This window comes from Cytobacillus massiliigabonensis (assembly GCF_900199725.1).
Lineage (GTDB): Bacteria > Bacillota > Bacilli > Bacillales > Cytobacillaceae > Cytobacillus > Cytobacillus massiliigabonensis.
The window spans coordinates 581,259-638,929 of sequence record NZ_LT904904.1 but is presented as its reverse complement, the minus strand read 5'-3'; the positions used below and the strand labels follow the sequence as shown (position 1 = coordinate 638,929).

At 39.1% G+C, this 57,671-nt stretch carries 51 protein-coding genes and 1 pseudogene (1 of these 52 only partly in view); 9 read left to right on the top strand and 43 right to left on the bottom strand.

Annotation, left to right across the window (positions count from 1 at the left end):
* Positions 1–1,427 carry the 5' portion of a 5'-nucleotidase C-terminal domain-containing protein gene (locus C1726_RS14205; RefSeq protein WP_102273759.1) on the bottom strand. 808 nt of this gene lie to the left of the window's left edge, so 1,427 of the gene's 2,235 nt are visible here — the first part of the coding sequence; it begins with the start codon at positions 1,425–1,427; its stop codon lies off the left edge, out of view.
* 426 nt (positions 1,428–1,853) lie between these two features.
* Between C1726_RS14205 and C1726_RS14200 the strand changes: the two genes are divergently transcribed.
* Positions 1,854–2,945: a L,D-transpeptidase family protein gene (locus tag C1726_RS14200; RefSeq protein ID WP_102273758.1), complete on the top strand. Its 1,092-nt coding sequence runs from the start codon at positions 1,854–1,856 to the stop codon at positions 2,943–2,945.
* Between the two features lie 139 nt (positions 2,946–3,084).
* Here C1726_RS14200 and C1726_RS14195 read toward each other — a convergent pair whose 3' ends face one another.
* The 11 genes and pseudogenes from C1726_RS14195 to C1726_RS14150 form a co-directional block, all read right to left on the bottom strand.
* Positions 3,085–4,434 carry an SMI1/KNR4 family protein gene (locus tag C1726_RS14195; protein WP_102273757.1) on the bottom strand — a complete coding sequence of 450 codons (1,350 nt, stop codon included), beginning with the start codon at positions 4,432–4,434 and terminating at the stop codon, positions 3,085–3,087.
* Positions 4,435–4,534: 100 nt separating this feature from the next.
* On the bottom strand, positions 4,535–4,687 hold the full coding sequence (locus C1726_RS26200) for a hypothetical protein (RefSeq protein WP_180968205.1): 153 nt from the start codon (positions 4,685–4,687) through the stop codon (positions 4,535–4,537).
* Positions 4,684–5,475, bottom strand: a complete 792-nt coding sequence (locus C1726_RS14190) for a hypothetical protein (RefSeq protein ID WP_142385093.1) — start codon at positions 5,473–5,475, stop codon at positions 4,684–4,686. The genes C1726_RS26200 and C1726_RS14190 overlap by 4 nt, the downstream gene beginning before the upstream one ends.
* Positions 5,476–5,601: 126 nt before the next feature.
* Positions 5,602–6,240, bottom strand: coding sequence for an SMI1/KNR4 family protein (locus C1726_RS14185; RefSeq protein ID WP_102273755.1), 639 nt, complete (start codon positions 6,238–6,240; stop codon positions 5,602–5,604).
* Positions 6,241–6,318: 78 nt separating this feature from the next.
* Complete coding sequence (locus tag C1726_RS14180) at positions 6,319–6,852, bottom strand: cupin domain-containing protein (RefSeq protein ID WP_102273754.1); 534 nt, start codon at positions 6,850–6,852, stop codon at positions 6,319–6,321.
* A gap of 350 nt (positions 6,853–7,202) precedes the next feature.
* A pseudogene (locus tag C1726_RS14175) lies at positions 7,203–7,295 on the bottom strand (DUF1963 domain-containing protein); the annotation flags it as partial.
* An 84-nt stretch (positions 7,296–7,379) separates the two neighbouring features.
* Positions 7,380–8,438 (bottom strand): DNA-processing protein DprA, encoded by a 1,059-nt coding sequence (gene dprA / locus C1726_RS14170; protein ID WP_180968204.1) that lies wholly within the window; start codon positions 8,436–8,438, stop codon positions 7,380–7,382.
* 2 nt (positions 8,439–8,440) lie between these two features.
* Complete coding sequence (locus tag C1726_RS14165) at positions 8,441–9,964, bottom strand: YifB family Mg chelatase-like AAA ATPase (protein WP_102273752.1); 1,524 nt, start codon at positions 9,962–9,964, stop codon at positions 8,441–8,443.
* A gap of 1,206 nt (positions 9,965–11,170) precedes the next feature.
* The gene (locus C1726_RS14160; protein WP_102273751.1) at positions 11,171–13,066 is read right to left on the bottom strand and encodes a serine aminopeptidase domain-containing protein; all 1,896 of its coding nucleotides are present in this window, start codon (positions 13,064–13,066) and stop codon (positions 11,171–11,173) included.
* A gap of 226 nt (positions 13,067–13,292) precedes the next feature.
* On the bottom strand, positions 13,293–14,660 hold the full coding sequence (locus C1726_RS14155) for a TraB/GumN family protein (protein WP_102273750.1): 1,368 nt from the start codon (positions 14,658–14,660) through the stop codon (positions 13,293–13,295).
* A 199-nt stretch (positions 14,661–14,859) separates the two neighbouring features.
* Complete coding sequence (locus tag C1726_RS14150) at positions 14,860–16,212, bottom strand: M28 family peptidase (RefSeq protein ID WP_102273749.1); 1,353 nt, start codon at positions 16,210–16,212, stop codon at positions 14,860–14,862.
* A gap of 423 nt (positions 16,213–16,635) precedes the next feature.
* Here C1726_RS14150 and C1726_RS14145 point away from each other — a divergent pair, with 423 nt between their 5' ends.
* Entirely contained in the window at positions 16,636–17,229 is a 594-nt protein-coding gene (locus tag C1726_RS14145) for a YdcF family protein (protein WP_102275810.1), read from the top strand.
* Positions 17,230–17,265: 36 nt separating this feature from the next.
* On the opposite strand, the gene C1726_RS14140 is transcribed toward C1726_RS14145, so the two are convergent.
* From C1726_RS14140 to C1726_RS14085, 12 genes are all read right to left on the bottom strand, one after another.
* Positions 17,266–18,651 carry a S41 family peptidase gene (locus C1726_RS14140; protein ID WP_180968203.1) on the bottom strand — a complete coding sequence of 462 codons (1,386 nt, stop codon included), beginning with the start codon at positions 18,649–18,651 and terminating at the stop codon, positions 17,266–17,268.
* A 136-nt stretch (positions 18,652–18,787) separates the two neighbouring features.
* Entirely contained in the window at positions 18,788–19,246 is a 459-nt protein-coding gene (locus tag C1726_RS14135) for a DinB family protein (protein ID WP_102273747.1), read from the bottom strand.
* Positions 19,247–19,396: 150 nt separating this feature from the next.
* The gene (locus C1726_RS14130; RefSeq protein WP_102273746.1) at positions 19,397–20,143 is read right to left on the bottom strand and encodes an effector binding domain-containing protein; all 747 of its coding nucleotides are present in this window, start codon (positions 20,141–20,143) and stop codon (positions 19,397–19,399) included.
* Positions 20,144–20,210: 67 nt separating this feature from the next.
* The gene (locus C1726_RS14125) at positions 20,211–21,125 is read right to left on the bottom strand and encodes a helix-turn-helix transcriptional regulator (RefSeq protein ID WP_102273745.1); all 915 of its coding nucleotides are present in this window, start codon (positions 21,123–21,125) and stop codon (positions 20,211–20,213) included.
* Positions 21,126–21,342: 217 nt separating this feature from the next.
* Positions 21,343–21,504, bottom strand: a complete 162-nt coding sequence (locus C1726_RS14120) for an Arc family DNA-binding protein (protein WP_102273744.1) — start codon at positions 21,502–21,504, stop codon at positions 21,343–21,345.
* A gap of 12 nt (positions 21,505–21,516) precedes the next feature.
* Entirely contained in the window at positions 21,517–22,362 is an 846-nt protein-coding gene (locus C1726_RS14115) for an SPFH domain-containing protein (protein WP_102273743.1), read from the bottom strand.
* 100 nt (positions 22,363–22,462) lie between these two features.
* Complete coding sequence (locus C1726_RS14110; protein ID WP_102273742.1) at positions 22,463–22,801, bottom strand: general stress protein; 339 nt, start codon at positions 22,799–22,801, stop codon at positions 22,463–22,465.
* Between the two features lie 176 nt (positions 22,802–22,977).
* Positions 22,978–23,892, bottom strand: coding sequence for a Gfo/Idh/MocA family oxidoreductase (locus C1726_RS14105; protein WP_102273741.1), 915 nt, complete (start codon positions 23,890–23,892; stop codon positions 22,978–22,980).
* 5 nt (positions 23,893–23,897) lie between these two features.
* Positions 23,898–25,208: a GGDEF domain-containing protein gene (locus C1726_RS14100; RefSeq protein ID WP_142385092.1), complete on the bottom strand. Its 1,311-nt coding sequence runs from the start codon at positions 25,206–25,208 to the stop codon at positions 23,898–23,900.
* 275 nt (positions 25,209–25,483) lie between these two features.
* Positions 25,484–26,542 (bottom strand): dihydrodipicolinate synthase family protein, encoded by a 1,059-nt coding sequence (locus C1726_RS14095; RefSeq protein ID WP_102273739.1) that lies wholly within the window; start codon positions 26,540–26,542, stop codon positions 25,484–25,486.
* Entirely contained in the window at positions 26,542–27,558 is a 1,017-nt protein-coding gene (locus tag C1726_RS14090) for an NAD-dependent epimerase/dehydratase family protein (RefSeq protein ID WP_102273738.1), read from the bottom strand. Before C1726_RS14090 ends, C1726_RS14095 begins: the two co-directional genes overlap by 1 nt.
* 20 nt (positions 27,559–27,578) lie before the next feature.
* Entirely contained in the window at positions 27,579–28,823 is a 1,245-nt protein-coding gene (locus tag C1726_RS14085) for an Nramp family divalent metal transporter (RefSeq protein WP_102273737.1), read from the bottom strand.
* Positions 28,824–29,050: 227 nt separating this feature from the next.
* Between C1726_RS14085 and C1726_RS14080 the strand changes: the two genes are divergently transcribed.
* Entirely contained in the window at positions 29,051–30,400 is a 1,350-nt protein-coding gene (locus C1726_RS14080; protein WP_102273736.1) for a GGDEF domain-containing protein, read from the top strand.
* Between the two features lie 53 nt (positions 30,401–30,453).
* Here C1726_RS14080 and C1726_RS14075 read toward each other — a convergent pair whose 3' ends face one another.
* The 7 genes from C1726_RS14075 to fdrA all read right to left on the bottom strand — a co-directional run bounded on the left by C1726_RS14075 (position 30,454) and on the right by fdrA (position 40,621).
* A complete protein-coding gene (locus tag C1726_RS14075; protein WP_102273735.1) occupies positions 30,454–31,710 on the bottom strand; it encodes an MFS transporter in 1,257 nt (418 codons plus the stop codon).
* A 313-nt stretch (positions 31,711–32,023) separates the two neighbouring features.
* Positions 32,024–32,734, bottom strand: coding sequence for a response regulator transcription factor (locus C1726_RS14070; RefSeq protein ID WP_102273734.1), 711 nt, complete (start codon positions 32,732–32,734; stop codon positions 32,024–32,026).
* Positions 32,706–35,345: a sensor histidine kinase gene (locus tag C1726_RS14065; RefSeq protein ID WP_102273733.1), complete on the bottom strand. Its 2,640-nt coding sequence runs from the start codon at positions 35,343–35,345 to the stop codon at positions 32,706–32,708. The genes C1726_RS14070 and C1726_RS14065 overlap by 29 nt, the downstream gene beginning before the upstream one ends.
* A 92-nt stretch (positions 35,346–35,437) precedes the next feature.
* Entirely contained in the window at positions 35,438–36,376 is a 939-nt protein-coding gene (gene arcC / locus C1726_RS14060; protein ID WP_102273732.1) for a carbamate kinase, read from the bottom strand.
* Positions 36,377–37,162, bottom strand: a complete 786-nt coding sequence (locus C1726_RS14055) for a DUF2877 domain-containing protein (protein ID WP_180968202.1) — start codon at positions 37,160–37,162, stop codon at positions 36,377–36,379. It abuts the gene before it with no gap.
* A 137-nt stretch (positions 37,163–37,299) separates the two neighbouring features.
* Positions 37,300–38,565 carry a YlbE family protein gene (locus C1726_RS14050; protein ID WP_102273730.1) on the bottom strand — a complete coding sequence of 422 codons (1,266 nt, stop codon included), beginning with the start codon at positions 38,563–38,565 and terminating at the stop codon, positions 37,300–37,302.
* A 307-nt stretch (positions 38,566–38,872) separates the two neighbouring features.
* Positions 38,873–40,621: an acyl-CoA synthetase FdrA gene (fdrA, locus tag C1726_RS14045; protein WP_102273729.1), complete on the bottom strand. Its 1,749-nt coding sequence runs from the start codon at positions 40,619–40,621 to the stop codon at positions 38,873–38,875.
* 476 nt (positions 40,622–41,097) lie between these two features.
* Here fdrA and C1726_RS14040 point away from each other — a divergent pair, with 476 nt between their 5' ends.
* The 3 genes from C1726_RS14040 to C1726_RS14030 all read left to right on the top strand — a co-directional run bounded on the left by C1726_RS14040 (position 41,098) and on the right by C1726_RS14030 (position 43,491).
* Entirely contained in the window at positions 41,098–41,952 is an 855-nt protein-coding gene (locus C1726_RS14040) for an alpha/beta hydrolase (protein ID WP_102273728.1), read from the top strand.
* 94 nt (positions 41,953–42,046) lie between these two features.
* Positions 42,047–43,282 (top strand): DUF4062 domain-containing protein, encoded by a 1,236-nt coding sequence (locus C1726_RS14035; protein ID WP_102273727.1) that lies wholly within the window; start codon positions 42,047–42,049, stop codon positions 43,280–43,282.
* On the top strand, positions 43,279–43,491 hold the full coding sequence (locus tag C1726_RS14030) for a hypothetical protein (protein ID WP_102273726.1): 213 nt from the start codon (positions 43,279–43,281) through the stop codon (positions 43,489–43,491). Before C1726_RS14035 ends, C1726_RS14030 begins: the two co-directional genes overlap by 4 nt.
* A 437-nt stretch (positions 43,492–43,928) precedes the next feature.
* On the opposite strand, the gene C1726_RS14025 is transcribed toward C1726_RS14030, so the two are convergent.
* The 8 genes from C1726_RS14025 to C1726_RS26960 form a co-directional block, all read right to left on the bottom strand.
* Positions 43,929–44,309, bottom strand: coding sequence for a VOC family protein (locus tag C1726_RS14025; RefSeq protein ID WP_102273725.1), 381 nt, complete (start codon positions 44,307–44,309; stop codon positions 43,929–43,931).
* Positions 44,310–44,756, bottom strand: coding sequence for an SRPBCC family protein (locus C1726_RS14020; protein WP_180968201.1), 447 nt, complete (start codon positions 44,754–44,756; stop codon positions 44,310–44,312).
* An 8-nt stretch (positions 44,757–44,764) separates the two neighbouring features.
* Positions 44,765–45,121 (bottom strand): VOC family protein, encoded by a 357-nt coding sequence (locus tag C1726_RS14015; RefSeq protein ID WP_180968200.1) that lies wholly within the window; start codon positions 45,119–45,121, stop codon positions 44,765–44,767.
* 61 nt (positions 45,122–45,182) lie between these two features.
* Entirely contained in the window at positions 45,183–45,968 is a 786-nt protein-coding gene (locus C1726_RS14010) for a helix-turn-helix domain-containing protein (protein ID WP_102273722.1), read from the bottom strand.
* A 357-nt stretch (positions 45,969–46,325) separates the two neighbouring features.
* Positions 46,326–46,706: a VOC family protein gene (locus C1726_RS14005; RefSeq protein WP_102273721.1), complete on the bottom strand. Its 381-nt coding sequence runs from the start codon at positions 46,704–46,706 to the stop codon at positions 46,326–46,328.
* 86 nt (positions 46,707–46,792) lie between these two features.
* A complete protein-coding gene (locus C1726_RS14000; protein ID WP_102273720.1) occupies positions 46,793–48,337 on the bottom strand; it encodes an S-layer homology domain-containing protein in 1,545 nt (514 codons plus the stop codon).
* A 280-nt stretch (positions 48,338–48,617) separates the two neighbouring features.
* The gene (locus tag C1726_RS13995; RefSeq protein ID WP_102273719.1) at positions 48,618–49,673 is read right to left on the bottom strand and encodes a hypothetical protein; all 1,056 of its coding nucleotides are present in this window, start codon (positions 49,671–49,673) and stop codon (positions 48,618–48,620) included.
* A 190-nt stretch (positions 49,674–49,863) separates the two neighbouring features.
* Entirely contained in the window at positions 49,864–49,962 is a 99-nt protein-coding gene (locus C1726_RS26960; RefSeq protein ID WP_142385091.1) for an S-layer homology domain-containing protein, read from the bottom strand.
* Between the two features lie 386 nt (positions 49,963–50,348).
* On the opposite strand from C1726_RS26960, the gene C1726_RS13990 reads away from it, so the two are divergent.
* On the top strand, positions 50,349–51,425 hold the full coding sequence (locus C1726_RS13990; protein WP_102273718.1) for a C40 family peptidase: 1,077 nt from the start codon (positions 50,349–50,351) through the stop codon (positions 51,423–51,425).
* 81 nt (positions 51,426–51,506) lie between these two features.
* Here the strand turns inward: C1726_RS13990 and C1726_RS26195 are convergent, their stop codons facing one another.
* From C1726_RS26195 to C1726_RS13975, 3 genes are all read right to left on the bottom strand, one after another.
* Positions 51,507–51,677, bottom strand: coding sequence for a hypothetical protein (locus C1726_RS26195; RefSeq protein ID WP_180968199.1), 171 nt, complete (start codon positions 51,675–51,677; stop codon positions 51,507–51,509).
* Between the two features lie 314 nt (positions 51,678–51,991).
* Positions 51,992–52,543, bottom strand: coding sequence for a cysteine hydrolase family protein (locus C1726_RS13980; RefSeq protein ID WP_102273716.1), 552 nt, complete (start codon positions 52,541–52,543; stop codon positions 51,992–51,994).
* A 317-nt stretch (positions 52,544–52,860) separates the two neighbouring features.
* Entirely contained in the window at positions 52,861–53,484 is a 624-nt protein-coding gene (locus C1726_RS13975) for a hypothetical protein (RefSeq protein WP_102273715.1), read from the bottom strand.
* A gap of 1,732 nt (positions 53,485–55,216) precedes the next feature.
* On the opposite strand from C1726_RS13975, the gene C1726_RS13965 reads away from it, so the two are divergent.
* The gene (locus tag C1726_RS13965) at positions 55,217–55,978 is read left to right on the top strand and encodes an N-acetylmuramoyl-L-alanine amidase family protein (RefSeq protein WP_102273713.1); all 762 of its coding nucleotides are present in this window, start codon (positions 55,217–55,219) and stop codon (positions 55,976–55,978) included.
* Positions 55,979–56,050: 72 nt separating this feature from the next.
* Positions 56,051–57,420 (top strand): IS3 family transposase gene (locus C1726_RS13960; protein ID WP_102271266.1). Its coding sequence is split into 2 segments (ribosomal slippage): positions 56,051–56,516 and positions 56,516–57,420, totalling 1,371 coding nucleotides; the frame shifts between segments, so codons are not numbered across the junction.
* 69 nt (positions 57,421–57,489) lie between these two features.
* On the opposite strand, the gene C1726_RS26435 is transcribed toward C1726_RS13960, so the two are convergent.
* Positions 57,490–57,671: hypothetical protein (locus tag C1726_RS26435; protein ID WP_216629069.1), on the bottom strand; the 182-nt coding region annotated here is incomplete at its 5' end.

Below are 57,671 nucleotides of genomic sequence, written 5' to 3'. Positions count from 1 at the left end.
AGTGTTCCAAGGAAATCACTGTATTGGTATGCTTGAACAATGACAGTAGGATCTTTTTCTTTCCCGCTCTTATCCTTCTCAATCACGACTGGCTCATCTAGTTGTGTATGGGTGTGTCCGCCAACAATGATGTCGATGCCATCTACAGCAGCTGCTAGCTCAAGATCATTGTCATAAGCAACATTATCATCATATCCGATATGGGAAACAGCGATAATTTTGTTAATTCCTTTATCCTCGAATGCTTGAACCGTTTGTTTCGCCTTTTCTAGATAATTTTGGAATTCAACTTTTCCTGGGCTTGAAATTTCAGCTGTCTCTGCTGTTGTTATACCAAAGATCCCAACCTTTTCTCCATTTACCTCTTTCACAATACCGCTGAAAATGGTGCCTTCTGCTGGAGAATCCGCAATGGTTCCGCCTTTATATACATCTTTAAATAGCTCATCCTTTGAGAAATCAACATTCGCACTTACAAATGGGAATTTCGCTCCTTTGATGAACTCTGCTAATGCCTTATGGCCATCATCCGAACTGCCTAAGTCAAATTCATGGTTCCCAAAAGTCATGACATCATATTTTAAATAGTTCATGAAAGCTAAATCAGCTTGTCCTTTAAACTCATTAAAATAAAGTGTTCCTGTCAGAACATCCCCTGCATCAATTAACAAGGCATTTGGCTTTTCTGCTCTTACATTTTTAATAGCTGTTGCACGTTTTGCTATCGTATCTAAATGGGCATGTGTATCATTTGTATGCATTAAAGATAACTTATACGTATCCTCTGGCTTTTCTTGATTTGACTTTTCAATCGCACGATACAGGAATGTCGCAAAAGTTGCACGGTTAACGGATGCTTTCGGATCAAATGATCCATCTTCTTTTCCAGTTGTAATTCCGTTTTGTGCAAGGATTGTTACATTTTCCTTATGTGATGCACTAATTTTATCCGCATCTGTGAATGTAACTTCCTTATCTGTAGCTTTCAAGTCAAATGCACGGACTAAAACAGTTGCCATTTGTTCACGCGTTAATACGTCTGCAGCTCCAAATTTATTGTTGGATCCAGTAAAGATGCCCGCTTGCTTCGCTGCTGCTGCACCATGAGCGAAAGAAGACTTCTCGCTTACGTCTGAAAACGCCTTCAAATCAGTTGGAATTGGAAGCTTCAATGCCTTAGTTAATAGATTAGCCGCTTGCCCTCTAATGATCGCAGTACTAGGTTTAAAAGTACCATCTTCATAGCCGCTGATCACACCGCTATCTACTAAACTATAAATTTCTTTAAAAGCCCAGAAATCTCCCTTTACATCAGAAAATTGCTTTGTTTCAGCTGCATTGGCAGCAGGCGCAGCAAGCGAAACTACTAGAGCAGCCGCTGAAGCTGTTGCTAAAAACTTTCGATAAGACTTTGGTAAATAAGCCATCCAACTATTCCTCCTCAAGATTATGTAATTTTCTGCCAGAACATTCTGACAGAGAAAAATAGTTTATAGAATCTCTATAAACCTTTAATTCTATTTTAACAGAAGTGGACTGAATACTAGCAAATTAATTTAAATTTTAATATTTAGCAGGACAGGAACCTGGTCCCGCAACATAGCAGTTTTAAAAAACCAACATCTTACTATAACTGGCAATACTAGTAAACTCTCTCTGTTCCCTAAGTAAAAGGTAATAGGTGTGATAGGTTTGTTTTGACTAGATTTTTATCAAATTGTTAACAAAAATTGGTTATAAAGGTGTGATTTGTATTTTTAGTAGACCTATTTTTGTTATTTCCGCTTTATTTCCCGCCAAAACGCGCTATAATTTGGTGGATTTTGTTAAATTTTAGTGTGAGGGGAAGAAAAATGTCGAATACGAAGGATGTTCAAGAAAAGATGCTTTCTCGGTCTAAGCATTATAAAAATAGGAGACGAAAAAAAAGGAACTTCTTATTCACCTTTATCATGCTTTTCTTTTTAATCAGTCTTTTTGTAGCCGTACCAATTATTTATTCAAGTTCGAATCAGCTTTTTCAAAGTGAGGAAGAAATTAAGCCATCAAAAAAGAATGAAAATCAGGAGCAAGTTTTAGCTTCAGCAGAGAAACAGGAGTTAAAAACTGAAATAAAAGTAGACGCTATACAGACAAAAGCAGAGAAGAAATGCACTTGTCAAAATGTAGAGAAAAAGAAAGAAGACATTCGTGTGATTGAACATGAAGTGAAGAAGAAGGAAACACTTTTTAGTATTACTATGCTCTATTTTTCAAGCAGTCAGTATCAGAATAAGATTGCTTCTTTTAACGGGATTACAAATCCGGCAAAAGAGATTCGTGTAGGGACGAAGCTGAATATTCCTGATCCTGAGTTTATGTTTTATCATACGGTAAGTAAGGGTGAAACATTTGCGAGTATTTCGAGGAAATACTATGGAAACGCTTCCTATCGTGTGTCATTAGCAAATTTTAATGGAATCAATAATCCAGACCAATTGAAATATGGGGAAACACTGCAGATTCCAGGTCCTTATGTATTGCAAAAGATGTCAGAAAATAAAGATAATAACAAGTCGACTGCCGGGTACAGCCTTGTCATTTCAAAAAAAACAAACCAGCTTCTTGTATATCAAGACAAGAAAGTAATAAAAACTTTTTCAGTAGGAACAGGAAAAAATTCATCATTCACACCTGAAGGAACGTATAAAATCATTAATAAAATCGAGAAACCATGGTATAGCACAAAGGGAATTCCTGGAGGCGATCCAAAGAATCCTTTAGGCAGTCATTGGCTTGGTCTCGATGTACCAGGAACAAAGGGAACAAAATACGGGATTCATGGAACGAACGATCCATCCTCCATTGGAGGCAACGTCAGTTTAGGATGCATTCGAATGTTAAACACTGATGTGGAATGGCTATACAAAAATTTACCGCTGCAAACGGAAGTTACAATCAATTAATTGAGGGTCAGAGGGGCAGGAACCTTGTCTGGAGTTAATAATAGAAACAGAGAGCCAAACATTATCGGCTCTTTGTTATTCCAGAATGTTACTTAACAAGGTATCGGGACGAAGGGCCAGCCCCCGTGTCCCTTTATTCTCAATATAATATATGTATGTTTTGGATAACATTTTCAATAAGCAAGATTCGTTTTTTTAACACTTGTTTATTGCGTAATTCAACTAGAAAATCAAGAAATTCTGATTTTGCAGGAAGTCCTGGTATAGCATAAGCAAATCTATTATTTGCTGCTTTCTCCCGGACATGCTTTTCTAATGCATGAATGACAGTTGCTTCATGCTTCTCCTCTAAAGAGGTCCACCTTTCTATGTCATCCCATGAAAAGTTTGACCTTACGAATAATTCGTCCCATCCGTCTGTCACAGGAAATGTCACATGGTTCTCCATCCAGGAAATCACATCCCTCGAATGAAAATCACCAAGATGAGAAAGTGCTTCATACCCATTTAACTTTTTAATAGCTTGTTCAAGAAAATTCAATACGAAGGGTAATCCTTTATCTTTACTTATACACATAGAAGTTAAGTACGAACGTAATCTAGTATCGATATGATCTGGCTTCGCATCCCAGAGGCTGGTAACCCATGCCTCAGCGTAAAATCCTAGAACTCGACCAATAATCTCACATATTAGTTTCTGTTCTTTAAATGTTCCTTTTAATTCTGTTAATAGGAACTGAAATAGTTCATGTCTATTAAATTTCATGAAAAAATCGATTGTTTCTTCATCTATTTTCCCTCGATAGACAACAAAGGCTGCTAGCTGTTCCATATTATTTTTCACATCTTCTAATGCTGTCTCTGAAAATGTCTCAAACCATTGCTTCCACTTTACAGCTGCTAGACTTGCAGTATCCAATCCCGAATCGCTTAGAAAATATTCAAACTGCCATTTTTCACTGCCAACACACCCAATTTCAGTAATTTTCAATAAATAATCGATAAATGAATCGGCAATATAGTTAACCGTGTCTTCCTCATGATCCCAATAAATAACTGGCTTTTCATCTCTGTCAACAGATATATCGAATGCATAAACATCTCCATTACCGGCGTGAGCGAACTCTAATTTCCCTCTAAGCGTTTCTCCGTAATCTTCTCCATCCTCCATTAGTTGGTCAGCTAACCTAGTTAAATTCTGAAGACAGTCGATATTCCAATGGATCTCTCCTGAAAATATTTCGCTAAATTCACTGGGAATCATTGTATCCTCAGAAAATGAGTAATAAAAAGAGAGGGATTTTCCTATGTTTTGTACTATGTATTTATATGAAGGAGGCAATTGACACCCTAACTCCTTTTCTTTCGCCTCAATCTCCTGCTGTGTTGCCTTTTCGCCAATTTCCATTTGGTAGACTTTGCCGTTATTCTTCTCTAATTTTTGCAGTATTTGTTTCCATCTTGAAATAAGAAATTGAAGATCCTCCATTTTTCAGCCTCGCCTTCCACGGCTAATTTTTGTACATGCATTCTTGATTTAACCATATAGGTCAATAACTACAACGAAAAACAGCGTTCATTCTTCATAATCAACGCCCGCAAACGCCGCAATCAAGTTCTTTTTCATTTGTTCTATGTCTATTGTTTTTTCGGCTCCCGCTTCCTTCTAAAATACACCTTGGCAATGGCAGGTCTAAAATATGGTTCATCACATCAAGCTCTTCCGGATAATGTACGATCATTCTCCCCGTTCCGGGTAATGATGTTCGCTCTGCCACGAGATCAATCCTTTGCAAAAATTATCATTGGCAGGCATTCCGATTCGATTGAACTCCTCTTCTTTTAAAACGTATCTGGCTATCTGATATAGCCCATGCGCTTCTGTACAAAAGCATTTATAGATTTTAGGGCGATCCATTCTTGTCGAATATTTACATACATCACCCAATGCTTCCGTTGCTTTTTCCATATCATTATTCGATAGTGCCATTAGATAGGAAACAATTGCTTTTTCCCATATCCCCTTCTTTTGACTCAAAAATTTTTCTCCTGCCGGATAAGCATGCTCCATCCACTGCTGATTTTTATACCATAATGACATAAGCAAATTACTGGCAACTACATAAAAAGGATATCCATTCTTGCATAGCCCCAACTCCTCTGGCAAACACTTCTCAATAACCTCTTTGTAATTACAGACCATGCTATCCATCACTTTCCAGAAATATAGACAATGATCATATCCGCCAGCTTTCATATCTAGTAATCTATGTTTGCTGTAATGATAAATGGCATTATTCAGCAACTCATAATCATTATTCTGAAAAGCTTGAGACAAACCCAATAAATATGGATTTTTTATTAAGGCTAAATATATCGTGATATCCGAATCTTTTCTTCTTTCGTTAATTCTTGCGCATGTCTCAATTTGCTGGTTTAAATATTCTTCCCAATCTGCATATGTATAAACATCATTCGTCTCAGCAGGATTACGATATATTTTCAGATATTTCTTTGCTATTTTCTCCATGCGGACTCCTCTTTTCAAAGAATATTCCTGGTCACCATCCCAAAGAAACATGTATGTTCCTGCCTGCTTCTCTTGAAGAATAAAAAATACTATTGTTCTATTTTTATGTCAGCTTAATTAGGCAGATTATTTTGCCACTCTAAGTTCGATTTTAATACCCACCATTTTTTCAACTAGTTTCTTTGCCAATCCGTATGGATATTCCTCTGCCACAATAAATGGCAGGTTTCTTGATCCCTTTAGTAAATCAGCTGCAGTCATTTTTAATCCAAAAACACTTTTAATCTTCAATAAATCCTTCAATCCGCCATTAGGCATGTCTATTAAAACGATTTTACAATTAAGAGATGTGGAGCCGCTGTCTTCTGTTTCATCTGTTTTAATTAAGAATCCATTTTTAACCCATTGAGTAAAATCTGAAGTAACTAAATCAGCATGTTCAGGAGTCATATCTCCAGAATCAACGATTAAAACCCTTTTTTCCTCATCCCCTTGGTGCATAAGAAAAACTCTTCCGCCGCTATCATCACCAATAGCAATATAATCTTGTGCGTATACCTTCGTCTCCCACGTTGCATTTCTTTCAATCATATCCTCGGTTCCATAAATGACGATCCCTTGTTCAGTTAAAATGCCATTTGAAATTTTTAGTAATTGTATATAAGAATGTGGCAATTTGGCATTCCACTCATTTTCGACATTCAAAATTTCTTGATCGCTTGCCGAGGGCCTTAACAGTAAGTCACTTATATGAGGAATATCCACAAAAATCCCCTCGCTTCGTAAATTAATTTAACTTGCAGCGATGCAAAGGATCATTATGCATCGCTGCACCAAAGAGATTTAATGCCCATGCTCCGCTGCCATTGCATCTGCTTTTGTTCGATGAACTGTACCCCATGGATGTTGAGGAGGAGCATAGATTGAATACAGCTTTAGCGGGACATTCCCTGTATTCGTTACATTATGCCATGTTCCAGCAGGGATCATGATGGCATCATCATCATTCACTTTTCTTCTAAAATATAAATTGTCTTTCCGGTTTCCCATTTGAACAATCCCCTGCCCTTGTTCAATCCGCAGAAATTGATCAAGGGTTGGATGCCTTTCCAAGCCAATGTCTTCACCAGCTCTAAGACTCATCAAAGTAACCTGCAAATGCCTTCCTGTCCATAACGCCGTACGATATGAACGATTTTGCTTGGCAGCCTTATTGATATTGACCACAAATGGCGCTGAACCATAATCCTTTAATTCAATACGATTCCTTTCCTCTAGTGATTGCATGGGAAACCATTGTGTATTTCGATCCATATTCCAGTAAACAGGATATCCTGGTTGCCAGTAAACATTATAGGGATATGGGACATGATACATCTTTCTTCAACCCCCTTTCAGATTTATAAAATCAGTCTATGCACTCTGTTAAGGGGTGTTATGCTTTTTTAATGGCTTTGTTATGATTCATTGTTTATTTTCGTGTTGTATGAGAATTCATAAGCGGAGATTTTCCGTCTAATTGATAGAGTGGAAGCTTAATAAGCAGATATAAGCGGAGATATTCCGATTATCTGCTCAGTTTAAGGCAAAATCCAGAGTATTGGAGAATATAACCGGAAAAACTGCCTTTATTTTAGGGAAATATAGGTGTTTCCCAATTTAAACGGAATTTTTCCGTTTATTTCTCAAACACCGTAAAATCAAAATTCTGTTATACCAGAGTCTTTTTAATAGCAATCCCAATTATAGATAACGTTTGAAAAATTCAAGTTGAGTAAATCCTCTTTTCGAATGAAAAAGTTTGCTATGCCACTGTCTCCCGTACATGAGCTTTCTATTAATGGTTCCAGTATATAACAATTTCTCGCCTCCTGCCCATAAACCTCCAATTCTATTTTTAATCCTCACACCCGATAAACCATATTGCCCCTAACGATTATTTGCTTGTCCAGCTCTAATTCGAACAGCTGGTCCATAATGTCTGTGACGTCGAGGTTTAATTCCCTAGATAGCTGATGAATCGTTGCGGGAGAGTTTGAAAGGAGTTGAAGGATAGGGCTTTTGGGGATTATAGCCGCTAATGAGGGGTTGCTGTGTTCTTGATTTTCTTTATATGCTTGCAGGCTTTGAATCCCAAGATATGGCGGAATTCCTTGAGCAAGCAAGCGGTTCGTGCCTGCCCCTTCTTGGGAATCAATTCGATTTGGAACCGCATAGACAGGTTTGTTGTTCTTGATGGCAAAATCGACGGTCCAGAGAGCACCGCTCCGTTCACCTGCCTCCACAATGACAAGCTCTTGAGACCAAGCACTAATTAGCGCATTTCTTGCGAGAAAGTATTTGGGGGATGGCAGTGTTCCAGGCGGGTACTGCGAGAGAAAGACACCCCCATTTTCTAAAATTTGCTGATAAAGGATTCTATGTTCCCTTGGGTAGCAAATATCTGGTCCACAGCCGAAGAAAGCGATGGTGTATCCTCCTTTTTTGCTGCAGGCAGCTTGTGCGTAGCTGTCAATTCCTTTAGCAAAGCCGCTAACGACAGGAGTGTTAATGGCTGCGAGTTCTTCCCCTATTTGTTTGGCGATTTTTCTTCCATAGGGTGAGCATCTTCTTGCGCCAACGACACCAACTGTGGTGTGGAGCGGCTGTAGTTCCCCTTTGTAATAGAGAAGAATTGGGGATTGCTTGCTCTCTTGGGCAAATTTTGGGTAATATTCACTCGTTAAAGTAAGGAGGTTCACTCTTCTGCTTTCTGCAGTTTCCAGGATATTTTCTGCATCCTTTAGACAGCGGTTTGAGAGAATCGACTTCCTTGCACTTTTGGTTAGTTTAGGTATTTGCAAGAGTTCATCCTCTATTGATTCATAAACCGCCTTGGGGGTCTGGAATTGTGCTAGCAGCTGTTTTTGCCATACGGGTCCTACATGCTTTAAGCGGCTTAACCATATCCAATAGATTTCCATCTTCATCCTCCTATATAGGTTGATTCTTTTTCAATATCACGGCTTAAGAGACTCTTCTTCAGATGATGAATTTGTATTTGCTCCTCTCCGTCTAGATCTGCAATGGTACGGGCGACTTTAATAAATTTATGCAGGGTGCGCCCGCTATATCGGAAGCGGTGATACACTTTCTGCAGCAATTCTGTACATTCACTGTCAAGCGGGCAATATTGATTGATTAGGGAAGGCGTTAACTGCGCATTGCATGTAATTTCAGGCAGTATTTTGTACCGTTCCTGCTGAATAGATCTTGCTTTTTCCACACGGGTTCGAATATCCGCTGAACTTATCCCCTCGTCCTCCTTATTAAAAAAATCAACTGTTCCCACATATTTTTGAATATCCATTCGATCCATAATCGGACCGGAAAGTTTTTGGCGATATTTTATGATTTCGTAGTCTGTGCAGCAGCATTTCTCCTGGTCAAAGTACCCACATGGACAAGGGTTCATTGCACCAATAAGCATAAAATTTGCTGGATACGTATTTGAGCCCCACACTCGCGAGATCGTTACTGCATGATCTTCAAGCGGCTGTCTCAGTGAATCCAGCGCCTTTTTACTAAACTCAGCGATTTCATCTAAAAATAAAACACCATGATGAGCAAGGGAAATCTCGCCTGGCAGCGCATGCGTTCCGCCGCCGATGAGCGCGTTCGTTGAGGCGTTATGATGAGGGGAACGAAAGGGGCGCTTCGTGATGAGTTGGTCTTTATTCTTCAAAAGATTGGCTACGCTATATATTTTCATAACCTCGAGTGATTCTTCCTCTGTCATTTTGGGGAGAATGGTTGGAATTCGCTTGGCAATCATAGACTTTCCACAGCCTGGAGATCCAACCATAAGGAGGTTATGCCCACCTGCTGCAGCGATGCTAATATAATCAACGAGTGAATGGAGTCCTTTTACATCTTTGAAATCAACGGAGTACGTATTTGGTGAGGCAGGATTGACCATTTCTGTTGCGGGAGGGGGCTGTTTGCCCGTGAGGATATGAATAGCTTCTTTGAGTGTACGGCAGCCGATAATCTCTATTCCTTTAATAAACTGGGCTTCCTGTACATTTTCTTTTGCAAGAATTAATCTTTTTAATTGGCACTCTCTTGCTTTTATAGCCATTGGGAGGATACCGGATACGGGGCGGATAACTCCATTGAGGGATAACTCGCCGATCAGTCCTGTTTGGGAAAGAGCGACTGGACGGATTTGATTTGTTTTAAGTAAAAGACCAATTGCCATCGCGAGGTCAAAATGGGTACCAGTTTTTTTCATGTCAGATGGAGCTAAGTTAAACACGATTTTTTGCGGCGGAAACTTGTAACCAGCGTTTTTAATCGCAGCTTCCAAGCGCTCCTTTGCTTCCTTAACTGCCTTGTCGCCGAGACCGACAATGGATACAGATGGCAAGCCAATGAGTGTATCTGTTTCAACCTCGACGAGATGGCCGTCAATACCTGTAATAGTGAAGCTTTGTACGGTTGATGCCATAATTTTGTCTCCTTTTTTAGGATTTGCGATTTCGGGTTTTTTCGTTGAATTCTTAAATGGGGTGAGCACGAGGAAGTGAAAATGCAGGGAAAGAGGTTCTTCTTTTAGTATACAGCATTTATTCTATTCATTCGCTTCAATTATGGACAATTTTGTAGAAAAATATTGGGCGATATTCATTTTACAATTATCCTTAAAATGACCACGGGTGGTCCAGTAACCGCCCACGGTCATTATAAAGTTCGTTGCTATTAAGGATTATATGTTTTACTAGAGGAATTCAAATCAAACACAGTTAACTTTGATTTACGTTAACTTGTCTGGAAGTTGCTCCAGGTTCAGACAGGATTGCCTTTGGATTTATCAAAACTGTCGGAAGTTTGCTCTCGTTCGGACTTCTTTGCTCTCGAACTCTGCTATCCTGTCCGAACTTCACCCTTGTTCGGACTGCTTTGCCCTTGAACTCTGCTATCCTGTCCGAACTTCATCCTTGTTCGGACTGCTTTCCCCTTGAACTCTGTTATCCTGTCCGAACTTCATCCTTGTTCGGACTGCTATCCCCTTGAACTCTGCTATCCTGTCCGAACTTCACCCTTGTTCGGACTACTTTTCTCTTAAACTCTGCTATCCTGTCCGAACTTCACCCTTGTTCGGACTGCTTTGCCCTTGAACTCTGTATTCCTGTCCGAACTTCACCCTTATTCGGACTACTTTCCTCTTGAACTCTGTATTCCTGTCCGAACTTCATCCTTGTTCAGACTACTTTTCTCATAAACTCTGCTATCCTGTCCGAACTTCATCCTCGTTCGGACTACTTTCCCCTTGAACTCTGCTATCATGTCCGAACTTCACCCTTGTTCGGACTGCTTTCCCCTTGAATTCTACTATCCTGTCCGAACTTCATCCTTGTTCGGACTACTTTCCTCTTGAACTCTGTATTCCTGTCCGAACTTCACTCTTGTTCGGACTGCTTTGCCCTTGAACTCTGCTATCCTGTCCGAACTTCACCCTTGTTCGGACTGCTTTGCCCTTAAACTCTGCTATCCTGTCCGAACTTCACTCTTGTTCGGACTGCTTTGCCCTTGAACTCTGCTATCCTGACCGAACTTCACCCTTGTTCGGACTTCTTTGCCCTTGAACTCTGCTATCCTGTCCGAACTTCACTCACTGGCGGGTACAAGGAACCGCACCTGGACAATAGAGCAGCTATTGCTGTAACCGGTAAAGCATAGTGACAAGGTGCGCTCTCGTCATTGTGTCCTTTGGCTTATAAGATTCATATGTCTTTGGATAATGGCCCTTTTCATCCAAATAACCATTGACAATATTTTCTGCATAGAGCCATTGAACAGCTTCCTCTTCAGTCATGTCTTTATCGGTGAAGTTTTTTGCAAGAAGTACTGCTGCTTTTCCTCTTGAAAGTGCAGCATCTGCCTCTTCAGATACTTGTAACCCATATGATTGAGCAAGTTCATATAAATTTTTTAGAGACTCATCTTTCAGCTCGTCCCCCAACTTATAGCGTAAAAAGGCTTTTAAATATTGGCTTTCAGTCATAGGCTGATAAGGCTTCAGTAATTTTTCTGCTTTAAAGCCTTCAATTATCCCTTGATTAACAGCCCATTGAAAGGCATCTGACCAATATAATCCTGGTGTATAATCCTTGTAAACGGATAGGTCAACAGTTTCCGTTTCCTTTATTGAACCCGTTTTAACCCATTCAGCAATATCATCTAGAAATTCGACTGGGACATTGCCAGGTGTCATATATTCAGTTATCCCATTCGGTTCACCTTTCATATTTACAAGCATGTGCATCATATCTGGATACAATTTATACTGCACATCGTTTCGGTCCTTTAATGCGGTTTTCCAATTTTCCAAGTTTGAAGCAGGCACCTGAATGTCTTTTCCTCCCTGCAAAAGAAGCAGTGGAACATTTTGTTCCTTTATAAGGGATGTTGGTGCATAGTCCCTTAAATCAAACCACCAATATGCATTTGGAATCTGGAAAGCTGGCGGAATATTGTCCTTCGAATATTGTGGATCATCGAGAAGCTTAAACTGTTCTTTTAATACATCCAATTGAACTTGAGCTGCTTTAATTTGTTCTATTGGCATATTCATGCTTTTAGCCCTTAAGATGGACTGTTCTGTCTGCCAAATTAACAGCTCATGGAATTTCCCAGTTGGTCCTGCAACACCAATTGCTCCTTTGATATCCTTCTCCTTATCATTTTCAAGAATAAGAGGAAGTGCGTAGCCGCCTTGGCTATGTCCTAAAACAAAAATGTTATCCCCATCTATTTCTGGAACTGATTTTAACGCTTTTACAGCATCATTCGCATCAAGCACCGTTTCCTCCATGATGGAGAACTTCGGGTTCATACTCGACTTGATTGCATGAGTATTCGTTCGTTTATCATAGCGCAGAACGGCTATTCCATTATTCGCAAGCCCAACAGCTATATCCCGAAAAGGCTTAAAGGCATAAGCCGTTTCATCCATATCATTTGCTCCTGATCCATGAACAAGCACAACCACCGGAAATGGACCTTCCCCTTTAGGTACGGTCAAAACACCTGGCAGAGAGAATGTCCCTTCCCCAATGGTCATTTTCTTTTCTGTGTAGTTTTCTGGGGTGTTATAATCAGGATTTAAAAATTGGCTAGGATCATAAGCGGCCTCTGTATGAAAATCATCTACCTTTCCATTTTTATCAAAGTTTACAACGAGAAGAAACGGGCCTTTCTCTGCAGTCAATAGGACAGTTGCCTTCGTATGTACACCATTATCCCGATAACTTTGTATTGCTGTTTCTTTAATTGCTCCATACGGTGATGTTAATGCTGTCCAAAGCTGTGACAATCCTTCTTTTGAAACATGTGATTGAAGATTTGCACTTAATAGCGGCATCAGTTCATCCCATTTTTGAGATTTAGCTAATGCAAGAAAATCCTTTGTTGCCTTTTCAAAATCTGCTTCGTTTACAGACTGCTCCGCGTGCACCTGCTGCACAGGAATAGAAATCCCTCCACTAATCGCTGCTGCACCAATTGAACTAGCTAAAACCCATTTCCCTACCACTTTTCGTTTTTTCACAACCTGCACTCCTTTCTATCATTCATACTTTCTATTACGCACTTGTTTCCAGAATGTTTCATCTTTTTAAAAATTATAGGAAGAAAGTTATTAATCAAACGTTTGATTAATAAAACAAAGGCACTGCCAATGTTGTTGCACGGCAGCGCCTTCCAGATGATATAAATTCTTAGAGTGACCTGAATCCACTTTTCATTTTCGGGACGCAGGACCTGCCCTCCCTTTCCTAGTTAGCAGGCTCTGAATAAAACTCTTCTACTGTGTATCCCTTTTCTTTTAAGTGGAAGAGAATGCTTTGAGGTGTCAGGAAGTGACCTGCTCCTACAACAACAAAGTATGTGCCCTTTTCATCCGATTCTAAAAGCTTCGCGATTTTCTCAGACATATTCTTATCTCTTTCACCGAAAAGCATAGAGTTGAATTCATTTGATTCTTGTTCCTGAGTATTAAAGCTTTCTGCAAATCCTTTAATATCCCCTTTGTTCCAATGGCCAAGCCATTCTTTCACAAGGTCGCCTTCTTTAACTTCGATTGAATCTGGATCTAGAATGCTATCAAGGGTTTCAACTAAATATTCTTCCTGAGCCTCAGGCGATAGTCCATCAAACATATCTGCCTGTGCCTTTATTCCCTCAAGCTCGATTACTGGCTTTTGAGATAATAGGGCATTTGTAAGGAAGTACATATCAATGCCTGAGTTTGCCATTATATCAGCCGGTATCCCGCTAGATTCACTTAATGACAGATTGGCAAAGTAGCTTGCAAGAGTCCAAGGCTTGAACTGAGCAAAGGCTTCTGCAGGCTCGCCATATTTTTCAATCACTTTAAGCAGCTTCTCATAAGTCTTTTGACTCACAACATCCTTTATCGTTGTGCCATCCTTTAGCATAGAAGCTTCTGTAAAATATTGAAGACCTTCCATATCCATAAGGTTTGCTTCAACTAGCAACGCATCTGCTTCATAAAAAGCAGTTAATAATTTTTTATTCATTGGATAGATATCAGGTGTGCCTACATGGACTGAGCCTAGTAAATAGACTTTATTCCCGTTTTTCTCAACCTTCCAGGCAACACCTTTTGAACCGGCTTGAACCTGATCGTACGTATCCCTTACAAATCTAGTTGCAAATATTACTGCATCCTGTGTAGTAGCATTTCTTTCTAATTCTACCCCTTTAGCAGAACCTCTAAGAATGCTGCGTTCCTGCATATAGGCTACAGCAGAATCTCCTACAGGCAATTCATATTGAGAGATGATTTTATAGAGCTCATTAATAATGTTTCCTCTTGATGTATCGAGGCTGACATCCTCAGGAGTATAATTTTCTCGCTTAGTAAGTCCTAATGCTGCTATTTTATCCTTAGTTTTAGCTAATAAGGCATCAAGACGTTCTTTTGAAATTTCTGTCCTAAAGCCATCATAGTACCATTCCATTGGGAAAATGCCATATTTCTCACCTTCGGATAGCTCACCTATTGCCCATGCGCTGATATCCGGGGTTTTCGGTTCTTCCGCTTGAGCAGGTACGATTGACGTTAGCATTAGCATGGTCGCAAATAATGCTGCGAATGCACCCTTAATCATTTTTTTCATTCCCTGCAAAACCTCTTTTCTTCAAAATTTATCTAGTTATTAAATTACTAAACAGATAATCCTATCTAGGAAAATAGAATTATCTTGGTATTTTACTATTATTTTCCACAAGGGGTGATTTGTCAAATTTGTTATGGCAATAAAAAAAGAGAGTTCCTAAATAAGGAAACTCTCTTTCATCTTGTCCGTGGATACTCTATTAATCTACTGCACGGTCTTCAAAGTAGTATTTAATAATTCCTGGTGTCTTCGGATCTGTAATATGGTAGACGGATGAGCCAACAATTTTCGCTACTTGCAGAAGCTTGTTCTTGTCGATTTTATCCAGTGTGTCTGTCGGCTGGTGGTACCAAGGCTCGACTGGTGAGTGGATAAATAAAGCAGATGGAATGCCTAGGTCATGGAATGGCTGATGGTCGCTTCGGCCAAGCTGTCCATAAGGAAGAACCTCATTAAAAATATGATAGCTTGAAGTCGCCCCTAAGTCGGTTACAAGATTTTTCTTGCCATCAATTGTGTACATGATTAATCCGCCAGCTTCGTTATCTCCCCCAGCATCACGACCGCCGATCATGTCCATTTGGAAGTGTGCAACCATTTTATCAACATCTGCTTTTGGAAGTTTAGATGCATAATAAGACGAGCCAACTAGCCCTCTTTCCTCCGAGCCAAATGTAAGGAAGCGAATTTCTGTATCTGTCTTTTCCTTCGCAAACAATCTTGCTAATTCAAGAACAGCAGAAACTCCTGATGCATCATCATTTGCACCTGGTCCACCAGGCACTGAATCATGGTGTGCACCAACTGTCACGATTTGTCCTGTATTTTTCTTCTCTGTCGCCGGTTTCGTTGCAATGACATTGTAGGAAGTCTTTTCAATCTTTTCGATATCCACATCCAATGATACGGAAATCTCTTTCGCCTTTAGCTGGTCAACCAGCTTCAATCCGTCTGCTTTTGTAATCGCAACTGCCGGAATGTTTTGCCCATCTGCAGCTTGTCCGAACGAGTTGCCTTCATCTGCGTTGTTATACATCAGGACGCCTACTGCCCCTTTTTCAAGGACATTGCTAATCTTTTCTATGAAAGAGATATCTCCGCGTTCCACTAAAACAATCTTCCCTTTTACATCTCCAACCTCTTCTGGTGTTGCCTTTCCAACATGTACAAGCGGAGCTGTTACTTTGCCGCTCGCACTGCCGCTAAATGCATGAGGAGTCCCGCCTAGATCAGCATCGCCAATTTTCACTTTTACATAATTTGTCTTGAAATCGTAAATTGGGAATGGCTGAATTTCTGTTTTGTAGCCTAGCTTCTTAAATTCTTCCTCTATGTATTTGACCGCTTTAAGCTCTCCTTCTGTTCCAGCTTCCCTAGGTTCTTTAGATAACAATTCAATCGTTTTATACATATTGTCTGCACTGATTTTCTTCAGAAAACTATTTTCTATCACTACTTCATATTGTGTGCTGGGACTGGCCGCCATTGAAGCCGTTCCACTAGATAAAACTAAACCTGCTGCTAAAAATAATGCTGCTGTTTTTTTACTCAATCCAATTCCTCCTCTAATTTAAAGTTAACTCTATTATCAATATATTTAAATATTTTGTAAATTGAAATAGTTTTACAAAAAATACTATTTTTCAACAATAGAGGCTTTTATTTTTAATAGACCTTTATACTATTTATAAAAGTAATCACATTCGAAAATAATATTTCAAAATAATAATTGACTACAATATACCTAGCTGTTTTTTCAGATACATTCCTGTTCCTAGTTCCTGCCGATTAGTAAAAAGAATACTACTTTCAATGTCTAACAGCTCTGCAACAATCGACAAATTTCATCTATTTCCTCTATGATCCGAGGTAGAACTAATTTTTCAAACGGTTTGAAGGGGATTGCTAAAAGGATTGAGAAATATTGTACAGCAGGCTGCTTAGCAGCTATTCTACAAGGCTCGTAAAAGGATGGATGTTAGTGTCTAAAAAGTTCTGGTTCAAGCTAGTCCCCATCGTATTAGTTATTTTCATAGCCTATTCAGGAGTTAGTATTTGGTCTTTCAGCGGCAAAGTGCAATTAGTAAAGACGGATGTGGCTGTAGTACTTGGTGCAGCGGCTTGGGATGATGAACCATCTCCAGTTTTACGTGAAAGGGTAAATCATGCGATCTCCCTATATGAGAATGGGTATGTAGATAAAATCATCTTTACCGGCGGGAAAGGAAAAGGTGGAAAATTTGCAGAGTCAGAGGTTGCGAGGGATTATGCAATTAAAAATAATGTTCGGGCGGAGGATATTTTGATTGAAACGAACTCTGCGATCACTGAGGAAAACCTAAAATACGCCTATGACATTGCAGTAAAAAATGACTTTCAAACATTTACCATTGTTAGTGATCCATTGCATATGAAAAGGGCTATTTTAATGGCAAAAAACACGGGGATGGAAGCTTATTCTTCACCAACGCAAAGCTCCGTATATAAAACATTGGGCAGTAAAATTCCTTTCTTCTTCCGTGAGCTGTTTTTCTATGTCGGTTATATGATCAGCCTGCCATTTAGGTAAAGTAAAAGGACTTGAATGCTCAAGTCCTTTCTTGGATTATTTCACACTAATTTCCAGATACGATCCTTTAATCATTGATTTATTTTGCTTACTGCTCCAATGAGGGTGAATGATTAGCAAGTATCTCTCATTTGATTGCAAGGATTTTTTTGGTGTCACTTTTAGTGTTCGATCATCTATTATTGTTAATTCGGTCTCTACTTCGTGACCGCCTAGCTGAATAAGCTGCACATCTTTAGTAGAAAGGGCATCCCAATTCATGCCAGTTGTCATTTTAATAGTAAAAGTTTTCGTTGTCGGCACATTATTCAACGCAGCAAGCTTTGAATATTGATAATAGCTTTTTAATAAATGATCTCGATGGGATACAGCCAGCTCTTCACCAACATTTGTCTGGATATTCGGTGAAACACCCACTTTATTGATCGCTGTCCCCTTTGGCGAGAAAAATTTGGCTGTAGTAAGTTTAAGGACACTTTGATCACTTAGGATAAACAAAGTCTGCATAGAACCTTTCCCATAAGTTGTTTGCCCGTATAACACTCCACCATTTTGTTCCTTTACAGCTGCAGAAACCATCTCAGATGCACTCGCACTATTTTCATTTACAAGCATATGAATGGGATGAGAGAATTGCGTAGGTTGTGGCAGCGCCTTATAAACTTCTGCCTTTCCTGCTTTCTCACGCAATTGGAAAGACAAATGAACTTTTGGAAAAAGCCCTGTAACTTCCTGGGCAGCTGATACATAGCCGCCTCCATTATCTCTAAGGTCCAGGATATATCCCTTCGCACCACTCAATGACTTGATTGCTGATTGAAGCTGTTCGGCTGCATTCATCGAGAAGCTGTGAAGGCGAATATAGCCGATTTCCCCGCCAAGCATGTCTGCCTCAACGTTAGGAAGAGAGATTCTTTTTCGTTCAATTTTCTTTGTTATCAAATTACCTGTTTCTTTCTGTAAGAAAGTAATATCAACAAACGTATTTTCCTCTCCACTCATATAAGAAACAGCTGCTTGCATCGACTCACCTGATAGGCTTTTCCCATTCACATGAGTAATAATATCTCCAGGACGGATCCCTGCTTGATCTGCGGGTCCTTGTGGAATCGTCTGTATCACTTTAACTCCCTGTTCATTTTCCTCCAGTACAACCCCAATACCTATAAGCTCCTGATTAACCGTATTCGAAAACCTTTCAAACTCTTGTTTAGTCATATAAACAGAATAAGGATCAAGCTGCTTGGTCATTTCATGAATGGTTGGCAAGTTTAGCGTCGATGCAGGCACGTCCTCAACATAGTACGTTTCAATTAAATCCCGTATCTCATCAATCGGCTCTTCAGCATGAACAAATGAAACTTGCGAGAATACTAATATGGCTGTAAACATGAAAAATAGGAAGCTTTTCAATCTATTCATTATCATTCCACCTTCTTTTAGTATGATTCGAGAAACAGAGATCGTGTAATACTATTCAATTATTATACTAAAAAAAGATACAGTAATTCATAAAATTAAGAAAAGGCTGGAGTGCACACGACTCCAGCCTTTTCTATTAAATCACTTTTTTTATTTGTTCAAAATGATGATTGTCATGCTCCGCCATGCCTTGGAAATAGACTGCCAGCGAAAGGGTAGACTTGCCAATCACTAGCTCCTTGGACCAAAGTTCTTCATCCATATCCTTTAACGCGGATAGGAGTGTTTTTCTGACAGCTGCAAACTTTTCAATCGTTTCTTCTTTTGTTCGCGCTCTGCTTTCAGAAGCTGCTAGGTCATTGATTGCTTGAGCATCTGCGCTTTTTGGCAAATCGATATCCTTAAAGAAGTATGGGATTCTGTCATTTACAATAAACTCATCCCACGGAATCAAATGGCCAATGATTTCTGCAATGCTCCACTTTCCTTCTTTGACCGGCATTCGCCATTGCTCCTCCGATAATTTTTCTAGATCCTTCACCCATTGGATGGATTGTTCGTAATGCAATAGAATGTGCTCTTTTTCATTTTGCAAACGGTATGCACTCCTTTTTAGGATTTTGTCGAAAAATCGATATATTTGATTTTTTGATATTTCGTAGATATATTGCCGATTTCGAAGATAAGTTACACTTTTTCGCAGATATATCACTTCTGTCCGCCCCACGCGTGGCCGTTGTGATTATTATTTTATCGCAATATAAATGTCGACTTGTGCTTCAAGTGGGTTTGCACATCTTTCGTCATATACTTCGAAATCACCTGTATAAGCTCTTGTAAAATCAGATTGCTCAAACCATGTCCAGATTTGCTGCCATGCTTTGACGACGATTTGTGCGATCGGTCCTTTTTCAGTTGTGAAGACAACATATTTGGCAGCGGGAACGGTTTTCGCAACGAGCCCCTCTGGCAATGATGCATCAGCACTTCCTTGCAATCCGATTGTCATACTATATTCCCCGTCCACTCCATCTATGTAGTCAGAATACAGACCATATGTAACGGCACCAACAGGATTTGGAATTTGCTCATATACCTTTTCCTGATAATACTTCTCCCACATTTGCGGAATTTTCGCATCTTGAGTCATTTCATTGACATTAGTCGTTCTTGCAGTCATGCCAATGATGGCAAACGCCTCTTTTTCCATTATGACAGGTTCATTCATCTTACTGCTGCCGCTCCATCTTTTTAATGTTGGCAGGAAGTTAGTCAGAATCGTCCGAGCTTCCTCTTCACTTTTTCCATCCTCTTTCATAAAAGGGACACAAAGATCAATCATGTCTTCCATTGTCATGTTTGGCTGCTTGAATTCGCCCCCTTCATAACAATAAACACAGTACTCTCCGCTTTTTCCTCCATCAATCTCCGTACCAAATTGCTTTTCATCATTCATCGGCATTCCACAGCTTTGGCAAAAAACAGCATTCATCAAAAACACACCTTTCATTTGTTTGTACTCACTATATCAAGGGAAACTTGACAGCTGTTTGTCATATTTACAGATAACTTTCCAAAATTTCTTTTGCGCGTCTTGCTATTATTTCCCTTATATGTAGAGGCTCCAGCACCTCTACCTTATTGCCAAAGCTTAAAATAAACCCGTATAGCCACTCATCCTCAGGAGTGTCAACTTTTATAATCGAAGAATCGTCCTCTATTGTTTCGATGCCGAACATTTCCTCCATCATTAGCCGGTGTTCAGGCTGAAACGCCAGCTTTAACTGGACCGTATTTTCTGGTGCATTCCATTCCTTGTCCCACGGACGCTCGGATATATCTATTTCTCTGCGGGTAAACTTTTCTGCACAGCCTTTAAGTTCTTTTATTCTCGCAATCTTAAACAAGCGAAAGGCTTCTCTTAATTGACAATAGCCATAGACATACCAAGATCTCCCTTTTTCAACAAGCGTATGGGGTTCAATCGTCCGAACGGATTGTTTTCCGCCTGCGTTCCCGTATGTAAAAGTAATGCACACTGAAGATTCAATTGCCTTTTTAATCACTGTCATTTTTTCCTTCAAAAATGTATTCGTTCCCCACGGACTATAATCAATGAAAATATAATCTGAGGTATTTTTGACCGCTCCTTCAGCAATCCCTGTAATTTTTTCAAGTACGGCCTCTGCATGAGGATCCTGGTAAGAGGTAAGCACACTTTTTAACGCCATCGAAATGGATGCTAGCTCCCCTTCTGTAAGCACCTGCTTATCCATACGATATCCCTCAATTAAACTAATTCCTCCATTTACTCCTTGAAAGCTTACAACAGGAATCCCCGCCTGACTGAGCGTGTCCACATCCCGATAGATGGTTCTTACAGAAACACCAAAAAGCTCAGCAAACTCCTGAGCTGTCACCTTTTTCCGGTTTATTAAAATCATCGTCATTGTTAAAAGACGGTCTAGTTTCATGTTTTTACTTCCTTTTTAATTAAAGTGCTAACATTGTAAAATTCTATGTTCCTATTGAAAAAACCTTTGGGAGTTTAGAGATACACGAGAAATTTGTTGGTTGTTCTTGGATTGCTTTGCTTGTTCCTGTCTCTTCTATTTTTCCTTCTCTCGCGGGCACAAAAAAAGGAGAGTTGATCTTCCACAATCAATCTCTCCTACAGTGTCGATAAAGCTTCTACTCCTGCGATTTCTTCAACCTTCCAGCCTTTTTAGCTGCATCACGAAGAAGAAATTCAATATGGCTATTTACACTTCTAAAATCATCAGCCGCCCATTTTTGTAAAATCTCATAAAGATCAGGGTCTAATCGTAATGGAAAACTCTTTTTCTTAGACATAGAGCTCACTCATTAATATAGTGTCCCCGTATTAATAACAGGCTGGGCTGGTTTTTCCGCTACAATCGCAACTAATAAGTTATTTACCATTTGCACTTTGCGTTCATCATCTAAATCAATCGTTTTATCCGCTTCTAATTGTTTAATCGCCATTTGTGCCATTCCGACAGCACCTTCAACAATTTTCTGACGGGCTGAGATGATGGCAGTCGCTTGCTGACGCTGCAGCATCGCTTGGGCAATCTCAGTTGAGTAGGCAAGATGAGTCAGTCTTGCTTCAATCACTTCAACCCCAGCCACATTCAGGCGGTCTTGCAAATCAGCAGTTAGTTCATTGGAAACCTCTTCTGCATTTCCTCTTAATGTAAGGTCTGCATCTTCAAACGTATCATAAGGATACTTCGTTGCCACATGACGAATCGCTGTTTCACTTTGAATCTCAACAAATTCCTCATAATTGTCTACATCAAACACAGCTTTAGCCGAATCGACAACCTTGAAAACAATCACCGCTGCAATCTCAATCGGATTCCCTTCCACATCATTTACTTTCAAACGCTTGCTATTAAAGTTTCGAACTCTCAACGACACATTGCGACGCAATGAAAGCGGCACAGTCAAGTAAAGTCCATTGTTGCGAATCGAACCTAAATACTTTCCGAAAAAAGTAACGACAGCTGCCTGGTTTGGCTGGACAATCGTAATTCCGCTTGCCAAAAGAACAGCTACAGCAATTAATGGAATAGCAACGGCAAATAGCTCCTCAGTAATTAAAAGCCATACACCAAGTCCAAGCAAGGCGACAATCGCTAAAATTCCAATAAACCCATTTACCTGAAATACGTTTTTATCCCTCATTTTGCTCACTCCTCACAATATCTAACTTATATTATTATGATATCACTTTTAGGAAAAATTGTAAATAAAAAAAAACCACCCGTTAAGGTGGTTAATAAAATCATACGGTTGAAAATTCTTCATTTGAGGCAACAATGATAATTTTTCCTCGATCCAGCTCCGCTTCATATTGCTCAGCCTCAAATTGGGTTAATCCTAGTGTTTCAAATTGGCTCCGCAGCTCATTTCCGCGTGACTTAAATAGATTGGCAACGGTATCTACTATCCCTTTTTCTTCTAATCCCACGCTTTGAGTGGAAGTGTCATCCGTTAATTCTTTGGAGTAGTCTTTATCATGTGCAAAAGTATATATTTGATCCTTCGAATACCCTTCAGCAACTAGTTGAGAAATTTTTTCTTGAACCTCGATCGCATTAGTGGCTACTAGTACTTTACGCATAACTATCATCCTCCAAGTATTTTTTATTATTTAGTTGTCTTCTATTACATAACCTTTTTTGATAGATTTGAAACATTTTTTCATAGAAAGACCATCTAATAAACATATAGGACTTGAATGAATAAAACTCCAATTTTGTTTAATGGTAAACAAAATTGGAGTTTTTTATAGACAGTTTAAATTATTGGATCTCTAGCTGGGATAAGGAACCTGTCCCTCTGTCCCTCTGTCCCTCCCAGCATGTTAATTTGTTCTATTATTTTTATAATCTTCGCAGTTTCTACAAGAGGAACTGGTGATAAGCCTGTATTAAAAAATTTCACGATTTCTGCTAATAGGTTTGCATAATACGGTCGTTCATCCTGCCATAGCTCGAATGTTTCTGCACGATCTTTGTAGTGAATGACGCCCCCAAAACGGTTGTGCCAATCATAATCTCCTCGCAGGATTACTTGGCGGCTGTCAGAATATGATAACGTTAGCAACTCATATTTTTCATCAAATTTCTCTTTTTTGACCATTTGGATATCCGTTCCAAAAAGCGTTACAATCATCTCGATCAAATGTATCCCATACCAAAAATATCCCGGCATAGCAGTCTGCTGCGGCAATGGACCATATATATATGCACTAATAAATCCGCTTGAATCTATATTTTTGATAGATTGCGCATAGCGCAAAGAGGAAGAGCTCATGATCGGTGTTTGATGGTTTTCACTGAGCTCCATCACTGTCTTCATTTCCTTGCTGCTCATGACGATTGGCTTATCAATGAATATTGGCTTTTTGTATCGAACAATATTCTTTAACCAAGACAGGTGATTCCGGCCATCGACTGTTGCCAATAGAACAGCATCGACACTTCTCATGAACACATCTATGTCTTCTACAATCTTTACTTTGTATTTGTTTTCAACGATATTCTTATAGTATGGAAAGCGATCCCTGCTAATTGGCAGATCCTTTGAAAAGATTGGGAGTGCATGTGTGATTCTTCCTGCCTCAAGATGGCTGGGATCACTTGTATCATTCAGCAATCGAGTGAAAATTTCACTATGAGATGTGTCTAACCCCATTAATCCAATTCTCATCTTCACTACTCCTCATTAGTAATCATTGAAAAAACTTGACGTGGCCGCCCCCTAGTTGTGAGCTTTTCTGTCCCTGTCACTTCTACAATATTAATATCTAACCAAGCCTGTAGAATGCGATGGGCACTTCTAATAGTAATTCCTAGCATATTGGCAACATCCTGTGCCGTAAATTCATTGAGCCGATTCCTTTTAATCATCGCTAATGCCTTTTCTAAATGAACCGCATTAATTCCTGATTTCTCAGCCAACTCAAGAAGCTTCGCATCTGTTACAGAAAGCGGGTAAGTAATTGGAGAAATAAGATCAATCGGTCCAAAGACTTTCCGGTCTTCGCGAACAATGAATCCGCATTGCCCGCCATAATCCTGTGCCTGGTAAAGAGCAAATCGAGCATTTTTGCCGGATTCAATCGCTGTTGACCCGAACCCTATTCCGATGGATAGATGAATATTCAGCGACTTTTTCATTTCATTTAATAAGGGCAAGAATTTGTATCCTTCAGTAATTCGTTCAAATGTTCCGCGATTCGTAACAAATATATATTCAGCATCATTTAGGGCTGTTAAATAGGCATCAAATTGCTCCGCAAAATGTAATAAAGTTTTATAAATATCATGAATACGTTTTTGTAATTGTTTTTCTGTAGCAAAGTCCTTCATTAGAGCTGATTGGTCCACATAAATTCTGCCAAAAACAATCTGTGTTTCCTTTTCCTTTCGCTGAGTTGTTGACAGCAAGAGCCGTTCTAAAATGACAATAATATCTTCTTCTGTTGGCTTCAGCCATTCATTGGCAATCCCTAGCTGGCTTAATTTTTCACTTATTAGCTTTAAACTCGTTATAACGGCACGATTTGGATTATTTTCAACAACTGATAGATGGTGTTCAACTACCTCATCTACATTATCTGCGTGGACTAATTCATTAAAATGGGTATATGTGAATGATTCCTGGAGTGATTGTCTCGTATTCTCGATATATGGAACTTGAATGCCGTCAAAACTTATATGGGACAAGGGTTGTTTTTTGTTTAGTAAATAAAGGGCACGATATAACCCCGAACCTTTCAAAGGAACGTAAAAGGAAGGAAGCTGTGCTGGAATCTCCATTCTTGCAGTTAAATAAGGGGCTCTTCCCGAATAGAGTAAACAATCCACCTGTCCTCGAAGCTCCTTAGTAAATACCAATGCATCACTTAACTGATTGGAGAGGCGATAAATTGGTGTCATCGATGGAAATAGATCAAAGCATCTTTGGAAAATTTCCTTAATCCAAAGTGGACCAATCACTCCAACTTTAATATGTACGTCCAATTCAACCACTCCTTTTCGATTATCAAAAAAGGCACACCCGAAAGAATGTGCCTTTCTATTCATTATACATGAGCTTCTTGCGATAATGTGAAACTTCCATCAGTGGGGGTTTTCCGAAGCATAGGACTTGCTAGTGCTTACGTTGCCATAGGAAGCGGCATTCTTATCCGGCTCTCATTCCTCACTGATGATTAGTTAAGCCAATCGGGCATTTACGGGCAGTTGATCCCCCACTAACGCATCTCGTTTCCTCGACTTCCTTTTCGTTAAGGATCTTACTGCCCGCTAATCTGCGATAAAAAGGATTTAATAAAAGAGTCGTCATTGAGCTCTGGGTATACGGCAGTGACTCGGCTAATTTCTTCACTTTGCCCATCGCTCATTACTTCATGATCGGCTAAGCACCAATTTCCTTGAAGCAGTCCTTGCCTTTTTAACACTTCATTGATTCCTGAAATACTTCCTTTAAATTGATTGGCAGAATCAAAAAACGCTGCATTTGCATCTGTCACTTTTTGGGCAATTGTCAGCCATTTTAAATCGATGGTTTCTTTTCTTTTTGCTTCTTTTATCGCTTTAAATAATTGAACAGCACTTTTCGTCCAAACAGACCAATGGCCAAGTAAGCCTCCAACTATTGGCTTTTTCACTTCTTGCCCGTTTATATTAAATGCATATGTTGTCAGTAAATCTATGACAATATTATCATCATTCCCGGTATATAGCGCAATTTCCTCTCTTCGCTTGGATTCACAGACAGCTCTTGCGACATCAAGTGTTTGATATCGATTAAAAGGAGCCATTTTAATTGCAAGGACATTTTTAATATCGGCAAATTCCTTCCAAAAATTGTAGGTGAATACTCTTCCTCCAACCGCAGGCTGCAAATAGAACCCAAAGACTGGAATAACTTCGGCAATCAATTCCGTCCGTCTTAGCAAGTCGGCCTCTGTGTAATGATTTAAACCCCCGTTGCTTAATAAAACAAGGTCATAGCCCAAATTTCTTGCTATCTTTGCTTCTTCAACCGCCTGCTCGGTTGGTCCGCAGACCCCAGCGATTTTTAAAAAAGGACGATTAAGCTTTGCTTTGTCCACTTCTTCAGAAGCTATTCTCAGCACATCTTCGAACAGGTTGAATTTCGGATCACGAATTTCAAACTGTGTTGTATGGACTCCGACAGCAATTCCATCCACACCCGCTTCCATATAATAACGGGTTAATCTCCGTTGGGAAGCTTCATCTAATTGCTTCTGTTCGGTTAAAGCTAAGGGATGGGCTGGGATGAATGCACCATCATGCAGCAGTGTCCATTTTTCAGGTGAAAGCTCCATTAAAATTGCCCCTTCCTTTCCTGAAAATGTGTGGGCTTGTTAATTGTTTCGCCATCATTCATGACCCAACTTGCTGTCCAATCAAGCATTTCATGAATGGATACACTTGGATAGCCGAATAATCGATGCGCTTTTCCAGCATTATTTAGCAGAGCAGTTTCTTGCTCCTGTCCTTGAAATACAGGCTCTTTTCCAAACCTTTTTGCAAATTGCTCTGCAATCCAGCGTACAGGCAATGTTTCAGGACCAGTTACATTTAAGATGGCTGGAGGCGAGCTTGCAATCAATAGGGAGCGAATGGCATATTCATTTGCGTCCCCTTGCCATATAACATTGACATGCCCCATCGACAAATCGATAGAAGTAGAATGATAGACAGCTTTTGCAATTTCGAGAAGTACTCCATATCGCATGTCAATTGCATAATTTAAACGAAAAATTGTAAGTGGCGTCTGATCTCGGTGAGAAAAATAGGTTAAAACTCGTTCACGGCCCAAGGATGATTGACCATATTCCCCAACAGGATCTACTGGATGGGATTCATCGCACCCTCCTTTTTGTACTGGAACAAGCGGATAGACATTCCCTGTAGAAAAGGCAACAATGCGGGAGCCGCTGAAATGTTCGGCTATTCTTCCCGGTAAATACGTATTCATCGCCCAAGTATAATGTTCATTTCCAGACGTTCCAAATTTATTCCCAGCCATGTAAATAACATTGGGCAGCTTTGGCAAAGCTGCCAGCTGTTCTTCATCCATTAAATCAGCTGTAATTGTCTCAATGCCTGCTTCCTCTAATTCTTCTTTTAAATTCCCAGAAGTAAACCTTGAAACCCCTATGACTTTTTTGTTAATTCCTGCTTCGTCAATTGCTCGCTTGGTCTTCTTGGCAAGTGTGGGACCCATTTTCCCGCCTACCCCGACTATTAAAATATCGCCTTCTAATTTCTTTATGTCCTCTATTAAGGCGTTGGACGGTTTTGTCATTAATTCTTCTAATTGCTGTACATTTTGCATGAATTACAACTCCTTATGGTTTAAGAAAGAAAGATATTTTTGAAGTTATTAAATGCTAGGTAAAGTAAAACTAGCAACCCTAGAATTCCAAATAGATTACTAGTTAGTCTATTTTTTAAAGCTCCCATAATTTTTTCATCATTTGCTACAACTAAAATACAAATGGCGATAAAGGGAACAATAAAAATGGTAACGGCTTGGGCGAAAACGATAAGGTTTACTGGTGCAGACCCAAAAATAATGGCAACGATTGAACCAAATAGGATTACGCCAACAATGGCAATTTTCACTTTCATATTTGAGAGTTTGCTGCCAAAGCCCAATCCATCCGCTAACATCGATCCGCCAATTGTCGCATTCCCTATTAGTGATGAATAGGATGCGCCCAACAGCCCAATCATAAATACAACGGTTGCCCATGAACCAAATAAAGGTTCAAGGGATGCACCCATTTCTGAGGCGTCGTTTACCACTAATCCTTGTGGCTTTAATACAGCTGAAGCAACGACCATAATTAAGAATGAAATGAATCCTAAAATGAAAATCCCTAAATAGGACTCTCGTGTACTGCTTTTCGCATCTTTAATCGTCCAGCCTTTTTCTTGAACTAAATAAGATTGATAGACAGCACCTACGATAGAGAAACTTGTTGCAAAAAGGGCAATAACTAACCCAATGCTTCCTGAAGGAATGGCTGGTATAAATCCGCTGAAAATATCCGAAAAGGATGGTTTGACTGCGATAAAGGTGATTAAAAAAGCACCCAGCATAACTAAAACAAGCCCAAGCATAAGCTTTTCTAAAATCGCATAAAACTGTTTAGCAAATAATAGGGCAATGGCAAGGATGGACATGAGAACGATCCATACAGTTGAATGAACACCTGTCAATGCTTTCATCGCAATTCCTGTACCAATCGAATTACCTGCTTGGAAAGAGGCTGTTACTAAAAAGGCTCCTACACCTATTAGAACAGATACCAGTTTCCCCCATTTATTCAGCATGACATGAATGAAGCTTTGATTGGCAGCAAGACCAATTCGTGTGCTCATCTCTGTGTAGCACATCATAAAGATAATCGCAGCGAAAATTGCCCATACAAGATCGGTGCCGTATATCGCCCCAATTTTTGATGACAGCGTCACACTTCCTGGACCTAAAACTAAGGCAGAAGTAATAAATGCAGGACCAAGATACTTTAAAATATTCTTCTTCCCTCCATTTACATGTACACCAGGTTCTGTCCCTTCATTCTCCAACTTCATTAAACTCGCCTCCTTTTATTATCTGAATCTTCTATATAATCATAAAACAGAAGGTGTTTAATTGACATGTCTTTAATATGTCTTTAATTTGCTCCCGGCAAATAAAAAAAGAGACTGTATACATGTCCCTGTGTCTAAAATAATACCTTGGTGTCCTACAACATGTTAAAATAGGAATATACTACTAGATAAGGAAACTCCCATATTATGAATAGGATTGACTTCATATGATATATAAAGAAATATTACATCGCCGAAATGCGATTCTTTTTAGTTTGATTGTTGTATTTTATTTCATTCAAGTGTCCATTAATGTATTAATTGAGGGCGTTGCTAGTGTTTTTCCTCCGGTAATCATATTTATGATTGCAGCAACTATCCTGCTGCTGTTTATTATTAAAAAGATCAACCCCGTTTTAACTATGTATACAGTAATCATATTTACATATCTTTATTTCTTTTTTCTGCTGACGGATTCTCCTTATTTAATAAACTATTTATTTATGTGGCTGGGTCTTCCTTTAAGTGCTGTTTACCAAAATTATCGCGCAGTATTGCTTGCAGGGACAGGCTCCCTGCTTCTTACGTTTTATGCATTCTTTTCTTTTCGAAATGAGATTTTTCCGAATGTGGCTAGCGGAGATTTTGTTTTCTTTCTCATTTTTGGATTATTTCTGATGGGATTCTTATTCCTATTTATAAAAGTAACCCATCTTTTATGGAAGCAGTCAGAAGAATCTAGCAATAAGCTGAACCATGTCCTTCAACAAACCGATATTATTACATGGTCATATGATCCATCCACTGATAGATTATCCCTATCAAATAAAATACCTAACTTGCCGGAACTGCCAGATACACTGGAGATTAGCGGCAAATGGATGATCGATAACTGCATACATTCCGAAGATAGCAGCATTCTAAGAAATGCATTTTTTGCCATTAAAAAAGGGGAAGCTCAAACGGCTGAATATCGAGTTGTAAACAGTAAAGGAGACATTACATGGCTGCAATGCCGAGGTGTTTCTTTCTCTAATGAAGAGGAATCCGCGTCAAGGGTAGAGGGAATCTTGATTGATATAACGAAACAAAAACAGATGGAGGAGCATATTAAGAAGCTAGCTTATTATGATTCATTAACAGGGGCAGCTAATCGTTATAAGCTTAAGCAAAATTTTGAAAGCCTGCAGAAGATGGAAAGTACATTAGCGATTCTATTTATTGATATGAACGCCTTTAAGCAAGTAAATGATACGTATGGCCATGAGGCAGGTGATCTTCTGCTTCAAAAGGTTTCTGCTAGAATTCAAGAGGAGATTGCTGAAACAGATTTATTATGCCGGATGGGCGGAGATGAATTTGTTATCCTATTATCAAACGTGGATGATGCTATGACAAATTCAGCCATCCATCGAATTCAGGAGGCGCTGAGTTGTTCATTTGAAGTAAAAGGCATTTCTATCAGTGTTTCAGCAAGTATTGGCAGGTCATCTATCGTGAAAGCTTCTCAGGCTAATCTAGATCGTTTGCTGCAGCAGGCTGATAGAGAGATGTATTCAATTAAAGCAAGAGAATAAATTTGTAAGAATGATAGATCCCGAATCTGCTATATAAGATTCGGGATCTTTTTTTAATTTGCTGCACCTTCCACGTTCGGACGGTTATTCTCTTTGATGAATAACACTGATATTGTACCGATGACTAGAAGAATGCCTGCGAAATAGAATCCAGCATTCAATGTGCCTGTGACATCTGTAAGGAATCCAGTAATATATGGAGCCAATATGGATCCGCACATTCCGATAAAGTTGTAGAAGCCAAATGCTGTACTTAATGCATGTTTTGGCGCGTTATCAGCTACGACTGCGACAAGCACGGGGTTCGTGCTAATTTTACCAAATATCCCGTAGCCGATTAAAGCAGCATATAGAACCCACATACTATCAAATGCAACGATAGATACAATTGCAATAATAGAAAGTGGAAGCATCACTAGCAATACTGGACGGCGTTTTCCCATTCTATCCGCAATCCAGCTAAAGAGAATGGACCCTGGAATGGCTGCCCATGGAACTAATGAAGAAACAACAGCAACCTCTGTTCCATCAATTCCTCTTGCATGCTGCAAATAATATGGAATCCAAGTAACTACTACGAAGAATGCATAGATCGCACAGAAAATCGTAATGTATGCAAAAACTAAGTTTCTGCTAAATAGCTCTTTCATTTTGAGCTTTGGTTTCGCTTCTCCAGCTGAATCTCCTGCAGCTGTTTTTGGCTTGTCTTTAATAACCCACCACATAGCCAAGCCGATAAGCACGACAGGTATTGCAATGACATAGAATGGAGCTCTCCAGCTCATTCCAAGTGTACCGACTGTGTAACTGGAAATGAAGTAACCAGCTGATAAACCAAATGCCATTCCGCTGTTAATAATTGCACTTCCTACAGTAATATGCTTTTTGGGAATCGCTTCAGATGATAACCCGTACTGTGGGCCATAATAGAACCCTTGAAAGATCCCAACCAACAGCCAGGCGATCATGAAAAGTGTAAATGAAGGCATCATGCCTGTTACCGCTGCCATGATCCCGAACAGAATAACTCCAGGAACAAGGACTTTTTTCTTTCCAATCTTATCTCCTAGTATTCCTGATGGAACGTTTAGTCCGGCATATCCAATGAAAAAGATACTGCTGATTAAACCTAATTGTGCCGCAGATAAACTAAACTCTGCTTGAATATTGTCCATTACCGGGTTAAGAATTGCCCGTGTAGCATAAAGAGCAACCCAGCCTAAAAAGAAGACAATCGTGATTTTAACCCAATACGGTATTTCACCCTTAGATACAGGTACTGGCTCATCTTGATTTAAAACTTTTGCCATTTTGTTTTCCTCCCAATTTAGATTTATTTGTATGGATCTTAAGTAAAAATTAATATTTCAGCCTCACCCAAACTATAGGATAAAAAGCATTACAGTCGAATAAAAATGAAAGGGTTTACATTGCAAAAAGATTAAAATGCAGGTAAAAGTCATTTATAAAGAATGTCAGTCTGCCTAATTTCAACTGCACGGGTTTTACTCCATACATAAAGGATTATTCAATTAATCAGACCGGCCATTTATTTTTTCACACAAAAAAGCTGACTCAAAATGCCGTTAAAAAACGAACATAATAAGTCAGCTTTAATAATTTCTATTCGTGCGGAACGCTCTTCAGCATATAGCCAAGGCCTGGATAGGTGACAATATATTCCTCTTTATTGTGCAAATGCTCCTTTATTTTTCTGCGGATTCGCGCAATCCCCACACGCAAATATTCGATGTCATCTCGATATTGCGGTCCCCAAACCTCTGAAAGCAATATTTCATGCTGAACCACTTTATCAAGATTGAGGGCTAAAATTTCCATTACCGAATATTCGGTTTGTGTTAGCTTAAACTCCTCATCGTTGATCCAGCAGCGTTTACTTCCAAGATCAATTGTTAATACGCCTGTCCGGATAACTGGTGTTGCCGCAGTTTGCGGATCTGCACTGGACTGGGTCCTTCTTAAAACGGCATTCACTCGTGCAAATAGTTCATCTAATGAAAACGGCTTTGTTAAATAATCGTCTGCTCCAACATTTAATCCCTGCACCTTATCCTTGGCATTGCTTCTAGCAGTAAGCATGATAACAGGTACATTTGAGAACTTGCGCAGCTTTTCTAACACATAAAAGCCATCCTGTCCTGGCATCATAATATCCAGCAGAATTAAATCAGGGGAAATTAGATCGAATTTCTCAAATAATTCTTCTCCTGAGCTAACAGTCGATACTTCGTACCCGATAGATTTTAAGTTTGCGGAAATAAATCGCAGAATTTTCGGTTCATCATCAACGATACAAATCTTTTGATTTTTCATCTATGTCCCTCCCGCTTTTATTGGGAAAATTTAAGATAAATGTACTTCCTTTTCCCGGCTCACTAATGGCTTCAATTTTTCCTTCATGCGCCTCCATAATTCCAACACAAATCGCAAGCCCAAGGCCTGTCCCTCCTGTCCGCCTTGTGGCTGTAACATCGACCTGATAAAAATGATTGAAGATTTTCGTTATATGATCTTCTGAAATGCCTATCCCATTGTCGGAAACGGCTATTGTGATAAAATCATCCGTCCGATCTAGTGTTATATCAATCTTCTTCAAGCTCGCATCATTATAACGAAGGGCATTGGTCATTAAATTGACGAGCACTTGCTGAACGCGAATTTTATCGGCATAAAAGGTGAAATCTTCTCCAAGCTTATTATGAAAATGGAAGCTTGCATCTTCACGCAATGCAAGGGGGATTTGCTCCATTGATTTTTCTATGAGATAGCTTGTACGAACCATCTGACGTTCGACATACATCGTTCCTGATTCAATCTTCGAGATGTCCATCCAGTCATTTACTAAATGGAGAATCCTTTCAATATCTTCATGTACACCCTCTAACAGCTCCTGCTGAAATTCTGGTTCCCATTCAACCTCAGGACGGAGCAATGTTTCTACACTGCCCTTAATATTGGTAATCGGTGTTTTAAACTCATGAGAAGTAAGAGAAATTAAATTATTTTTTAATGTATCAATTTCTTCTTCCTTCGTGATATCGCGCAATAATAAGCCTTCGCCAATTTCATCCTCATCAAGCATGACCGAAAATTTATGAAGAATATAATATTTAGGCTTCTTTTGCCTAGCCTTGTATTCTAATTTTAATTCTTTCTTTTTATTAGCAAAGAAGGCAGACAGCTCTTCACGGTCAACAGCAAAGATGTTGATAAATTGTTTATAAACATCATTAAAGCTAACCAATTCTTTCTCTTTTCCAATTTTAACGGCAGAAAGAAAGAACTCGTTCACATATTCAACCTCTTTTTGGTTATTTACAAGCATTAATCCTTCAGACATACTTTCCAATACGGCAGCTAACACGGCATGCTTATTGCGGATTTGTTCAAATAGGAATTTATTTTGCAGCATGACCGCTAATGAGCCGGCAAAGGTACGGAGGAATTCCTGCTGGCTCGTTGTGATTGCTTGCTTGTTCATAAGGTCAACAATTAAAAAGCCTCTATTATTTTTTTCAATCTGAATCGGCTCGATATACTGCTGTTCGCCAACTATATTTTTGCTAAGATACTGCAATAGATTTTGATTCGTATGGATTGTATTCGTTGTTACAGCTAAATCGTGAAAGAACACATGGATGGAATAATCCATGAAGGGCTCTATTTCTTTTAAACAATGCTGAATAAAATGAGCTAAATCCTTATTGGAAGAAACAGAGGTAATTAGTTTGTTTACCGCTTTAAGCTCTAAGTTTTTATTTTTCAACGTCGTTGTTCGCTCTTCGACTCTCGCTTCAAGCACTTTATTTAATTCAATTAATTCTGTTCTATTTTTTTCCACTTCATCAATCATATGGTTGAAATAATAGAAGAGCTCTTCCATTTCTTGCGGACCTTGAATTTTCTTCTTTACCGTTGTATCCTCCTTGATGCCTTTCGTATAGTCCTTTATATAATTTAATAAATATCTCATTGTCCGTTCTAAGCGATCTGTTAAGAAAAGACTGACAATGACCATGATAATGGCTGTAATAAGAAGGAAAATGGTAATTAAGAGAATGGCATTTTTATAGGTTGAAGTAATGGCTTCCGTTGGCTTGCTTATCCAGACAACCCAATCAAGATTGCTTATTTTCTCATAGGTAACAAATACATCCTCATGCAAATTATCCAATTCAAAATAGCTGCTGCCGCTTTTATTCTGCTGTTTCTTAATATATTGAACGATAGCTGACTGACTAAGATTCACTAACTCTCTTCTTGTATCGACTTCAGGGTGAACGATGACATTTTTCTGCTGATCAATAACAACAGCATATCCGCCATCCCCAAAGGTGCGGTTTTTTATATGCTCGCCTAAAGCATTTAAATCTAAAGCCCCCAGGACATAGCCAATCATTTCTCCTTCATCATCCAAAATAGGAGAAACAATCGAAACTAATAGCATATTTGTCCCGCCTCTGCCATGGTAAACGGGGGAAATCACTGTGTCCTTTGTTTTTAATAATTCTTTATAATAATAGCGATCACTGAAATTATGATTCTTCCTTTTAACCCCGTCGGTATAGGATTCTGGATAAAAAACGATGGACTGCCCTTTGCTGTCCCCTACATACATATTAACGAAACCGGGATAATTTGTTTTTATGTCCTTCAATTGCTTTTGAACCCCGGAGATATCATTATCTAAAAAAGGCTGTTTCACATTCAGTGCTTCTGTTTGAATGGCTTTTTTATAGTCTAAAATATAATTATCAATATAATCTGCGAGATATTTTGCCGTCTGTGCCTGATATCTTTGATTCTCTTTAATTAAAGAAGATAATTGATAGATTTGAAAAATCCCAAGGATGGCAATTGAAAAAAAGGCGATGGTTAAAAAGGAATAAATGAGTTCTTTTTTTAAGGAGCGAGCCTTTCTCATGATTGGCCTCCTTTCTATATCAAATGAGAAAAATGGTATCTGTGCCAGCTTTAAAAACTAGCACGGATACCATATTATATAATTAATTTTCATTATTTCGTAATTTGCGTTCCTGCTTTTCCTTCCATTGCAAGATCTGCTTGGTCTAGTGAACAAATGATGGCTCTTCCGCCAAGCTCAGCAAATTTAATGGCAGCCTCCATTTTCGGTCCCATGCTTCCAGCCGAGAATTGCCCTTCTTTCACATATTGCTTCGCTTCTTCTAATGAAATATGTGTTAAAGCCTTTTGATCCGGCTTGCCGTAGTTTACATATACATTTTGTACGTCTGTTAATATCATGAAGGCATCTGCCTGTACTTCCTCAGCTAACTTAAATGCACTTCGGTCTTTATCAATAACTGCTTCAATCCCTGTGAGCGAGCCATCCTCGTTCTTTACGACTGGAATTCCGCCTCCGCCAGCAGAAATAACTATCGTATTTCCATCAGTTAATTGCTTAATTGTCTCTGAGCCTAAAATCGATTTCGGCATTGGAGAAGGAACAACACGTCTCCATCCGCGTCCTGCATCCTCTTTTACAATCCAGTTCTTTTCCTCAGCTAATTTCTTTGCTTCTTCTTCCGTGAAAAATACGCCAATTGGTTTTGAAGGATCTTGAAAAGCAGGATCTTCAGCTGATACTTCTGTTTGCGTCAGCATGCTGACAACAGAATGATCTAAGCTGAGCTTTTGCAATTCGTTTTTCAATGTTTGATCCATCATATAGCCAATGAATCCTTGTGATTCTGCACTGCAAACATCTAATGGGAATGGAGGGACAACTTCCTTCGCTTCCTCATTTTGGCGCAAAATATTGCCTACTTGGGGACCATTGCCGTGTGTAATAATAACATTATGGCCATTTTTGACGATGCGGGCAATGATTTCACTGCTTTTCCGCACATTTTCTAATTGATTTTCATAGGTTGCTTCTTGCTTCGGCTGCAAAATGGCATTACCGCCTAATGCAATGACTACTTTTTCTGCCATCTATTCTTTCCTCCAGTTTATCGCTGCTAATAGCCCAATTAATAGCCCGAAGGCTGTATCTATTCCTGAGCTATGACCAACGGTAAGTAATTGTGATAGCTGCTTTTCTATTTCTTCCGTTCTCTTCCTATCTGTTAAACAATTTAAAATATTTACGATGGTTGAGCTGAACGCTCCTTTTAATGCGTAAAGCAAGTATTCTCTTCCAATATCTGTAGTGATCGATTCATGCAGCAGAATTTCCTGAATCGTTCGCAGAAAAAGAGGGCTGCATATGCCAGTGATCGTATGAATAGCTAGTAAACCAACAAGATGATCATCCCCTGATGGGGTTAAGCCTCGCCCTCTTCCTAAAAAATAGCGGACAGCTCTGTCTATTTCAGATTGGTCTTGGGAAGAGATTGCCATCAATAAACGGTAAACTTCGATCGTATTTGCAGGAGGAGCAGATTGTTCTTTTTGTATACGAAGGTATTCAAGAAGAAATTGGTTAATCTCAAGATCTAATCCTGTTCTTTCTCCTTCAGCAGCGAGCGTTTTTATGAATGCTTCTAAGTGTTGAGCGGTTATCTCATTCTTCGGATACTGAACAATGTTCGAGTAGGGTATGCCTTTTTTAAAATTTACTGCTATATTGCCAGTTTCAAAGGTTAGCTGCTTCGTGACTTCATCCCACTGGACAGCAGCTGGCGTTTGAATGGAAGACAGCAGTTTCTGAACGGCTTCCTTTTGAAGGTGAATCCCAAATGGAAGCTTCCCATTTTTATCAGTACCGATAAAAAACAAGCGCTCCCCCATTAGTATGTTCAGCCCATTTTGGAAGAGACTATGAACAGATCCTAACGGGTTTTTTATAAGGAAGAGAGGAATCGAATGTTCATATTCCTCCACAAATATTGTTAGGGAATTCTGCATGGGCAAAATTAGATGAGACCCAGTTTGACCGCATATGCTTCAAGCGCTTTCTCAAAGCATTCCTTTGGTGCACGAACCGTACCTGCACCAACTTGTCCGACGCCCGCTTGTTTATGAGCAATTCCTGTGTTGATGACTGGTTCAATTCCTGTTTCAACAACTTTACGTGCATCAATTCCGAGACAAGCACCTTGGAAATCCCAAGTTGGAATCGTAAAATTGCTGTTTTGGTCAATACAAATTTCCATCATATCGTTGCTTGTTGCAAGCGCATCACTGAAACCGCCAGCACCAACGAAACGAGTGACACCTGGAGCAGCGATCATCGCCATCCCGCCGACACCAAATGTTTCGGTAATCGCACTGTCCCCGATATCTGGGTTTGCATCGTCTTGAGAATAGCCAGTGAAAAATAGTCCCTGTGGTGTATTAACTGGAGCAGTAAACCACTCATCACCCATGCCGCTAATGCGAATGCCAAAGTCCTTCCCGTTCCTGCACATCGCTGTAACAACTGTACCTTCTTCAATTTTTCTTGCCCCATCAAGGACAGCCTTGCTTGTTGCCATGGCAATATTTAAGAAGAATTGATCCGTATCAGCCAGGAACTGAATAACATCCTTTAAATCTATTTCATTTATATCTTCTACCTGCACAATATATGGACTGATTTCTTTAAGGAAGATAAGGGATGCTGCGATATTCCGCTGGTGGAACTCATCACCCATTGTGATCGCCTTGGCAATCATGACATTTAAATTCAAGCCATTGTCCGTTAGCTTTAATGCTTTTGAAAGTGTTGGACCTAATACATTTTTCTGCCATTTTAAGTGAGTAATTACTTCATCAGAGTAAGCGCCGAAACGAAGGACTTTTCCAATTCCTTCATTCATAATGCAGTATGCTTCATTTCCTTCTGAACGATTTTCTACGACAAATACCGGCATATTTGCTGAAGTAATTCCACCCATTGGGCCAACAGCATTTACATGATGGCATGGAATAAAAGTAACTTCGCCATTTTCAAGCATTTGTTTTGCTTCTTGCTCCGTTGCAGCCCAGCCTTCAAAAAGGGCAGCACCGATGCAAGAGCCCTGCATGGGTCCTGTCATATCGTCCCATTTAATTGGCGGTCCAGCATGCAGGAGGACTTTCCCTTCCGTTAATTCCTTGATTTTATCCTTCGCGGGAACGACATCTACAAGGAATGGCGCAGACCCAGAGATTTTTTCGATTACCGCTCTGTTTGCTTCATCGATTGAATTGTATTTCATGTGAAATCCTCCTCGAATAATGGATTGGTTTTTTATTTTGTCTCTGTTAAAACTGAATGTTGATTTTGCGGTGTTTGAGAAATAAACGGAAAAATTCCGGTTAAATTGGGAAATACCTATATTTCCTTAAAAATAAAGGGAGTTTTTCCGGTTATCGTATCCAAATCTTTGGATTTTGCCTTAATTGGAGCTGTTAATCGGAATATTTCCGCTTATATTTGCTTTTTAAGCTTCATCTCTGTAAATAGCCGGAAATTCTCCGCTTATGAATTCTCACAAAAATCAACAATGAATAATAACAGAGCTTTTATTTCAATAGAGCCAAGATTTTTCTCATTTTTTCATTTCCGCCAGCAATCGGTCTCCAATCAAATTGAACGGCACGGCCGCCATACGCTATGATGGAATCTGTAAAGCTCTTTAGACCTACATTGATGACACTTGGTTTATTGTTCACTAATGCTTCCATTTCTTTTGATACGGCTAAGTCGAATGTTTTTGATGGTTCTTTTGCATCGACATGAGTTTTTTGTACGTCATTTACTTTTAGGCCTACGATTGCTAGGGCTGTTCTTACCGCTTCATTATTGCTGTCCTTTACGATAATTCCTGCTTCAGCAAGCTTTCTCTTTTGTGCTTGGTAATCTTGCGGATCCGTTTCTGTTCCACAAACAGAAGCAACTACATGCAAGGTACGGCCTTCTTTTTGAGCATGAGAAACGGCTTTTTGAATCGATGGCAAGAGGGCACTTGCCATATCATCATGCGAGCCATAGCCAAGTACAAAATCAAGAAGGATAACCGCTGTTTGTTCGTCAGCGCCAGCTTCATCTATAAATCTAGCTCTCGTTTCAGGATCAATCATTGGATGCGGCTTCCCTTGTGTGTATTTGTCATCACCAAGGTCAACGACAATGTGGCCATCCTTCTTCAGGACATAGCCATCCTCATTCGTAATGGCTGAGCCCAGTCCCAGTGCATCTGAAATGAGCACAGCTGCTTCTGAAGCTAAAGTTCCGCCAGAGAAAAGTCCTTTAATTGTTCTTTGTTCTGGTTTTAAATCTGTATTAGCTACTTCAAAATTCCCCTGATTGTAATCAGCTTTCATTTCATTTCCTTTCGCTAGGTCAACAGCCATGCGAGCTGTTTCTTCTAACGTGTAAGCCTGGTATACATTTCCTTCATATTGCGTTGGCTTTTCACCAAGGAAAAGGGTTACAACTGGTTTTGAAACACTATGAAGCAAATCGACTACTTCATTGCGTACTTCTTTTGCTGGCGGCTTAGAAATAACAACAATAATGTCTGTCTGCTGATGATTTTCTAATGCGCGGATGCCGTCCATCATGGTGATGGCGCCGACAGGTTCCTTTAAGTCGCGGCCCCCTGTGCCAATCGCATGACTAACTCCTTCACCAAGGCGGTCAATAATCGCTGTTACTTCTTGAATCCCGGTTCCGGAAGCACCAACAATTCCAATTCGTCCTTTTTTAACAACATTCGCAAATGCAATTGGGACACCATCAATAATGCCAGTTCCACAATCTGGTCCCATCACGAGCAATCCTTTTTCATGCGCCTTTTTCTTAAGTCTTACTTCATCTTCAATTGGCATATTGTCACTGAAGATAAATGTATGCAAACCAAAGTCCAATGCTTTTTCAGCCTCTTCAGCCGCGTATTGGCCAGGAACAGAAATTAGAGCTAACGTCGCATCAGGCAACGCTTTTCTAGCTCGATCCCATGTGCGGACCGTTTCATAATCATTTCCTTTATTGCTGATGGATTGATCCTTCAAGTATTGCTCAACTTTATCTAGAACCTCGTTCATTTTGTTTTCATCATCTGTATCAACGACAATCGCCATATCGTTCGATTCCGCTGTTTCCAATTCTTCCGTATACAATCCTGCTGTTTTAAAAATATCCTTATTCGCAGGGGTACCCATCATGATTTGCGCCTTGTTGACGCCTTCAATCGCAGAAATTGAATTTGTTAATAACATTAGATTAATAGAGTCTTGATACGAGTTCTTTTTTACAATCGTATAAATCACTTGTTATCACCTCGGTATTATTTTTGATGCGTTTGACTAAATATGGATGCGTTAGAAAGGCTCCCAATTGTGTGGCAGGCAATGAAATGGTTTGGATGACTGGAGCGGGAGGTGCGAGACTCCTCGAAAATGCTGTCGCATTTCCTTCGTGCGGATTCAACGTCCTGCGGGAGGAGTGGGACAGCTGAGACCCCACAGGCACTAGCCGAAGAGGCTCAGCCCCCACCCCGCGAAAAAGCGAGCATCCTGGAGCAGAAGTCAACCTCTGCCAAACATTGTTTTTGAATGAGCCTTAGGTAAATAGATAAACAATAACTTAACCTCAGTTGCATTATAGGAAATCAGGCATAACAATCGAATAAAATTGAAAGGGTTTACATTGCAAAAACATTAAAGATTCACTCGATTTATTTGTTTCTAGCATCGGTGTACTATAATTTAAATCGTTAACGAGCGAATGAAAGGAAGGATATGGAATGAAGACAACATTTATATATAAGGAAGTGGATGGCTGTAAAATTAAAGGAGATTTTTATGCCATTGAGGAGAAGCATGCGCCACTCATTGTTTATATTCACGGGGGAGGATTAATCTTTGGGACAAGAACGGATATGAAAGAGGAACAAATAAATCTTTATTTGCAGGCAGGCTATAACGTATGCACGATTGATTATCGTCTAGCACCAGAATCCGAGCTGACAGCCATTAAGCAGGACATTGAGGATGCTCTTATCTGGCTGAAGGAACAAGGAGCAGGTACGTTTGGCTTCGATCCTGATCGAATGGCTGTAATTGGAAGTTCTGCAGGCGGCTATCTTGCGCTATTGTCTGGAACCTTTCAAGTTCGCCCGAATGCGATTGTTTCTTTTTATGGCTACGGGGATATTGCTGGGGATTGGTCTCGACAGCCCAGCCCATATTTTTCAAAAATGACGGCTGTTCCAGAGGTTCTTGTACATCAGCTCATTCAAAAAGAGGCCCTATCCGAAGGTCCAATCGAGCGCCGCTTCGCCATATACTTATATTGCCGTCAGCAAGGCAAGTGGATCGATTATTTAACCGGCAACAAGGAAGAGGCTCCCGATGTATTTTGTCCATTGAAAAAAATAGATAAAAACTACCCGCCAACACTTCTTTTGCACGGAGATGCAGATGATGATGTTCCTTATGAGCAGTCCGTATTCATGCGTGAGGCACTGAACGGTGCAGGTATTAAGAATAAGCTAATTACTATTGAAAATGGCAAGCACTCATTTGATGAGAATATGAAAGATCCGGCAGTTGCGGAGACATTTAAAGAGGTACTTAGATTTCTAAAGGAGAGCCTATAAGAAAAAGAGAAACTTCAATCAGCGGAGGGTCTGTCTGCGATAAATTCAAATTTTCTGTCTATTGTGTATTTACTTGATTTTATAATGGTATAATATGGGTAACTACCTAAGGGGAAAGGGGGAGTTTCCGCTGATCAATAAGACAAGAATCTTTATTAGCTCCGCATATGAGGAGGATCTTAAAGGACCAAGAAAGCTGATTAAAAAGCATCTTGAAGAAAGCGGACATGAAGTGCCGATTTTTGAAGATGGAGACTTTGGCACTTGGGAAAAGGATACGTTAAAACAATGCCAGGATGTTGTCAAGTCCAGTGATGTATTTGTTTTGCTGATCAATAAGAGATCAGGTGCCAGTCGTTCGCTGCTGCGCGGGAATGTCACACCGACCTATCTTGAATATAAGGCGGCACTATTAGAGAAAAAGCATATCCTCGTTTTTGTATCACCAGAGATCAAAAATAACTTTAAGCTTTTACAGAAGGAATTTAAGAATTTATATGAGATCTATTTAAGGGATCATCACAGGCTTCCTGGGTCACCGTTTGACCCGCTAAAGGACTGGATAAATGAACAAGTGAAGCAGGATGGAATAGCGAAAACCCTGCTGGAGGCTGCAGATCCATTTGTATGGGCCTTTCTTTATGATATTTATTCCAATGGAAAATGGCTTTATGATTTTAATATCTCCCGTTCTGAAAAAGAAGCAAGCACAATTTCTGCGATGCTTAGCACGTCACTAAGGTCAGTTGTTGGTCTTATTGAAGAAAGAGATCAATTGGAGCAGCTCAAAGGACAAGCATCCTTTTTGTTAAATTATGCAGATTATACGCTAATTATGCTGGATAAAAGAAATTCCATTGTGCAAAATACGAAAAGAGCATGGTCAAACTTTTTAAAAAGCGGTTTACTGTTTCTTGATGAACCGAGAGCGATCGTACAAACGCCTGATACAAACCCGATCCACGTAAACACTGTTTCTGAATGCTTAGCGGCTTCCCTATATAAATACGATGGAAATTGTTTAAAGCGAATGGCTGAATTTGGTGAAATAACTGCACCTGACTTTTTTGATTTGACCGAATCAGAGGATGTTTTTGTCGTAGAGGCATATAATAATCAAGAACGGCTCATTGCCTTTTTAGAAGAAAAACAGACGCTCTATATTACCGAACCAATAGGTGAATATGTGCTCTGCCTCCATTTTACGTTCCTTGACTGGTGGTCTAAAGAACAAGTTCGCGCATATTCAGATGAGATTGAATATGCTATAATAAACGAAAGTGGACATTTCTTTCAATTTTTGATTATGCTGATAGGAGGGACAAAATGAGCAAAGAACGAGTAAATTATCATAGCTCTGGCACAATCGTTGCAAGACGTTCCCCAGCAGGAAAAACCATTCAGAAAAATAAAGGGAAAATCCTTGGCCCACGGAGCTTCAGTGATTCCGTTGCTAACAACATTGATACACTAAATAAAGTACTTAAAGAATCAGATAAAATCATGCCTCGTCCAACGAGACTATTTAGAAATGCATAGAAAATTGTAGAGAAGATATTCTTCGCTACAATTTTTTTTTGTAAAAGTTTATCCTAAGTTTGCGGGGAAAAGCTGGGTGTGTCTGATGATTGTTCTAGTTAGAAACGACCTAGAGAAAAAGCCTTTTCGTGTCCGGAGGGTGTTATTGTTCGGACTCAAACATGCGCAATCAGCTTGTTCCTGTCCGAACTTGACTATTATTCGGACTTGATCATGCACATTTAGCTCGTTCCTGTCCGAACTTGACTATTATTCGGACTCGATCATGCGCATTTAGCTCGATCCTGTCCGAACTTGGCCATTGTTCGGACTCGGTCTTGCACATTCCGCTCGATCCTGTCCGAACTTGGCCATTGTTCGGACTCGGTCATGAGATAAAAACCATTTCAAGCTCAAAAGCACAGTTCAAGCATTAAAGTAAACTAAACCCTAATCACTCAAACTCCATTCATCTTTCCAACCTTCTCCAATTCACTCAAATACTCAAACAGCCCTATCTGATTACCCCAGGGGTCCGAAAAAGTCCCCCATTTTACAGGCACTTCTGGTCTTTCATATATTTTAAAAATATCTATCTTTAGTTCCTTCACTAATCTCTCCCGCTCAGCTTCTATATTCATCACACCTAGTCTAAGGGGGCCGCTGCTTTCTGCAGGTGTTCCTTCAGCTACTTGCAGCCAGCATTTAGGAATAAGCTCCCACTCTGCGAAGCCTTCATGCGGGACAAAATCGGGCTCTCGACTTAATAATGTTTGATACCACCCTTTTCCTTCAGTAATATCAGTTACTCGAACCTGAAAAGTCACTTCATAGATCATTTATATCACTCCTGCGAATAAATCCTCTTTAAGAACAATCCCGTGCTCTAAATAGATTTTTAATAAGGTCAAAGCTTCTCCCCAGCCAATCGCACATTCGATGCAAGTGCCAATATCTTTATTTGAATACCCATGCTCTTCAACAGCTAATAATGTTCCTTCCCTAAATGGCTGTACATTGAATTTCACAGTTGTTTGGCTTTCTCCAGGGCACCATTGGAAAATAAAAGATTCATCAGGGGTAGCTTCTATTATTTTTCCGCCATCTTCAATCATTTTCTCCCTATTAATAGCCCATCTTAGCCGGATTTCACCTGTTCCATCCTTGTTCCACGCAATGGTTGTCCGATCCGTAAACCAAGCATTCCAACCATCAGCGGTTGTTAACATTTGGAATACTTTCGCTGGCTGCGACTTAATATACGTTTGATGCTTAATCACAGGCATCATAACAACTAGCTGGAAAACTCGACGATTTCAATTTGATTTCCTGCTGGATCCTTAATAATCGTATAGCGCCCAGGCGGGCATGGCTGGGGCTCATCAAAAAGAATTTCTGCACCTTTTGCTTTCAGTTCATCAACATCTTTATCAAGATTTTCCGATAGAATTCCTAATAAAACACTTTGACGTGCCTCAGTACCAATCGCTTCTGTTTCTTCTAATACAATGGGCATATCATTATGCACTAAACTAACAAGCTTTTCCCCGTAATACTTTGAAACTTTGAAGGACAGCACTTGTGTATAAAATTCAACTGCCTTCTCTATATCGTCTACCTTCACTGTCAATACACACACTTGATTTAGCAAAACGATCCCTCCTAGTAGTTAATACCCTTAATTTAACAATAAAAGGCATCGGAAATTTCTTCTAGTTTGCTTTGTTTTTTACTTTTTCAAATAATAGCTGGGGGAGATTAATTAAGATTGGCGGATCATAGGGCATAGGATCTCTAAGCTTGATCTTCACTTCTGCCGCTGTTCCTTCTGTAACTTCAATTGCATGATCCGACTTGCCCCTTAAAGATGTATCTAAAAGAAAATAGTCTTTTGGATGAAAGCTTAGAGGAAGTGCTGCGGCTAAAACATAGTAGGTTCCTAATGGCACAGAGGAGAACACGCAGTTTGTTCGATTATGAGTAATGGCTGTTCCAGCGACAGGCCTTTGGTCTGGAATCGGGCGCGGGAATAGTCCAATAAAAATGAGACCTTTAAAACCTTCAGGAACTTCTAGGTGACAGGTAACAACTGGAGGAGAAAGTTTATTCTGTTCAAGCTTATCCTGGCGTTCATATTGGTTAATAAATTCGTGCAAGTCTTCCGTACGCAGCTGAAATTGCTTTGGGGAAAGACCAACAAATTGCTTGAATTTCGTGCTAAATGTTCCCATGCTCCTAAATCCAATTGTAAGCAGTGTTTTTAATATAGATGAAGAGGATGAATCCACCAATATTCTCTTCCCCGCCTCTATACGTAAGGCAGATAAATAATGCCGGGGTGACACGCCTGTGACCACTTTAAAAAATCTCGAAAAATGATAAGGGCTATATCCTGCGAGAGAAGCTAGCTCTTCTGATGTGATTTCTTCATCTAAATGCTTTTGCATATATTCAATTGCAGCAATAACTGCTTTCACTTGATCATTCGAATTTCGCATCTCAACGTCCCCCTATCTATTTATGTTTATACATCAAAATATTATAATTTTCAAAAAATACGAGGCGCAAAATTAATCAAACGTTTGATTAATAATGTGGCGAAACCCTCAGACGGACAATGTAGCCGTTACTTTGATTAAATGACTGTAATTTACGGCTGAACGGATACCTAGTACGTTATTTACTAAAATTCACTTGAAAATCACTGCTTTTTATTAAAATAGCGAAACGTATGTCCACAAAGAAAAAGAATCAGCAAATTTCTTCAAAAATAAGGGAACTGGTGTCCTCAAGTTCAAGGGATATTACAATAATAAAGGACCAAATCATGTGCGATTTGGTCCACATAAACTAAACTACTTTTTTTCCATGACAGCAAAGTAATTTCCTTCTGGATCGGCAAAGTTAAATACCCGGCCAGACGGCATTGTAACTAGCTCACCGACAGTTACACTTTTAGCAGAAAGGTCTGTATACAATTGATCGAGGCGTTCTGTGAAAAACATTAATGAAGGAGTGCCAAGATTTAATTCGGGCTCCATTTTTGCAATAAATTCCTTGTTATGGAGAATAATACTCGTTTCCGCATCCATTGATGGGGCAATTTCAATCCATCTCATCCCTTGACCATTATCTTCTTCAGACTTGACGATAAATCCAGCTTTATCTGTCCAGAATTTCAAAACCTCATCTTGGTTATTAACATAGAGCATAATTTGACCGATTTGTTTAATCATGTTTTCACTCCATTTCATATGAATATTTTTCCACTAGCTCTTTCTATTATGCCTGACCCGTCTTCAAAATGACAATATTAAATAACTTATTTTAGGTATCTTCTAGCACCAGCAAACTCCGATTTATAAGGTTCGGTATTGATCGAGACAATTTCAACTGCTCTTGAAAAATTAGGAGCGTGTATCATTTTCCCATCCCCGATATACATGGAAACATGATGAACGTTCCCTTTCCCTTTATTATGGGCAAAGAACATTAAATCGCCAGGCTGTAAGTTATTTTTCGTAACTGCTGCTCCTTGTTGTGCCTGAACAGTGGAGTCTCTTGGAATTAAGATTCCATGCTGCTTATAAATACTATGCGTGAAGCCAGAGCAATCAAATCCATATGCTGAATTCCCCGCCCATAGGTAAGGCAAATTCAAGAATCGCTTTCCTGTATCAACTAAATCCTTTTGTAAAGGCTTAGGAATACTCTTGTAATTCGCAAATACCTTTACATCTTGCTTTCTCATATACTTCACTTCATTTGTTGGGGTCTGGACTTGTAACCAATTATTCTCTTCCTTCATAACTGGCAATATAGTATTAAAGCTTACTTCTAAAAATTTACTAGCAGCAGCTTTCGTATTATATAAAGAGGCCTTATTTGCACTCACGATGGCAATCTTGCAATTTTCATAGTTTGGATAATACTCTGTTATATGAGATTTTGGCACCCAACCTGGATATCCATTGCTATTTTTAGGAGAATATTGGTCTTTAACTGCAATCTTGTACCAATTTCCGCTGCTTTGTAAAATCGTCACCTCCTGGCCATATAATGCCTGTGAATCAATTTTGCCAAGCAGCCAAGTTTTTTGCGGATAGTTCATACTAGAAATCCATTTCGTGACATTTACATGACTTGATATGGCAGGCTCATCGATCGCTCTTGCACGATCTGGCTTTTCCCAAAGCGTGGTTACTGCAACATTCACAACATGTTTCTTCTCATTGTTCGGTTTATAGCATGCGTTCACTTCTTTAAAGTTTGGATTTAAAACCCTCGCCAAAAATACAGCAAATTGTGAACGCGTAATCGATTGATTTGGCTTAAACGTATTATCAGCATATCCTGTTGTAATGCCGTTATGGAATAAGGTTTTAATAGCTGCAGATGCCCAATGCGAATCATCCACATCGCGGAAGGAATAGGCTGCTTTTCCCTTCAATTGAAAGGCTTGAACAAGAATGGCAGCCATTTGAGCCCTCGTAAGCGTATCTGACGGTCTGAACTCATCTTGTTCATTTCCGCCCATTATTCCTTCATCTGCTACTGCTGCAATTAGTTCGTACCCAGCATCATCTGCTTTAACATCTTTAAAGTTTGGATTCGGACGATTGCTTGTATCCAAGTCTAGTGCACGAATAATCATCGCAGAAGCCTGTAAGCGTGTAATCTTATCATTTACACCAAAGCTGCCATCGGGATATCCGCCAATAATCCCCTTCTTTGCAAGGTATTCAATTTCGGCCTTCGCTGAATAACTGTTACTAAAGTCACTAAATATTGGGGATGCAGACGCATTCCCTGTAAAAGAATAAAAGAATAGTAAGGCCAAAAGCCAAACCAAGGTCTGTTTTTTCAAAATAGCCCCTCCCTAAGAACATGCCGGCATTTTTTCTAAGCTTCAAAGCTTTTCACTCATTATTTACTAGCCTTTTATCGCAGATTTACGGGCAGTAAGACCCCTACCTCAAGAAAGGCGAGGAAACAAAGAAGTTTAAGTGGAGGATCAACTGCCCATTTGGTTCAACTAACTATCAGTAGGTGATGAAAGTCGAATAAGAACGCCACGTCCTGTGGCAGCATCGGCACTAGCCCAACCTATGAGTTGGAACTCCCCCGCTGATGGAAGTTTCACTTTATTATTCAAACCTGAAACTATCCTCAACTATTTCAAGATTGGCTATCATCTCCTGAATATACTTAAGCTTCTTTTCGTTTTCCGGCTTTAGCAGCTCCTCACTTGGTTCAACCGCAACAGATATAGCAAAGGTTTTCCCGTTATTTGCTGCTAAATATCTCATCATTGGATGATCCCATTGTTCCTCTTCTGCAACGTAATCAAAGACAACAATGCTAAATACATTCTGATCGATTTTATCCTCTATGTAATTAATATCAATCGTTGCTTCTGCATCACCAGCCCAAGACCCTTCACTTATTTTAATATATTGATCCCACTCACTAGGATAGGTAAAAACAAAGCCGTATTCGTTATTACGATATGTACTTCCATTTGTTAAAGTCTGTTCAGATGACGGCGAATCACTATTTTCATCTAGCTGTTTCTCCTCAGCGTTAATCCTATCAAGATTGCTAGTTTGCAATTCGGAAAATACAAATTCCCCTTCATCCTCTAAATAGAATACGGTTTTAATTAATCCTGCCTTTGGAGCGTAGTATTTAACTACTTTATGTTCGCCCGATTTACTTTTGGCAATATTCGTTACCTCAATACAGTGATTAAACATACCCGCAGGAACCTCAATATCAAGACCTGTTTCGGTTAAATAGCTTACTGAATCATCCCCATCACCCGTTTTCCACTCAGGCTGAGCAGTTAACTCTATAACGTCTGCTTCCTCATTTTTGAGCGCATTCATTAAATAGACAACCCGAATCGAATCGTTATTCACTTCGTATTGAGTGATTTTCTCACCTGCTAGGCTGCCAGCTTCCTTTATGTAGATCATTTCTTTTCCAGAGGCATCTGTCTCTGAAACAACTATGTCATTCACGGTCGTATTTTCCCCTGTTGTCCCATACTGAATATAGGATCGTTCTAATCCAACCTGGGGAAAGTAGTCAGATATAACTAGTTTATCAGCTTCTTTAGAAGAGACAGTTTCAGTCGACGAACAGCTTGTAAGCAGTGAGAGTATAGAAATAAAAAATATGAATACTTTAAACTTTCCCATTCGCAAGACATCTCCTTTCTAGTATTATCATACGACAAGAATGACGAGATTCCTATATTCTATATGGAGAAAAAGACATCCTCTTCTAATTTATTGTTAGGTCATTTTTCCTGTTTAAATACAAAAAATCACCGTGAAAAGTCTCTCCTTACGGTGATTTCAAATTGAACCAATGAAACGAACTTAAATTCTAATCGTCATTTAATGCCTGTGCAAGAAAGATAGAAAATATTGCTCTAGTCACATAATTCGATGGCTTAAAAGCGCCATCCTCATAACCATTAGCCATTTTATTTTTTCGCTACAGTATTAATATCAGATGATGGCTAATTGCTGGAAGGGACATCAATATATGCTGGCTGCTTATCAAAAGGAAGATTAAAGGCACGTCTAATAACAATAAGGTGAACATGATAGCAACTTTAAATAAGCGTTTCACTCATATCTCCCCCATAAATTTTAATATCCTTATTTTAATAGTCCTCGAGACTCACTCCATATTTTGAGAATATTAGATATTATTTGTCAAAATCAGACAAAAAGCCGATTTATTTTTTCATTAGTCCAAAAAAAGCTCTTACCCTAGGGGCAGAATACCCATAAGTTGGTGTCAGGCTCCATTTTATATGATAGAATATGCATAATATAGATTATTATGGGAGGGTTGTGAGAAAAATGAAGAAAAAGGTCGCAACATTTGCAACTGCTGCTCTCTTATCGGCAAGCTTTACTACAAGTGCCTTTGCTTCTACCTATACGGTACAAAAGGGGGATACACTTTCAAGTATTGCCAAAAAGCACAATACGACAGTTGGTGAGCTTAAATCTTTAAACAATCTATCAACAGATTTCTTAGCTTACAAGCAAACGCTAAAAGTTGCACAATTCGTTGCCCCCGCTGCTCCGAAAACGGAAAAAGCTCCAACTTTAACACAAACTGTACAAGCTTATACAGTCGTTCAGGGAGACAATCTCAGCAAAATTGCTGCAAAGCATGAAATTAAATTGGCAGATCTCATCGCCTGGAATAACTTAAAATCCGATATGATTTATCCAGGGCAAAGTTTGAAGGTATCTGCATCATCCGCTCCACCACCGAAGGCACCTGCGGAGGAATCCCTGCCTGCACCTGCCCCATCGGTAAACAACAATCAGACAGAATACATAGTAAAAAGCGGGGATAGCTTATCGAGAATCGCAGTTCAATTTGGGACAACCGTTCAACTGCTGAAAAACGTAAATCATTTAAAATCGGATTTAATTTACGTCGGACAAAAATTACTAATTAACGGGAATGGGAAACCTGCTGCAGAAGAAAAGCCTGCTGTCAACGGACAGGAAGAACCCTCAGCTGAGCAAAAGCCTAGTGGCGGTGACCAAGTCACAAATACAGATCTGCCTTTATTAAGCGAAGCACTTAAACTAATAGGCATACCTTACCAATATGGAGGCACAAGCTCAACTGCATTGGATTGCAGCGGATTCATCTATTATGTTTTCAACAAGGCTGGAAAAGCGATTAACAGATTGTCTTCTGAAGGCTATTATAGCCGCTCCTATTACGTGGATACCCCTCAGCCTGGAGATTTGGTCTTTTTTGAAAATACATATAAGCCAGGAATCTCCCATATGGGCATCTACATCGGGGATAACCAATTTATCCATGCCAGTTCATCAAATGGAGTAGGCATTAGTAAGCTTAGTGAAGCTTATTATCAAAAGCATTTTGATGGGTTTAAGCGATTCTATTAATTTATGATTACATGAGAAAGGATCAGCCAGGCTGATCCTTTTATTTGTCCGCGAGCAATGGAAGGCACCAAGGAAAGACAGCTACACTCCTATTATTTGGATATGAGTTTCTTCTCCATTTTTAAATACACGAAGAGACTCAAAGTCTTTTAGCTGGTGAATCTCGTATAATTTATGCTGCACTTGATTTTCCTGCTCTATATCGGAGGTCTCATTCAAATAAATAGTGAGCGCACCTTCTTCTTTTTTCACCTCAATTTGCCCAAAGCCTTTCCCTTCTTCAAGAAATTCTTAGCTTAAAAACAAATAAAACTTATCCTTGCCATCATTAAGTACATATATCCCGTTGCTTTTAACATAATTAGGTAGAAGTTGATTTGCGCTCCAGAATGCTCGCTTTCCCCGAGGTGGGCGCTGAGCCTCCTCGTCGCTAACGCTCCTGTGGGGTCTCACCTGTCCCACTCCTCCCATAGGAGTCTCGCACCTTCTGCTCCAATCAACTAGTCTTTTTGGTAAACTGAAAATTTCTCTAAAAACAACAGTTTTTTAGAAGACAGCCTTAATTTTTAAATAACCGTTGCCCCCAGTGACCCTTCAAAATGACTCAATGCCCAGTCATGACCAGCTTGATTAAAAGATGCCACTGCATCTTTATGAACGACTATTTTAAATCCCTTGTTATAAGCATCCACCGCTGTATGCAGCACACATATATCAGTACAAACACCAACCAAGTGAATTTCTTCAATCCCGCGCTCATGCAATTTAATTTCTAAATCTGTACCAGCAAAGGCTGAATATCTTGTTTTATCCATAAAATAAACATTCTCCGCTCCTGCGTTTGCTTCATACAATTCTTTTAGACTTCCGAATAAATCTCTGCCTTTTGTATGACGGATGTTATGAGGAGGAAATAATTTTGTCTCTGGATGATAAGGATCACCTTCCTCATGTACATCAACTGCAAAAATAGTAAATTCCCCATTTAACATGAATTCCTTTGTTAATTCAGTAATTTTCCGCTCGATTGCCTGCCCTGGTTCTCCGCAAGTTAATGCTCCATTCGCTGCGACAAAGTCCTCTGTGTAGTCAATATTAATTAATGCACGTTTAGGCATAATGACACACCTCTTTTTTCAATATAGTTTGTTAATTACAATTACTAAATAAATGGTAATCCAGGGGTGAGTTTTTAGCAACTTTATTTCAGGGGGATAATGAATATAATCTATAGAAGGAAATGGTTTGTGTACTATGCTTTTACTAGTGGATTGTTTCTGATCCGCTGGAATCGGATTGTTTGCTAATTTTTATAATTAAACCGCTTTTCTGTTCATTCATACTAAACCCTCTGCTGTTTATGCGAATATTTTACCGAACTATCCAGTAACAATGAAAAAGAGAGAAGTGTTCGGACTTCTCTCTCGTTAAGCATTTATTCTTCCTCTTCTTCAAATGTGAAATCCTCAGGTACGTGAATGACAATATTATAGTATCCCTCATTCACTCCATGCCCTAAGTCCTCGGTTAAATACTGGTACTCCATATAAGACTGCTCATCATTTTCTAAATCGATAACTACCTCAAACATTCCTTCTTTTGTTACTGCCTCATTATCCTCATCAAATGAAATCTCCGCAGGATTGATTATTTCATTTCCATAATCGGTATATTTTATTTGCCACCAGTTTCGAGTGTACTTATTTAACATCTCTGATTTAATCGTTACTTCCTCTAATTCTTTAGTACTTGACGGTAATGTCTCAATGTATTCCTGAGCAACTTCACTTCTCCATTCATTTACCTGATCAGTAAAGACAGCTTTCTTTTCTTCATTTATTTCTTTTAATGTCATACCCGTGATAGTTAAAAATAAAATGATTGAAATGGAAAGCAGCATGATATTTACTTTTGATTTCCATAGAGAATATGATATTCCAATAAAAGATACTATGAGTATGATGCATAGTAATATTGCTAATGGTGTATATCCTGTACTCCATGGTAAACTGTCTAGTTTAATTTCTTTTCCTTGATCGATTACCTCTTTTATTGACATTGTGGTCTTAGCTCCTCCTCAAAAATATTTCCTTTGGCATATTCCGCCACACAAGTGCATTTAAGTCCAGGGTCTGTTAAAAAGCAGCAGCTTTATCGTTCCTTATCTCAGTCTTCCATTTGGACTTATTTGTCAATTCTAGCATATGTACTTCTTTATTCTAACGGGCATTGATTACATAGGCAAGAATGTGAATACATTACATGATTATTTGTGATGCACGCACTGCATATGACAGGATGACGAGATGCCTATATTCTCTGCATTTTAATCAATTGCATAGCAAATGAATTGCTGGGATAAGATTCATGTCCCTATGTCCCATTCACACATCTTTGTTTATATCTAACCTCCTTTTATTGTAAATTAATTAGAATATTATTGAAATTATTTAATATACAGGTATCATTAATGGTGACAAATACCTATGCATAATATTGGAGGAATCATAGGATCGAAGCTGGTTTTGAGTTATCTTTTATTTAATTTATCACTAATATTGAAAACAGCACGCAAAAGAATACAGAGCAAACGGAGCAAAATGTTGAGAGCCTTGAGAAGGCAGAAACCGAAAAAATGGAGCAGCACCTGATTCATGCTAAAGAGTCCTACTATAAAATAGTTAGCGATAGGATATTAGAATTCGGCATTTTAACTGAGGTTTCTACTGAACACAAAGGGCTAGCATATGCTAGTTTAATTGACTTTGTGGTGATAGCGTGCCTGAATTGTACTTAATTTCTTCGCAACATGAAAATGAAACAAATTATAAATAAGGATCTGCAAGAATACAAATAATTACGGATTAAATAAAGCAATTGAATGCACAGCGGGAACCAATCACATTCAAAAGGAGGTGAATATAGCAAGGATTAATCTTCTAATCATTGCTATGCAAAGGAATGAGCAGACAGGATTTCGAACTAGATATATTTAGAAAAGAATTGGCCCAGTTCTTTTCTAGTCATAAGTACTTTTATGTTGAACTGGAGGGATCAAATAAAGGAGAATGTGATCATATATACTTAAGGCCTCCGCTTCATACATTGTTAGTGAAACAGGATATTCATTTTACTAGCAATACCTATACTTTTGGAGCTATTCAACGTGACAAGGAAAAACTTCGTCTACGGTTTTACAAACGAAATATTGATCATTATAAAGGTCTCAAAAGTGTATTTGAAAAATATAAATTGAAATCTCCCTATTACAATTCTAAAGATTCTAGAGAGGCATACTGTTTCGATTTTCATTTTATAAATGAAAACAAAAAACAGCTTATTATTGCTGATCTTAACGTGTTGCTCGAATACTTTAGAAGAATCATTGTGCTTGCCAAAAAATCAAGTTAATAAAACAAGTAGAAGGAGAGGAATCTTTTAACTGATATACCTTCCTTCTATTTTTGATTTTCTTAAAATTGTTAATGATCTTATTCTACGTAAATAACTCGAAACACAGCTACTAATCAAACGTTTGATTAATAGCTGTGTTCGTAGTTTAGAAGGAACATGCAACAAAGTGAGACAAGGATTCTGTCCCCTCTTCCCACCTGCTCATGGTCTAAAACTCGGGTGATTACATATATAATCTAATGAAGATTTTTGATTTAAAGGTTTTCGAGCGGAAAACAAACCAAACTTGGTCAAGTGCAGTATACAAAGAAGCTGTCACTGAATATGTTAATAAGAAGTGGATGGGATTGCAACTGACTTGAAAAGGAGGTTTACGAGTGGTTAAAATCTTTATTGATCCAGGACACGGCGGTGCAGACCCAGGGGCAGTTGGGAATGGACTGCAGGAAAAGGAACTTACATTGCAAATCTCAAAGAAAATCCGTGATTTACTTTTACAATATGAAAATGCACAAGTTAGATTAAGCCGGGACTCAGATCTTACGCTAGGACTGAGCCAGCGGACAGATATGGCAAATGCGTGGGGAGCAGATTATCTGCTGTCAGTCCACATCAATTCAGGCGGCGGAACAGGCTTCGAAAGCTATATTCACAATAACCCAAGCAGTGCATCCATCGTCTATCAGAATGTCATTCATCCTGAAGTCATTAAGCAAATCGATTTAACAGACCGTGGAAAGAAAAGAGCAAATTTTCATATGGTCAGAGAGTCAACAATGCCAGCTCTGCTCACTGAGAATGGGTTTATTGACACTCCAGCAGATGCAGTTAAATTAAAACAGGATGCTTATTTAAATAGAATTGCCTTAGGTCATGTAAATGGGTTAGTTAAGGCATTTGGATTAAAAAGGAAACCAAATACATCTGGAAATAAGGAGGAGTCTAAATTGTATCAACCAACATCCAAATCATTAATTGATTTAACGGAAAGGGTTTTACAAGACCTTACAGATGAAAACAAGCATGGAGACAAAGCCTTAAGTAAAAACTGGCTCAATCAGCTGAGAAAAGGCGAGCTAACAGAATCTGATGCGATCGGCTTACTGTATGCCGCGATCGAGAGAGGATTGTTAAAATAAAAGCAGATAAAGGAGAGTATGAACTGCCCCATAAATGTTAGACATCAAACTAACATTTATGGGGGTTTTTTAATGGCTAAATTTACTGCAGAACAAAGGATTCTAATTGTTTCAAGGTATTTAAATGGGAATGAATCTATCAATGAGATTGCGCGGGAGGTTCAGGTAAAACCAACTATTTTGAGTGGATGGATTCGCCTATACGAACAACATGGCATTGAAGCTTTTCTAAAAAGCTATACAAGTTATTCAACTCAGTTTAAAATGGATGTACTAAATTATATGATCGAAACGGGTACATCTTCTATTGATACAGCTGCGATATTTAATATTTCTTCTCCTGGAATGATACGAAATTGGAGATTAAAGTTAAATCGAGATGGATTAGACGCCCTACAACCAAAGAAAAAGGGGCGACCATCTATGAAGAAAGAAACAAAGAAAATTGATTCAAAGAAAGAAACACCAAAACTAGTTGAAGATACGGTAGAAGTACTACAAGCGAAAATTGAGCGTTTAGAAATGGAGAATGCCTACTTAAAAAAGTTGAACGCTTTAGTTCAAATGCAGGAAAAATTACAAACAAAATCAAAGCGCAGGTAATTTTTGAACTAAAGCATATGTATGAAGTTGTAGATTTAGTTGAAGTCGCTGACATTCCACGTAGTACGTATTATTATTGGGAGAAAAAATTAAATCAACCTGATAAATATGCGAACGTAAAAGAAAGTATTAAAGAGATTTTTCATGAACATAAGGGTCGTTATGGACACCGTCGGATCACGAAAGAACTAGAGAAACGAGGGTTTAAACACGATAAAAAAACCATCAATCGTTTAATGAATGATATGGACTTACTATGCTTAGTCCGCATGAAAAAGTACCGTTCTTATAAAGGTAATGTGGGAAAAGTTGCTCCTAACATCCTAAACCGTGATTTTTCTGCAGAGAAAGTGAATCAAAAATGGGTAACCGATGTGACGGAATTCCACCTATTCGGTGAGAAACGTTACCTCTCTCCAGTACTTGATTTGTGTAATGGTGAAATCATTGCTTATAACGTCATGAAACGTCCTGTTTATAAATTGGTCGGAGAAATGTTAGTCCAAGCAATAGAACGTCTTCAGCCAGGAGAGCAAGTGATTCTTCATTCAGATCAAGGCTGGCATTATCAAATGAAACAATATCAAAAAACATTAGAACAGCACCAAATTACGCAGAGTATGTCTCGAAAGGGAAACTGTTTGGACAATGCAGTCATGGAAAACTTCTTTGGCTTATTAAAGTCCGAACTCCTTTATCTACAGGATTTTGACAGTATAGAGCATTTTGAAAAGGAATTAGCTGATTATATTCACTATTACAATCACAAACGAATGAAGGCAAAATTAAAAGACCTGAGTCCGGTGGAATACCGAACTCAAGTCTTAAAAGTTGCATAAAATTATTTGTCTAACTTTATTGGGTCAGATCAGTATGCCATTAAAGTAAATGGCTGCTCTCTATTTTTTTTACATTGGAACAACAACATAAATCAGGAATTGAAGGAAATAATGGTAATCCTGTATACAAGCAGTTCTTACAGAAGGAATGTTTTCTGGACAAACCTCATAAGGATGAATGAGCATCTTTTGTTTTGAAAATATGGGGTGATCAATATATTGGGGAGAATAACTGCTGTAGTAATTGGGAG

What these genes read in the sequence shown, in the direction of transcription:
- C1726_RS14200 (WP_102273758.1), top strand. Translation starts at nt 1,854, where the DNA reads ATGTCGAATACGAAGGATGTTCAAGAAAAGATGCTTTCTCGGTCTAAG.
- C1726_RS14195 (WP_102273757.1), bottom strand. Translation starts at nt 4,434, where the DNA reads ATGGAGGATCTTCAATTTCTTATTTCAAGATGGAAACAAATACTGCAA.
- C1726_RS26200 (WP_180968205.1), bottom strand. Translation starts at nt 4,687, where the DNA reads ATGATCGTACATTATCCGGAAGAGCTTGATGTGATGAACCATATTTTA.
- C1726_RS14190 (WP_142385093.1), bottom strand. Translation starts at nt 5,475, where the DNA reads ATGGAGAAAATAGCAAAGAAATATCTGAAAATATATCGTAATCCTGCT.
- C1726_RS14180 (WP_102273754.1), bottom strand. Translation starts at nt 6,852, where the DNA reads ATGTATCATGTCCCATATCCCTATAATGTTTACTGGCAACCAGGATAT.
- dprA (WP_180968204.1), bottom strand. Translation starts at nt 8,438, where the DNA reads ATGGAAATCTATTGGATATGGTTAAGCCGCTTAAAGCATGTAGGACCC.
- C1726_RS14165 (WP_102273752.1), bottom strand. Translation starts at nt 9,964, where the DNA reads ATGGCATCAACCGTACAAAGCTTCACTATTACAGGTATTGACGGCCAT.
- C1726_RS14155 (WP_102273750.1), bottom strand. Translation starts at nt 14,660, where the DNA reads ATGAAAAAAATGATTAAGGGTGCATTCGCAGCATTATTTGCGACCATG.
- C1726_RS14145 (WP_102275810.1), top strand. Translation starts at nt 16,636, where the DNA reads ATGTTAGTGTCTAAAAAGTTCTGGTTCAAGCTAGTCCCCATCGTATTA.
- C1726_RS14140 (WP_180968203.1), bottom strand. Translation starts at nt 18,651, where the DNA reads ATGAATAGATTGAAAAGCTTCCTATTTTTCATGTTTACAGCCATATTA.
- C1726_RS14130 (WP_102273746.1), bottom strand. Translation starts at nt 20,143, where the DNA reads ATGAATGCTGTTTTTTGCCAAAGCTGTGGAATGCCGATGAATGATGAA.
- C1726_RS14125 (WP_102273745.1), bottom strand. Translation starts at nt 21,125, where the DNA reads ATGAAACTAGACCGTCTTTTAACAATGACGATGATTTTAATAAACCGG.
- C1726_RS14120 (WP_102273744.1), bottom strand. Translation starts at nt 21,504, where the DNA reads ATGTCTAAGAAAAAGAGTTTTCCATTACGATTAGACCCTGATCTTTAT.
- C1726_RS14115 (WP_102273743.1), bottom strand. Translation starts at nt 22,362, where the DNA reads ATGAGGGATAAAAACGTATTTCAGGTAAATGGGTTTATTGGAATTTTA.
- C1726_RS14110 (WP_102273742.1), bottom strand. Translation starts at nt 22,801, where the DNA reads ATGCGTAAAGTACTAGTAGCCACTAATGCGATCGAGGTTCAAGAAAAA.
- C1726_RS14105 (WP_102273741.1), bottom strand. Translation starts at nt 23,892, where the DNA reads ATGAGAATTGGATTAATGGGGTTAGACACATCTCATAGTGAAATTTTC.
- C1726_RS14095 (WP_102273739.1), bottom strand. Translation starts at nt 26,542, where the DNA reads ATGGAGCTTTCACCTGAAAAATGGACACTGCTGCATGATGGTGCATTC.
- C1726_RS14090 (WP_102273738.1), bottom strand. Translation starts at nt 27,558, where the DNA reads ATGCAAAATGTACAGCAATTAGAAGAATTAATGACAAAACCGTCCAAC.
- C1726_RS14085 (WP_102273737.1), bottom strand. Translation starts at nt 28,823, where the DNA reads ATGAAGTTGGAGAATGAAGGGACAGAACCTGGTGTACATGTAAATGGA.
- C1726_RS14080 (WP_102273736.1), top strand. Translation starts at nt 29,051, where the DNA reads ATGATATATAAAGAAATATTACATCGCCGAAATGCGATTCTTTTTAGT.
- C1726_RS14075 (WP_102273735.1), bottom strand. Translation starts at nt 31,710, where the DNA reads ATGGCAAAAGTTTTAAATCAAGATGAGCCAGTACCTGTATCTAAGGGT.
- C1726_RS14070 (WP_102273734.1), bottom strand. Translation starts at nt 32,734, where the DNA reads ATGAAAAATCAAAAGATTTGTATCGTTGATGATGAACCGAAAATTCTG.
- C1726_RS14065 (WP_102273733.1), bottom strand. Translation starts at nt 35,345, where the DNA reads ATGAGAAAGGCTCGCTCCTTAAAAAAAGAACTCATTTATTCCTTTTTA.
- arcC (WP_102273732.1), bottom strand. Translation starts at nt 36,376, where the DNA reads ATGGCAGAAAAAGTAGTCATTGCATTAGGCGGTAATGCCATTTTGCAG.
- C1726_RS14050 (WP_102273730.1), bottom strand. Translation starts at nt 38,565, where the DNA reads ATGAAATACAATTCAATCGATGAAGCAAACAGAGCGGTAATCGAAAAA.
- C1726_RS14040 (WP_102273728.1), top strand. Translation starts at nt 41,098, where the DNA reads ATGAAGACAACATTTATATATAAGGAAGTGGATGGCTGTAAAATTAAA.
- C1726_RS14035 (WP_102273727.1), top strand. Translation starts at nt 42,047, where the DNA reads ATGGGTAACTACCTAAGGGGAAAGGGGGAGTTTCCGCTGATCAATAAG.
- C1726_RS14030 (WP_102273726.1), top strand. Translation starts at nt 43,279, where the DNA reads ATGAGCAAAGAACGAGTAAATTATCATAGCTCTGGCACAATCGTTGCA.
- C1726_RS14025 (WP_102273725.1), bottom strand. Translation starts at nt 44,309, where the DNA reads ATGATCTATGAAGTGACTTTTCAGGTTCGAGTAACTGATATTACTGAA.
- C1726_RS14020 (WP_180968201.1), bottom strand. Translation starts at nt 44,756, where the DNA reads ATGCCTGTGATTAAGCATCAAACGTATATTAAGTCGCAGCCAGCGAAA.
- C1726_RS14010 (WP_102273722.1), bottom strand. Translation starts at nt 45,968, where the DNA reads ATGCGAAATTCGAATGATCAAGTGAAAGCAGTTATTGCTGCAATTGAA.
- C1726_RS14005 (WP_102273721.1), bottom strand. Translation starts at nt 46,706, where the DNA reads ATGATTAAACAAATCGGTCAAATTATGCTCTATGTTAATAACCAAGAT.
- C1726_RS13995 (WP_102273719.1), bottom strand. Translation starts at nt 49,673, where the DNA reads ATGGGAAAGTTTAAAGTATTCATATTTTTTATTTCTATACTCTCACTG.
- C1726_RS26960 (WP_142385091.1), bottom strand. Translation starts at nt 49,962, where the DNA reads ATGGCTAATGGTTATGAGGATGGCGCTTTTAAGCCATCGAATTATGTG.
- C1726_RS13990 (WP_102273718.1), top strand. Translation starts at nt 50,349, where the DNA reads ATGAAGAAAAAGGTCGCAACATTTGCAACTGCTGCTCTCTTATCGGCA.
- C1726_RS13980 (WP_102273716.1), bottom strand. Translation starts at nt 52,543, where the DNA reads ATGCCTAAACGTGCATTAATTAATATTGACTACACAGAGGACTTTGTC.
- C1726_RS13975 (WP_102273715.1), bottom strand. Translation starts at nt 53,484, where the DNA reads ATGTCAATAAAAGAGGTAATCGATCAAGGAAAAGAAATTAAACTAGAC.